54 protein-coding genes (2 of these 54 only partly in view) are annotated in these 56,760 nt (G+C 61.3%); 38 read left to right on the plus strand and 16 right to left on the minus strand.

All coding sequences use genetic code 11. From position 1 onward, the window contains the following. The 4 genes from AC13CE_RS06605 to AC13CE_RS06620 form a co-directional block, all read left to right on the plus strand. Positions 1 to 38: the end of a hypothetical protein gene (locus AC13CE_RS06605; protein WP_482971975.1), read on the plus strand. It extends 769 nt beyond the left edge of the window; the window shows 38 of its 807 coding nt (coding positions 770–807); its start codon lies off the left edge, out of view; it ends in the stop codon at positions 36 to 38. Further along, positions 38 to 991: a cation diffusion facilitator family transporter gene (locus AC13CE_RS06610; protein ID WP_482971944.1), complete on the plus strand. Its 954-nt coding sequence runs from the start codon at positions 38 to 40 to the stop codon at positions 989 to 991. Before AC13CE_RS06605 ends, AC13CE_RS06610 begins: the two co-directional genes overlap by 1 nt. 202 nt (positions 992 to 1,193) lie before the next feature. Beyond that, complete coding sequence (locus tag AC13CE_RS06615; RefSeq protein WP_213176911.1) at positions 1,194 to 3,428, plus strand: TonB-dependent receptor family protein; 2,235 nt, start codon at positions 1,194 to 1,196, stop codon at positions 3,426 to 3,428. Between the two features lie 149 nt (positions 3,429 to 3,577). Beyond that, entirely contained in the window at positions 3,578 to 4,279 is a 702-nt protein-coding gene (locus AC13CE_RS06620) for a peroxiredoxin (RefSeq protein ID WP_482971945.1), read from the plus strand. A 98-nt stretch (positions 4,280 to 4,377) separates the two neighbouring features. On the opposite strand, the gene AC13CE_RS06625 is transcribed toward AC13CE_RS06620, so the two are convergent. Further along, positions 4,378 to 5,022, minus strand: a complete 645-nt coding sequence (locus AC13CE_RS06625; protein WP_228244094.1) for a class I SAM-dependent methyltransferase — start codon at positions 5,020 to 5,022, stop codon at positions 4,378 to 4,380. 8 nt (positions 5,023 to 5,030) lie between these two features. After that, positions 5,031 to 5,393: a DUF3703 domain-containing protein gene (locus AC13CE_RS06630; protein ID WP_213176914.1), complete on the minus strand. Its 363-nt coding sequence runs from the start codon at positions 5,391 to 5,393 to the stop codon at positions 5,031 to 5,033. An 82-nt stretch (positions 5,394 to 5,475) separates the two neighbouring features. On the opposite strand from AC13CE_RS06630, the gene AC13CE_RS06635 reads away from it, so the two are divergent. After that, positions 5,476 to 5,862 carry a MerR family transcriptional regulator gene (locus tag AC13CE_RS06635; RefSeq protein ID WP_007163832.1) on the plus strand — a complete coding sequence of 129 codons (387 nt, stop codon included), beginning with the start codon at positions 5,476 to 5,478 and terminating at the stop codon, positions 5,860 to 5,862. 47 nt (positions 5,863 to 5,909) lie between these two features. Here AC13CE_RS06635 and AC13CE_RS06640 read toward each other — a convergent pair whose 3' ends face one another. Further along, on the minus strand, positions 5,910 to 6,176 hold the full coding sequence (locus AC13CE_RS06640) for an AlpA family transcriptional regulator (protein ID WP_010412637.1): 267 nt from the start codon (positions 6,174 to 6,176) through the stop codon (positions 5,910 to 5,912). 1 nt (position 6,177) lies between these two features. Then, a complete protein-coding gene (locus AC13CE_RS06645) occupies positions 6,178 to 6,639 on the minus strand; it encodes a hypothetical protein (RefSeq protein ID WP_482971946.1) in 462 nt (153 codons plus the stop codon). Between the two features lie 363 nt (positions 6,640 to 7,002). Between AC13CE_RS06645 and AC13CE_RS06650 the strand changes: the two genes are divergently transcribed. The 18 genes from AC13CE_RS06650 to AC13CE_RS06735 are packed head-to-tail and all read left to right on the plus strand — an operon-like array spanning position 7,003 to position 24,601. Continuing rightward, positions 7,003 to 7,329, plus strand: coding sequence for a hypothetical protein (locus tag AC13CE_RS06650; RefSeq protein ID WP_173214078.1), 327 nt, complete (start codon positions 7,003 to 7,005; stop codon positions 7,327 to 7,329). A 26-nt stretch (positions 7,330 to 7,355) separates the two neighbouring features. Further along, the gene (traL, locus tag AC13CE_RS06655) at positions 7,356 to 7,643 is read left to right on the plus strand and encodes a type IV conjugative transfer system protein TraL (protein ID WP_011413833.1); all 288 of its coding nucleotides are present in this window, start codon (positions 7,356 to 7,358) and stop codon (positions 7,641 to 7,643) included. A gap of 12 nt (positions 7,644 to 7,655) precedes the next feature. Continuing rightward, positions 7,656 to 8,225 carry a type IV conjugative transfer system protein TraE gene (locus tag AC13CE_RS06660; RefSeq protein WP_011413832.1) on the plus strand — a complete coding sequence of 190 codons (570 nt, stop codon included), beginning with the start codon at positions 7,656 to 7,658 and terminating at the stop codon, positions 8,223 to 8,225. Continuing rightward, positions 8,222 to 8,977: a type-F conjugative transfer system secretin TraK gene (locus tag AC13CE_RS06665; protein WP_482971947.1), complete on the plus strand. Its 756-nt coding sequence runs from the start codon at positions 8,222 to 8,224 to the stop codon at positions 8,975 to 8,977. Before AC13CE_RS06660 ends, AC13CE_RS06665 begins: the two co-directional genes overlap by 4 nt. Then, positions 8,977 to 10,260 carry a TraB/VirB10 family protein gene (locus tag AC13CE_RS06670; RefSeq protein WP_138615240.1) on the plus strand — a complete coding sequence of 428 codons (1,284 nt, stop codon included), beginning with the start codon at positions 8,977 to 8,979 and terminating at the stop codon, positions 10,258 to 10,260. Before AC13CE_RS06665 ends, AC13CE_RS06670 begins: the two co-directional genes overlap by 1 nt. Continuing rightward, positions 10,257 to 11,135 (plus strand): DsbC family protein, encoded by an 879-nt coding sequence (locus tag AC13CE_RS06675; protein ID WP_007163824.1) that lies wholly within the window; start codon positions 10,257 to 10,259, stop codon positions 11,133 to 11,135. The genes AC13CE_RS06670 and AC13CE_RS06675 overlap by 4 nt, the downstream gene beginning before the upstream one ends. A 44-nt stretch (positions 11,136 to 11,179) precedes the next feature. After that, positions 11,180 to 11,716: a hypothetical protein gene (locus tag AC13CE_RS06680; RefSeq protein ID WP_482971976.1), complete on the plus strand. Its 537-nt coding sequence runs from the start codon at positions 11,180 to 11,182 to the stop codon at positions 11,714 to 11,716. Next, entirely contained in the window at positions 11,713 to 14,262 is a 2,550-nt protein-coding gene (gene traC, locus AC13CE_RS06685) for a type IV secretion system protein TraC (RefSeq protein ID WP_482971948.1), read from the plus strand. The genes AC13CE_RS06680 and traC overlap by 4 nt, the downstream gene beginning before the upstream one ends. Further along, entirely contained in the window at positions 14,262 to 14,666 is a 405-nt protein-coding gene (locus AC13CE_RS06690) for a hypothetical protein (RefSeq protein WP_482971949.1), read from the plus strand. Before traC ends, AC13CE_RS06690 begins: the two co-directional genes overlap by 1 nt. Continuing rightward, positions 14,659 to 15,039, plus strand: coding sequence for a TrbI F-type domain-containing protein (locus AC13CE_RS06695; RefSeq protein ID WP_007163821.1), 381 nt, complete (start codon positions 14,659 to 14,661; stop codon positions 15,037 to 15,039). Before AC13CE_RS06690 ends, AC13CE_RS06695 begins: the two co-directional genes overlap by 8 nt. Then, the gene (locus tag AC13CE_RS06700) at positions 15,036 to 15,542 is read left to right on the plus strand and encodes a S26 family signal peptidase (protein WP_482971950.1); all 507 of its coding nucleotides are present in this window, start codon (positions 15,036 to 15,038) and stop codon (positions 15,540 to 15,542) included. The genes AC13CE_RS06695 and AC13CE_RS06700 overlap by 4 nt, the downstream gene beginning before the upstream one ends. Beyond that, positions 15,542 to 16,174, plus strand: a complete 633-nt coding sequence (gene traW, locus AC13CE_RS06705) for a type-F conjugative transfer system protein TraW (protein WP_370178252.1) — start codon at positions 15,542 to 15,544, stop codon at positions 16,172 to 16,174. The genes AC13CE_RS06700 and traW overlap by 1 nt, the downstream gene beginning before the upstream one ends. Then, complete coding sequence (gene traU, locus AC13CE_RS06710) at positions 16,171 to 17,184, plus strand: conjugal transfer pilus assembly protein TraU (protein ID WP_010412584.1); 1,014 nt, start codon at positions 16,171 to 16,173, stop codon at positions 17,182 to 17,184. The genes traW and traU overlap by 4 nt, the downstream gene beginning before the upstream one ends. Continuing rightward, entirely contained in the window at positions 17,181 to 17,936 is a 756-nt protein-coding gene (trbC, locus tag AC13CE_RS06715; RefSeq protein WP_010412581.1) for a type-F conjugative transfer system pilin assembly protein TrbC, read from the plus strand. The genes traU and trbC overlap by 4 nt, the downstream gene beginning before the upstream one ends. Next, positions 17,933 to 19,654 carry a conjugal transfer protein TraN gene (locus tag AC13CE_RS06720; protein WP_010412579.1) on the plus strand — a complete coding sequence of 574 codons (1,722 nt, stop codon included), beginning with the start codon at positions 17,933 to 17,935 and terminating at the stop codon, positions 19,652 to 19,654. Before trbC ends, AC13CE_RS06720 begins: the two co-directional genes overlap by 4 nt. After that, a complete protein-coding gene (locus tag AC13CE_RS06725; RefSeq protein ID WP_010412575.1) occupies positions 19,651 to 20,463 on the plus strand; it encodes a conjugal transfer protein TraF in 813 nt (270 codons plus the stop codon). The genes AC13CE_RS06720 and AC13CE_RS06725 overlap by 4 nt, the downstream gene beginning before the upstream one ends. Next, entirely contained in the window at positions 20,453 to 21,889 is a 1,437-nt protein-coding gene (locus AC13CE_RS06730; protein ID WP_482971951.1) for a conjugal transfer protein TraH, read from the plus strand. The genes AC13CE_RS06725 and AC13CE_RS06730 overlap by 11 nt, the downstream gene beginning before the upstream one ends. A gap of 9 nt (positions 21,890 to 21,898) precedes the next feature. After that, on the plus strand, positions 21,899 to 24,601 hold the full coding sequence (locus tag AC13CE_RS06735) for a conjugal transfer protein TraG N-terminal domain-containing protein (RefSeq protein ID WP_482971952.1): 2,703 nt from the start codon (positions 21,899 to 21,901) through the stop codon (positions 24,599 to 24,601). Between the two features lies 1 nt (position 24,602). Here the strand turns inward: AC13CE_RS06735 and AC13CE_RS06740 are convergent, their stop codons facing one another. Beyond that, positions 24,603 to 24,812 (minus strand): hypothetical protein, encoded by a 210-nt coding sequence (locus AC13CE_RS06740; protein ID WP_137675987.1) that lies wholly within the window; start codon positions 24,810 to 24,812, stop codon positions 24,603 to 24,605. Between the two features lie 123 nt (positions 24,813 to 24,935). Here AC13CE_RS06740 and AC13CE_RS06745 point away from each other — a divergent pair, with 123 nt between their 5' ends. From AC13CE_RS06745 to AC13CE_RS06790, 10 genes are all read left to right on the plus strand, one after another. Further along, positions 24,936 to 25,475, plus strand: coding sequence for a thermonuclease family protein (locus AC13CE_RS06745; RefSeq protein ID WP_240048789.1), 540 nt, complete (start codon positions 24,936 to 24,938; stop codon positions 25,473 to 25,475). After that, a complete protein-coding gene (locus AC13CE_RS06750; RefSeq protein WP_255478505.1) occupies positions 25,475 to 25,606 on the plus strand; it encodes a hypothetical protein in 132 nt (43 codons plus the stop codon). Before AC13CE_RS06745 ends, AC13CE_RS06750 begins: the two co-directional genes overlap by 1 nt. Then, positions 25,606 to 25,797 carry a DUF6961 family protein gene (locus AC13CE_RS06755; RefSeq protein ID WP_137675988.1) on the plus strand — a complete coding sequence of 64 codons (192 nt, stop codon included), beginning with the start codon at positions 25,606 to 25,608 and terminating at the stop codon, positions 25,795 to 25,797. The genes AC13CE_RS06750 and AC13CE_RS06755 overlap by 1 nt, the downstream gene beginning before the upstream one ends. Positions 25,798 to 26,100: 303 nt before the next feature. Then, complete coding sequence (locus tag AC13CE_RS06760; RefSeq protein ID WP_137675989.1) at positions 26,101 to 26,736, plus strand: S24 family peptidase; 636 nt, start codon at positions 26,101 to 26,103, stop codon at positions 26,734 to 26,736. A gap of 162 nt (positions 26,737 to 26,898) precedes the next feature. Next, the gene (locus AC13CE_RS06765; protein ID WP_482971953.1) at positions 26,899 to 27,270 is read left to right on the plus strand and encodes a hypothetical protein; all 372 of its coding nucleotides are present in this window, start codon (positions 26,899 to 26,901) and stop codon (positions 27,268 to 27,270) included. 50 nt (positions 27,271 to 27,320) lie between these two features. Next, positions 27,321 to 28,520 (plus strand): TolC family protein, encoded by a 1,200-nt coding sequence (locus AC13CE_RS06770; RefSeq protein ID WP_482971954.1) that lies wholly within the window; start codon positions 27,321 to 27,323, stop codon positions 28,518 to 28,520. Beyond that, positions 28,520 to 28,717, plus strand: a complete 198-nt coding sequence (locus AC13CE_RS06775) for a hypothetical protein (RefSeq protein WP_482971955.1) — start codon at positions 28,520 to 28,522, stop codon at positions 28,715 to 28,717. Before AC13CE_RS06770 ends, AC13CE_RS06775 begins: the two co-directional genes overlap by 1 nt. A gap of 37 nt (positions 28,718 to 28,754) precedes the next feature. Beyond that, positions 28,755 to 30,281 carry an efflux RND transporter periplasmic adaptor subunit gene (locus tag AC13CE_RS06780; RefSeq protein ID WP_482971956.1) on the plus strand — a complete coding sequence of 509 codons (1,527 nt, stop codon included), beginning with the start codon at positions 28,755 to 28,757 and terminating at the stop codon, positions 30,279 to 30,281. A gap of 12 nt (positions 30,282 to 30,293) precedes the next feature. After that, positions 30,294 to 33,452, plus strand: a complete 3,159-nt coding sequence (locus tag AC13CE_RS06785; protein WP_482971957.1) for an efflux RND transporter permease subunit — start codon at positions 30,294 to 30,296, stop codon at positions 33,450 to 33,452. Positions 33,453 to 33,466: 14 nt separating this feature from the next. Then, on the plus strand, positions 33,467 to 33,817 hold the full coding sequence (locus tag AC13CE_RS06790; RefSeq protein WP_482971958.1) for a DUF3147 family protein: 351 nt from the start codon (positions 33,467 to 33,469) through the stop codon (positions 33,815 to 33,817). 107 nt (positions 33,818 to 33,924) lie between these two features. Here AC13CE_RS06790 and AC13CE_RS06795 read toward each other — a convergent pair whose 3' ends face one another. The 6 genes from AC13CE_RS06795 to AC13CE_RS06820 form a co-directional block, all read right to left on the minus strand. Continuing rightward, positions 33,925 to 34,476, minus strand: a complete 552-nt coding sequence (locus AC13CE_RS06795; RefSeq protein ID WP_482971959.1) for an isochorismatase family protein — start codon at positions 34,474 to 34,476, stop codon at positions 33,925 to 33,927. A 62-nt stretch (positions 34,477 to 34,538) separates the two neighbouring features. Continuing rightward, entirely contained in the window at positions 34,539 to 35,747 is a 1,209-nt protein-coding gene (locus tag AC13CE_RS06800; protein WP_482971960.1) for a CaiB/BaiF CoA transferase family protein, read from the minus strand. After that, on the minus strand, positions 35,744 to 37,645 hold the full coding sequence (locus AC13CE_RS06805) for a hydantoinase B/oxoprolinase family protein (RefSeq protein WP_482971961.1): 1,902 nt from the start codon (positions 37,643 to 37,645) through the stop codon (positions 35,744 to 35,746). The genes AC13CE_RS06800 and AC13CE_RS06805 overlap by 4 nt, the downstream gene beginning before the upstream one ends. 3 nt (positions 37,646 to 37,648) lie before the next feature. Next, on the minus strand, positions 37,649 to 39,709 hold the full coding sequence (locus tag AC13CE_RS06810) for a hydantoinase/oxoprolinase family protein (RefSeq protein ID WP_482971962.1): 2,061 nt from the start codon (positions 39,707 to 39,709) through the stop codon (positions 37,649 to 37,651). Between the two features lie 20 nt (positions 39,710 to 39,729). Next, positions 39,730 to 40,644: a hydroxymethylglutaryl-CoA lyase gene (locus AC13CE_RS06815; protein WP_482971977.1), complete on the minus strand. Its 915-nt coding sequence runs from the start codon at positions 40,642 to 40,644 to the stop codon at positions 39,730 to 39,732. Between the two features lie 9 nt (positions 40,645 to 40,653). Further along, the gene (locus AC13CE_RS06820; RefSeq protein ID WP_482971963.1) at positions 40,654 to 41,343 is read right to left on the minus strand and encodes a GntR family transcriptional regulator; all 690 of its coding nucleotides are present in this window, start codon (positions 41,341 to 41,343) and stop codon (positions 40,654 to 40,656) included. A 136-nt stretch (positions 41,344 to 41,479) separates the two neighbouring features. Between AC13CE_RS06820 and AC13CE_RS06825 the strand changes: the two genes are divergently transcribed. The 5 genes from AC13CE_RS06825 (at position 41,480) to AC13CE_RS06845 (ending at position 48,470) form a co-directional block, all read left to right on the plus strand. Then, positions 41,480 to 44,002, plus strand: coding sequence for a TonB-dependent receptor (locus AC13CE_RS06825; RefSeq protein ID WP_482971964.1), 2,523 nt, complete (start codon positions 41,480 to 41,482; stop codon positions 44,000 to 44,002). A gap of 92 nt (positions 44,003 to 44,094) precedes the next feature. Beyond that, positions 44,095 to 45,525 (plus strand): 3-isopropylmalate dehydratase large subunit, encoded by a 1,431-nt coding sequence (gene leuC / locus AC13CE_RS06830; RefSeq protein ID WP_482971965.1) that lies wholly within the window; start codon positions 44,095 to 44,097, stop codon positions 45,523 to 45,525. A 51-nt stretch (positions 45,526 to 45,576) separates the two neighbouring features. Then, a complete protein-coding gene (gene leuD / locus AC13CE_RS06835; RefSeq protein WP_482971966.1) occupies positions 45,577 to 46,155 on the plus strand; it encodes a 3-isopropylmalate dehydratase small subunit in 579 nt (192 codons plus the stop codon). A 480-nt stretch (positions 46,156 to 46,635) separates the two neighbouring features. After that, entirely contained in the window at positions 46,636 to 47,259 is a 624-nt protein-coding gene (locus AC13CE_RS06840) for a helix-turn-helix domain-containing protein (RefSeq protein ID WP_213176918.1), read from the plus strand. Continuing rightward, positions 47,256 to 48,470: a type II toxin-antitoxin system HipA family toxin gene (locus AC13CE_RS06845; protein WP_090483106.1), complete on the plus strand. Its 1,215-nt coding sequence runs from the start codon at positions 47,256 to 47,258 to the stop codon at positions 48,468 to 48,470. Before AC13CE_RS06840 ends, AC13CE_RS06845 begins: the two co-directional genes overlap by 4 nt. Positions 48,471 to 48,563: 93 nt before the next feature. Here AC13CE_RS06845 and mobF read toward each other — a convergent pair whose 3' ends face one another. The 5 genes from mobF to AC13CE_RS06870 all read right to left on the minus strand — a co-directional run. Beyond that, positions 48,564 to 51,476 (minus strand): MobF family relaxase, encoded by a 2,913-nt coding sequence (gene mobF / locus AC13CE_RS06850; protein WP_482971967.1) that lies wholly within the window; start codon positions 51,474 to 51,476, stop codon positions 48,564 to 48,566. A gap of 48 nt (positions 51,477 to 51,524) precedes the next feature. Continuing rightward, a complete protein-coding gene (locus AC13CE_RS06855) occupies positions 51,525 to 53,864 on the minus strand; it encodes a type IV secretion system DNA-binding domain-containing protein (protein WP_482971978.1) in 2,340 nt (779 codons plus the stop codon). Further along, complete coding sequence (locus AC13CE_RS06860) at positions 53,854 to 54,183, minus strand: hypothetical protein (RefSeq protein ID WP_029140019.1); 330 nt, start codon at positions 54,181 to 54,183, stop codon at positions 53,854 to 53,856. The genes AC13CE_RS06855 and AC13CE_RS06860 overlap by 11 nt, the downstream gene beginning before the upstream one ends. 410 nt (positions 54,184 to 54,593) lie before the next feature. Beyond that, positions 54,594 to 55,775: a 5-methylcytosine restriction system specificity protein McrC gene (locus AC13CE_RS06865; protein WP_482971968.1), complete on the minus strand. Its 1,182-nt coding sequence runs from the start codon at positions 55,773 to 55,775 to the stop codon at positions 54,594 to 54,596. Between the two features lie 167 nt (positions 55,776 to 55,942). Further along, positions 55,943 to 56,760, minus strand: the 3' portion of a protein-coding gene (locus AC13CE_RS06870; RefSeq protein ID WP_482971969.1) for an McrB family protein. Its footprint extends 670 nt past the window's final position; only the last 818 of its 1,488 coding nucleotides appear in the window; the start codon falls outside the window, past its right edge; it ends in the stop codon at positions 55,943 to 55,945.

Below are 56,760 nucleotides of genomic sequence, written 5' to 3' on the forward strand. Positions count from 1 at the left end.
CCGCCGGCAACGAAATCGTAAATAGCGGAGAGAAGTGATGGCGCACTCGCACGATCATGCTGGCCACAGTCACGGCGAGGAAAACCTTAGCGATCGTCAGCTGATCCTCGCGGTCGCGATCAATGTCCTCCTGACCCTTGCCCAGATCGTCGGCGGCATCCTTTCGGGGTCATTGGCGCTTATCGCGGATGCATTGCACAACTTCAGCGATGCGGCCTCTCTTGGTCTTGCATGGTTTGCGCGGCGCATAGGCCGGCGGCCGGCGGACAAGCTGATGACCTTCGGCTACGCCCAGGGAGAAGTCGTCGCCGCGCTCATCAATCTGACGACCTTGCTGATCATCGGATTCTATCTGATCGTTGAGGCGATCAACCGTTTCGCCGCGCCGCAGCCGGTCGAAGGCTGGACCGTGATCTGGGTTGCCGGGATCGCACTTGTCATCGATCTCGTCACCGCATTCATTGTCTATCGCGGCGCGCATGACAGCATTAACATGAAGGCTGCCTTCCTGCATAATGTTTCGGACGCGCTGGCCTCGATCGGTGTGATCGTCGCCGGAGTGCTGATCATTCTATACGATCTCGTCGTCGCCGATCTCATCATCACTCTCATCATCGCGGCCTATGTCATCTGGCAGGGCGCGACACTCCTACCGCGTACCGTTCGTCTGCTGATGGGAGCAGTGCCGGACGAGGTGGAATTTGATCAGATGGTTGAAAACCTGCGCGCGCTTGGCGGCGTGCAGGATATTCACCACGTCCATGTCTGGAATCTGGGAGAACATCACCGGGCGCTCGAAGCCCATCTCACTCTTGTTGATTACTCCCAAACAGCATTCGAGGGAGTCAAGCGACGCGCGCGGGCGATGCTGGAAAAGGATTTCGGCATCGCACATGCCACTTTCGAGCCCTGCCTCGCTACGGACTGCGATGATGCGCTGATCCCTGCCCACCCGGCACCCGCCAACGGGAAACACACGGTCGGTGATTAGGCTTTCGCTGGCACATTCCTGCCCGACCGTTCGCAGACCCTGCCCCCTGATCGCGCGCCACTCGCGGACGGTATTGCAGTCCGGAACCGATGCACCGCGAGCCGCCCTCAGCCGATATGGGCATAAAAGCCTATTATTGCTATTGCGAATACGTCTCAATAGCAATAATAGGCTTTGCAAATGTCTTGAAAGGATTCTTCACATGTATCGCGCTACCGCCTCGCTCATAGCAATTGCGCTGGCCGCCCCTGCTTACGCCAATGAAAGAGACCCGACCGATGAGCGGCAATCGCAGGACGGGATAGCAAACCCAAGCGAATCGATTATCGTGATCGGCGGTCGCATCGATGCGTATGAAGTGGCCGGTGCGGCGGACCTAATCGATGGCGAGGAACTGAGCGAATTCGAGCATGGGGACGTCAACCGTGTCCTGCGCCAGGTGCCGGGGGTAAATATTCAGGAAGAGGATGGTTTCGGGCTATTCCCGAATATTGGCTTGCGCGGCGCGCCGGTCGAACGGTCGAGCAACATCACCTTGATGGAAGATGGCGTTCTCATCGCCCCTGCCCCCTACGCCGCTCCGGCCGCGTATTACTTCCCCGCGATCGGTCGAATGGACGCAGTCGAAGTGATCAAGGGCGCGGGCTCGGTACGCTATGGTCCTCGCACGATCGGCGGGGCCATCAATTTCCGATCGACTCCGATACCGACCGAGAGCCTGGCTGGCGAAGCCTCCGGACAGCTTGGTTCTCGCGGTTATTATCAGGGTCATGGCTGGATTGGCGCTAGTGCCGACAATTTCGGGGCACTGGTGGAAAGCTATCAGCAAGGCAGTGATGGGTTCAAGACGATAGATGGCCTTCCCGGCGCCGAGACCGGTTTTCAACGCCAGGACTATCGCGCCCGCTTCGCCGTCCACACCAGCCCAGATTCGCCGGTCGATGCTCGCCTCGAGTTCGCCTATGGTCGATCCGAACTTGAGGCGAACGAAACCTATTTGGGCCTAGCCGACGCGGATTTCGCGAGCGATCCGTACCGGCGCTATTCGGCCAGCCAACGCGACGTTTTCACGGGCGAGCACGATCAATATCGGCTCACCGGCACGCTCCGGTTGCCCGACGACACGCAGGTTGCGGTTACCCTATATCGCAACGATTTCATACGAAGTTGGTCGAAGCTACAGGACATCGATTTTAACGGTGATGGCAGCTTTGATGCCATCCAGCCAGTCTTCGACAATCCGTCCTCAAACGAAGAAAGCCTCGCGATCCTGCGAGGGGCAGACAGCGCTGAAGGTGCTCTTCGCATTCGCAACAACAACCGCATCTATCGGAGCGAAGGCGTCCAGCTTTCGTTCGAAAGACCTTTCGAGACCGGCGCGGTCATGCACAACCTGGCTGCGTCGCTACGGTATCACGAGGATGAAGAAGACCGGTTGCAGAATGAGGAATTCTATACGCAGACGGACGGAGATCTCGTTTTCGTCCGGCAGACGGCTCCGGGCGCTCAAGCCAATCGCGAGGCGAAGGCGAAGGCGATCGCTTTCTATCTAGAGGACCGGATCGAGATCGGCGGGCTTACTCTGACGCCCGGCATTCGGTACGAAGGCATCGACCTTACTCGACTGGACTATGATCGAGCCGACCCCGCTCGTATCGATGGACCTGCGCGCATACGCAAGACCAACGTTGACGAATGGCTTCCCGCACTCGGTGCAACCTATGCACTGGGAGACGTGCTGTTGATTGCAGGCGTTTCGCGCGGTTTTTCTCCCCCCGGGCCCGGAAATCCGGAGGCGCGAGCCGAGAAAAGCTGGAACTATGAATTTGGTGGGCGTTTTCGGAATGGCGCCATTCAAGCTTCCGCGATTGCGTTTTATTCCGACTATTCCAATCTGCTCGGAAACTGCACACAATCCGTGGGGTGTAGCGTCGGGGATATTGGCGACCAGTTCAATGCTGGGGCCGTCTCCGTGAAGGGGTTGGAGCTGGCAGCTTCGACGGAGCATCAAGTGGGTAAGGAAATTTCAATTCCCTTCTCGGTGGTTTACACGCTCACCGACGCGCAATTCGAAAGCAGTTTCGAGAGTGCGTTCTTCGGTTCCGTGTCCCAGGGCGACGCACTGCCCTACATCGCTCGCCACCAATTCTATGCCGAAACGGGGCTCGCATTCGGACCGGCATCCTTGCTCGTGAGCGCCAATTACACATCGCAAGTACGCACCGAAGCAGGTAGCGGGGATATTTCGCCCGATGAGCGTATTGACGAAAGGATTGTCTTTGATCTCGCCGGCCGGTTTGCGCTGACGGAAGGTCTCTCTTTGTTTGCCAGAGTGGATAATCTGTTCGACAATGCTTATGCTGTAGCGCGTCGGCCTTCGGGTTTGAGACCGGGGGCTCCCCGGCGCTTCGTAGCAGGCGCTAGCGTGCGCTTCTGAGTATCTACGTCGGCCGATGATCGCGCAATCTTGTAAGAGGCGGGAGCGCCAGTGAGCATTTCCGCCTCACTAAATGCAGGTGAGGTCGAGACTCACGCAATCGATTGCGCCGACATTCGACGTGCCGCAGGCCACACACCCGCCAAAATATGAAGACGGCGGACACCTCCCCCAGAATAAATAGGAGTTTTGACATGACCCTCTCCATTGGCTCGACAGCCCCCGATTTCACAGCGGAAACGACCCAAGGCACCATCACCTTCCATGATTGGATGGGCGACAATTGGGCTATCCTGTTTTCTCATCCAAAGGCATTTACTCCGGTTTGTACGACCGAGCTGGGTTACATGGCCGGTCTCGGCGAGGAATTTGCCAAACGCGACACCAAGATTCTCGGCCTGTCGGTCGACAGCAGCCAAGACAATCGCGACTGGCTACCCGATATCGAGGCGGTCAGCGGCAATAAAGTCGATTACCCGGTGGTCGGCGACAGCGACCTGAAGGTGGCCAAACTCTACAATATGTTGTCCGCCGAGGAGACTGGCAGTGCGGAGCAAAGAACGGCAGCCGACAATGCTACCGTTCGCGCCGTCTATATCGTTGGCCCGGACAAAAAAATCCGTGCGATGCTACTTTATCCGATGAGCAGCGGACGCAATTTCGAAGAAGTGCTCCGATTGCTCGATTCAGTCCAGCTCACCGAAAGTAAAGGCGTGGCAACCCCGGTCAATTGGCAGAGTGGGGATGACGTCATCATTCCACCGTCTGTTTCCGAGGAAGAAGCGAAAGCGCGCTTCCCGCAAGGTTTCACAACGCTGCGCCCCTATCTGCGCACGGTTAAAATCGACTGACCAGCGCAAGCGGATGTGGTGTATTTGGGCTCGAACTCAACAGGGGATTCCGCATGAAGCTAGACAAAAGCAGTCACGCAACTGCGGCTTCCGCCGCATTACGATTTGGCACCGACGAATTCATACGCACAACCGGCCAGAAACTCGCGGAAATGAACTTCGCGCAAAACTTTGCGTGCTGGAAGCCAAGGGCGGAACTCTTCATATTCCCGCGCCACACCAAATGGTTTGGTCAGCACTATGCCGATTTCAATCAGCCATCGCGGCCAGCGCTCGGGGTGTTTCAGGCCAAGGAGGGCCATCCGGCCACCCGTCGGGAGAGCAGCTGAGGCGCGCTCGATGATCGCGGCGTAGTCAGGTGGCATTTCCAGTCCAAAGGTGCTGATGACTGCGCTGGTCTCGCTCGGAAAGCGGAAGGCGGCTACGTCTGACTGCACAAATTCGACATTACTTGCTCGCAGGCGCTTCGCTCGTCGACGGGCTTGGTCGAGCATGCCTTGCGAAAGGTCGACCAGCGTCACCTTGCCGCTTGGTCCTACTCTCTCAAGCAGAAACGCGAGGTTTGCGCCGGTGCCAGCACACAGATCGACCACATGGTCGCCGGCGTTGAGTTCAAGCCGGTTAACCAGATCGCGTCGCCAGCGACCAAGACCGGCCCACCGAAACCCCGACACCAATCGGTCATAGATTCCCGCGTTCTTGTCGTAGAGGCGTTCAACCTGTTCGTTGGATAGAATTGCCATGGCGCGAGCTAGCGAGCTTCGCCCGAAGAGATCGTAAGAACCTCTGAGAGGTCGTCCGGGTATGGCATTGGCGCGAACGCGCTCACGTTTGCGCGTCCGGTATTCCCCCAGGGGAGCCGTCCGGTGAGATTACCAAGGGGAGCGAGCGCAAGACGTATGACCTGCCCCAGAACTTCGCGGCCATCGCGGGTTTCAACTGCATAGCCCAGCATCGTCATATGTGAACGAAGGTGCGGCCCGAAGAAGCCCTGGCCCAGAATATGTTCCCGCTCGAGCGCGGTCCAAGCCAAAGCCCGGTCACCAGACTGCCTGGCGGCACGGAAAACGCGCCGCTCAGATTCGATAAGTTCAATAATGTCCTTCTTTGCCACAGGATTTTACCGTTCTGCTTGCATCTTCGAATCGTCTTATGCACCTTGTAGTGGCTACAAGGTCAAGCATTTCGAGAAGCCCATGAAGATTGGTGCCCTGGCGCGGAAGACCGGCACGACCGCCGAAACCATCCGCTACTACGAACGGACCGGATTGCTGGAGGAACCACCACGCACCGCCGGCAACTACCGGGACTATGGCCCGACCGAATTGGCCAGATTGCGGTTTATCCGCCGCGCACGCGACCTCGGCTTCACCATGGCGGAGGTGCGCCAATTGCTTTCTTTGGCGGATGATCCATCGCAATCGTGCGAAGCCGTGGACTCTATTGCCAGCCTCCACCTGCGCGAGGTGGATCGGAAGCTTGGTGACTTGCGAAAACTGCGAACCGAACTGCGCCATATGGTGGACGACTGCCAGCACGGAGCGGTTGGCGAATGCCGGATAATCGAAGTGCTTTCCGGCTAGCCGGACAGAGGGCGTTTATGGGAGCAGTGACGGGACGCAAGACATGATCATCTCGAAATTCGGGGCGTGTTCTGACATATCTCGTCGGTGCGTTCGACAACAGAACCGATCCAGTCATCGATCTCGGCTTCGACCCAAACCGTGCAACGGGGACCGAGCGAACGCGACTTTGGAAAACGGCCTTCGCGCATCCGCTGATAGATTGCCGTTCGGCGCAGGCCCACGCGCGCCATGACCTCGGGAAGACGAATGAGCCGGTCTGGCGTTGGCTCGACAGGAACGGCTTCCGCGTCCGTTTCGAGACCGGTCGTCATTTCAGAGAGCGAAGCTTTGTTCATCCTGCCGCTCCAGTTGCGCGAGGTGATCCGACAGGAGACCGGCGGTGCGGTGAGCGGTCCCCTTTGCCCAGCGCGGTCTCACATCGAGCAGCCTCTCGCCCAGCGCTTGATCCAAAGCAGACGGCAACTCGCTTATGAAGGTTTCAAGAAATTCCAGCACGCCGCTATTCTGCCAATCCTTGCTACGCTGCGAGTACCCCGCGAGTGCCAGCATCAGGGAGGTGCGCGGCGCGTGTCCGCTCGCGTCAAGGATGGCCAGCGCCTCTGGCAGTGTGGCTGACCTTGTCCCGGCGAGGATGCGTCGGAGCGCATCCTTGTTGATATTCGTCTGTGCGGCAATCGTCCGCCGGGACTTGCCACTTTCGTCCACGGCATGGTCGAGGAAAGCGGCGACTCCTCGCGATAGTTCTCCCCATTTGTCGTTTGTGTTTCGCGCCATTGTTCCTGCTTCCGGTGATCTTTAGCGAATCACCAACAGGCTAGGCGACGCGTCCAACTGTAGGAAAGGAAAAAGAACAAATAAGGAACTCGTAGGAAACTGGCTCATCGTCACACGATTTGATTCGCGCAGAGTCCGGTCCCTCGATCTCAGATTTCGGTATGGGTGGCGCAATGATCGGTATTCTTGGCCGCAATGTCTGCACCGGTCGCGCAAAGCCCGGTCAGATTGCCCAGAATCGACGATTTCTCTTGGTCGGAATGCCGCGTGCGGCAGTTTCCGTTTTCCTACACCCTGCCTTCCAATCGAGGAAAGAACATACAGCGAACGCATCGCTGCCAATGTTCGAAACGGAGTTCCTCGATGAACAATGCAATCACCCTTCCCCGCCCATCCGTTAAAGGCATTCGTGCCCGCGACTATATTCTTCCGGCCGCGATTGCGCTCGCCTGCGCCGGTGCCGCCTATGCCGGTGCCGACACGACCTTTGATCCGGCGCTGCAGAAATTTACCGACTTCCTCGAAGGTTCGGGCGGGAAAATCATCACCGTCCTCAGCCTTGCCGGCGGGCTTATCGCGCTCGCCTCGGGCCGCTTCGCCCTCGGGCAGGTCGCGGTCCCGGTCGGTGTCGGTATCGGCGTCGGCACCGGTGTGCCGATCGTCACCTCGGTCGTGACCGCGACCATCTGATCGCGGTCTAACGACGGGAGGGCGGCATGGCCGACAGATACCTCGTTCCACGGCGGCTCGACGATCCGGAGCTCATCGGTTTCTGGACCATCGACGAGTTTGCGGGACTGCTCGTCCCGTTCGCCTGGGGCATCCTTGCGCAGCACATCATCATCGGCACCGGCCTATCGGTCATGACCTGGTTCGCCCTTCGAAAGGCCAAAGCTTCAGGTGCAGGGTCGAAACTGGTGCATGCTGCCTACTGGTATCTGCCGGGGAGCTTCCTCGGGCTGAAAGCCACGCCGCCCTCCCACTGTCGCCTGCTCGCAGGCTGAGGGAGGACATCCATGAAACACGAATTCGCCTACGAGGAAGCGCAGCGTCACCTCAAGCAGCGTAACCGCTTTGCCGCGCTGGCATCCGTTCTCGGCCTTACCAGCCTGCTGGCGGTCGGCGCGGCGGCAACGCGCGAGGAAAGCATGATCCTCGTGCCTGTCACGAGCGAGCGCCTGACGCTCGGCAGCGGCGCGACCGATGCGCACTACCTCGAGCTTGTCACCCGCGACACCGCGCTGATGCTGCTCAATCGCGCACCCGAGAGCCTCGACTACTGGATGGAACAGGTCCTGAAGGTGGCAGATCCCTCTGCGCACGGCCGCCTCAAGGCCGAGCTCGTCAAGATCGTCGACGAGCAACGCGGCTCGGACATCAGCCAGGCCTTCGTCATCTCGCGGATGGAGGTCGACCCGCAGGCGCTCACCGCGACCGTCACCGGAACGCTCAAGACCTTTGTCGGCGCGCAGGTGATCGCGAGCCAGCAGCGCAGCTTCGAATTCAGCTGGAACCGCCGCGGCCTCAGCCTCGGCCTCACCGGCTTCCGCCAGCTCCCAACCGAAACCGAGGAGGAGAACCCATGACACTCCTATCCCGCCCCTTCCCCGCCGCGCTGACCAGCGTTGCGCTGGCAATCGCCACGGCCGCCTACGCTTCACCGGCACATGCCGACCAGTTCGTCGAGGCCGCTGATGGCGCCGCGATCGATTGCGTGCTCGCGCGCGGCGCGCTGACCCGTATCGCCCTCATCGAGGATGGTTTCGCCAATGTCTCGAAGATGGCGAGCGGCTATCCCTACAACGATTTCGAGGTGACCCACGAACCGGTGCGCGGCGACATTTATGTCTCGGTGCCGCTGCAATATGCGAGCGCCAGAGTCAGCTTCTTCGCGACCAGCAGCGCGGGCTATGTCTATAAGTTCGCCTGCCGCGTCGATGGCGAGGAAGCGAGCCAGCTCTTCGTCACCAATCCCGCGCTCGCCAAGTCCCAGGCGAGCGAATGGGAAGGCTATGCAGCGACGCGCGACGAAGCCGCGATCCGCCTGATCGAGGCGATGGCGAGCGACGGTGTTCTGCCGGGCTTCCGGGCGCGCGCCGAACTCTCGCGACCACGCCGCACCGACAGCCTCGAAGTGCAGCAGGTCGCCGAATATGAAGATGCCGAGCTGATCGGTCAGGCCTTCACCCTGCGCAATCTCGGCCCGATGCCCGTCGACCTTGCCGGTGAACGCGAGGCGCCCGCCGGGGCGCTGGCCTTTGCCTATGGCCGCGACAGTCTCCAGCCCGGCGAGAGCACGCAGGCCTTCCTCGTCTTTGCGAAGGGAGGGCTCGAATAATGGCCGATACCGACAGACACGATACGCCCGCCGCAGCGCCCAAGGACGAGACGCGCGGCGAAGCCCGGCGCAATCTCAACCGCACGGTCGCGCAGCGCCAGAAGCTGCTGCTCGCCGGCATCGGCGGGGTGGCACTCATCTCCGGTTCGATGTTCATCTTCGGCGGCGAGGATGAAGCCGGCGCCGGCGGCGCGGGCGCGACCACGATCGAGACCGGCGCGCTGGTCAATCGCAATCTCTCGCAGCGCGAATTCGTCGCCACTTATGGCAACCGTCTTGATGCGCAGGGCCGCGCGATCAAGGACCTGCAGGAAAGCCAGCTTCCCAAGGCCTCGATCGAGCAGGAGCTCGAGACATTGCGCGGCGAAAACGCGCGGATGATCAGCGACGGTCAGGCGGCGATCGATGCGATCTCGGCCGAGAACGCCGCTTTGCGCTCGGAACTCGAGACGGTGCGCGCCAATCCCCCAGTTACGCCGGTTCCCTCAGCCGATCCGCGGGCTCCGGGCTTCCCTCCCGGAGCGCTCGAGCCACCCAGCGAACCCAAGGCAAGCCTGCTGAGTTTCTCATCCGACAAGCCGGGCGCCGCCAAGACCAAGGCAATCGAAAGCGCGCCGACGCTGCTGCTCGAGGCAAGCCGCGATTACCTGCCGCCCAACAGCTATGCACCTGCCACCGTGATCGTCGGGGTCGACGCCTCGACGGGCGTTACCAGCCAGAGCGATCCGCTGCCCGTGGTGCTGCGTATCACCGGTCCGGCGCGCTCGGTGCTGCAGGGCAACAAGCTTCTCACCACCGATCTCACCGGCTGCCTCGTCAACGGCGCGGCGCGCGGCGATCTCTCGGCCGAGAAGGTTTACGTCAAGCTTGTGCGCATGACCTGTGCGCAACCGGGCGGACGCTTTGCGGTGAGCGAGGTCAAGGGGTTCATCGCCTTTGCCGGCAAGTCGGGCGTTCGCGGCAATGTCGTCAGCCGCGAAGGCAGCCTCGTCAGCCAGGCGCTGCTCGCCGGGATCGTCGGCGGGTTCGGACGCGGCTTCTCGGCCAATGCCAACGGCATCTTTGCGCAGCCTGTCGGCAGCGACGGCAGGCGCGACGCGCTCTCGCCGACCGACATTCTCGCAGGCGGCCTCGGCCAGGGCGCGGGCGAAGCCGCCGACACGGTCAGCAAATACCTCATCGAACGCGCAGAACAGTACCAACCCGTCGTCGAGATGCCGACCGGCATCGCAGTCGAGATCGTCTTTCTCGACGGCGTCCATGTCAGGAGCACACCCCAATGAACTACTCGAACCAGCGGCCCGGCCTCAAGGCGCGCGCCGCGCACATATCGCTCGCCGCCGCCAGCGCAGCAGCCCTCCTTACAAGCGGTGTCGCGGTAGTGACCGCCATGCCGGCGCAGGCCGCGATCACGCAGAATGTGGTTGAAGCGCTCAAGCTTCGTCTGCCCAAGACACCGATCGACGCGCTCGATTGCAAGACATTCGCGCCGTGGTGCGAGGTCGTCTCGGGAGAGACGCTGTTCTACATCGACGAAGCGGCACGCTACCTCTTCGTCGGGCGGCTCTACGACATGGAGGAGCGGCGCGACGTAACCGCCGCGCGCCTGCTTGAACTCAATCCCGACCTGCTCGCCGCCGGCGCAGCCCGCGCTGCCGGCGAGGACACTGCCGGTCGGCACGACGTTGCAGAACCCCGCGACAGGCGGGCCGCGACGCATGTCGATCTCAAAGTCTTGCCCGCAGTAGGCGCGATCCTGTGGGGCAATCCCAAGGGGCCGAAGCTGGTTGTCTTCTCGGATTTCCAGTGCGGCTACTGCAAGCGGCTCACCGGCGAACTCGAGAAGGCAGGCGTCCTTGTCGAGGAGCGGCCGATCTCGATCTTCGGCGCATCGAGCCGCCGCATGTCCGAGGCGGTGCTGTGCGCCGCCGATCCGGTCGGGGCGCTCCATGCCGCCTACACCGGCAAGCACCTCGAACCGCGCGCTGCCTGCAAGAAAGCAGCTGCGCTCGATGCCAACGAAGCCTTTGCACAGGCCAACGGCTTTGCCGGAACCCCGGTGATCGTCAGAGCGCGCGACGGTGCGGTGCTGCACGGCTACCGCGATGCAAAGACACTGCGCGCATTTGCCAATGCCAAGACCGGATCGAAGCAATGAGCGGCCGTGTGACCCGTGTCGGAGCGACGGCAACCCTCTCCTTGATGATCGCCGGCTGCGCGACGCTTGGCGGCAACGTCAAGGGCGACTTTTCCTGCCGCGCGCCGGAGGGAAGCTGCGCGCCAACCTCGATGATCGACGATGCCGCCACCCGCGCTTCACAGGCAGAACGGTCCGGTCATGCCTCTGCGCGAGCGCACGGGGTCGGTGATCGCGAATTGCGGATCGTCGTTGCGGGCTACCGCGACGAGGCGGGCCGCATCCACGAGGCCCGGGTCGTTCATGTCGTGCTGCCCGATCGCGCTGCCGAGCGCTGGCGCGCGCCGCGTTCGACCGGCGACGTTCTGCGCGCACTGGCGCGCCCGGCTGAAGCGGAAGGCCCGCCGCCCGCCGCCGCAGAAGCACGTCCATTCCAGCATTCCAATCCCTCCCCCCAGCAGCCTCCCGATGTCCTGGTCATCCCCTCACAGGATCTGACGGAGCTGCCCGGTGCCAAAGCGCCGGACCCCGGGGCACCTGGTCGTTCCCCCTCCCCCGGCCAGGTGCCCCACCCTGTTCTGCCCGAAGGAGAGCCCAAGTGAACCTCTCGCTATCCTCTGCGCGCGACGCGCTCCTCGCTGGCCTGTTCGGCGATGCGAAGAAAGCCGACCATGCGCAGCCGCGTTTCGCGCTCGACATGCTGTCGGACTGGCTTCCGTACCGCATCTATGACGAGGGCCCGGGGCTCTACCGGAACGCGCACTCGAAGGGCTTCATTCTCGAAGTCACCCCGCTCATCGGCGCCGATGAGCGCACCGGTGAAATCCTCGGGCAGTTCTTCTCCGAGAGCCTGCCGCAAGGCGCCTGTTTGCAGGTGCTGAACTTCGCGTCTCCGCGCATCGGCGCCATCGTCGGCCCCTGGTTCGCGCCGCGCTACGAGCAGGGCGGGATCTACGAAGCGATCGCGAAGGCCCGCACCAACCGGCTCTACGATCTCGTCTGGAAGTCGGGCTCGGCACACGCGCCGTTTCATGCGCGCCATGTGCGTCTCGTGCTGTCGCTGGGCGTTCCGGTGCCCGGAAACGTGACCGATGCAGAACTCACCGAATGCCGCGACGGGATGGCGGGGATGCTGAACTCGCTCGGCCTTGCATCGAACAGGCTCGAGCCCGCAGGCCTGCTCGCACTGGTCGACGAACTCACCTCGCCGACGACAGCGCGCGAACCCGATCTCACCCACTGGAACCGCGAGGACACGCTCGACGCGCAGGCCATCCGCCGCGATATCGAACTCGAGGTCGAGGACGACCGGCTTATCTTGCGCACCGAGCGCTTCCGCGAGACCGGGCGCTCGCGAGATGGCGTGCCGCAGGTAGGTGAATGCTATCCCGACCGCTTCGATGTGCGCCATTACGGCGTGCGCTCTACCCCTGAGCGCTGGGCACCGTGGGAATGCGCGCGGCTCATCGGCGACATGTTTACTGACAAGCTGCGCTTTCCCTGTCCCGCCGCGACAATGCTGTGCCTGCACTATCCCGACCAGGAGGCCGCCTCGGCGCGCGCCGGCTACAAGTTCATGCGCACCACCAGCCTTTCGGAAACGAAGAGCGCGCGCTTCCTCCCTAGGCTTGGCGAGCAATCGGCCGAATGGAGACACGTCCAGGCCGAACTCCAGGCGGGCAAGAAGCTCGTCAAGCTGTTCTATGGTCTCACCACGATCTCGCCGCTCGGCGAAGGCGATGCGCATGAGCGCACGGTCAAGGCGATCTACAAGGCGGCCGGATGGGACCTTGCCGACGAGCGCTTCCTCCAGCTCCAGGGCCTCGTCGCCTCGTTCCCGTTGAGCCTCGCCGATGGTCTGGTCCACGACCTTGCGCGGCTCAAACGCTTCCGGACCATGCTCTCGACCACCGCGGCCAATATCGCCCCCCTGCAGGGCGAGTATCTCGGCGGGACGATCCCGCACCTGCTGCTCCTCGGACGGCGCGGCCAGCCCTTCTTCTGGTCGCCCTTCGAGAACGCGGCGGGCAACCACAACATCGCGATCTGCGGAAAGTCGGGCTCGGGCAAGTCGGTGCTGCTGCAGGAGCTGTGCGCCGCGCTGCGCGGCGCGGGCGCCAAGGTCGTGGTGATCGACGACGGACGCAGTTTTGAGCATTCGGTCAAGTTACAGGGCGGCCGCTTCGTCGAGTTCACGCTCGCCTCGGGATTCTCGCTCAACCCCTTCTCGATGGTCGACGATGCGCGCGCGCATGAAGACGAGGATTACCGGCTCGACTGCTTCGCCATGATCAAGGCCATCGTTGGCCAGATGGCGCGGCCAAGCGCCGCGCCTTCGGACACGGAGCGCGGGCTGATCGACCGCGCGGTGACGCAGGTGTGGCAAGCGCTCGGCAGCGGCGGGGCGATCGACGACGTCGCGCATGCGCTCCATCAGAGCGAGAACGAGGCGGGCAAGGATCTCGCCACAGCGATCGCGCCCTTCTGCCGCGGTGGCAGCTATGCCGGGTTCTTCTCGGGGAAAGCGAGTTTCGCGCTCGAAGACGATTTCACTGTGTTCGAGATGAGCGACCTCGCGTCCCGCGAGGAGCTTCGAAGCGTTGTCCTCTCGGCAATCATGTTCATGACCGGTCAGGCGATGACGCGCTCTTCGCGCCCGACCAAGAAGCTGCTGCTGATCGACGAGGCCTGGGCGATGCTCAGGGGCGGCTCGATGGGCGAGTTCGTCGAGACCTATGCCCGCACCGCGCGCAAATATGGCGGCGCGCTTGCGACCGCGACCCAGTCCTTGAACGACTACTACAAGTCCGATGGTGCGCGCGCCGCGCTCGAAAACAGCGACTGGATGCTGGTGCTCCAACAGAAGCCCGAGACCATCGCCGATTTCCGCAAGGAAGCGCGGCTCGACATGGACGACCGGACCGAGACGCTGATCCGCAGCCTCAAGCGCTCGGGCACCGAGTACAGCGAGATCTACCTCAAAGGTCCCGAGATGGAAGCGGTTGGACGCCTGGTGCTCGACCCACTCTCGGCAACCATCTTCTCCTCCGATCCCGACACCTATGCCGCGATCCACCGCCATGTCGAAAACGGCATGCCGCTGGAGCGCGCAGTCGCGCTGGTCGCAGGCGTGGAAGGAGGCATGTGATGGTGCTCGAGACCACCACGCTCGTAGATCGCGTGCCGCTTCCGTCAGTCAGACAAGCCCGCGACAAGCACCGTGTGATCGACTGGCTGGCGCTGTTCCAGGGCACCTGCCTGGTGCTGATCGAAATGGCAAGCTTCGCGGCGAGCACGCTGCTGCTGGTCCTCGGCCTGCCGCTGTTCGTGTTCCTGGCTGTAGCAGGCTGGGATCTCACGGCGCTGTTCGCGCAGCTCGGCAATCTTGCCGACCATTACCGCACCGCTGAACCGGTCGCGCGCCGCTTCTTTGCGCAGGACCTCCAGATCGCATTTCTCATCGCAGCCGGGGGCCTCACCTTGCTGCGGCTGCCGGCTTTCCTGCGCCGCCTCGATCGCCGCCTCGCCGAAGGATCTCCCCACCATGGATAGACTGCACCTCCCGCTTAGCCAGCTGGGCCCGAAACTCCTCGCCGTAGCGGTGCTCGTTGCCGCGCTCCTGTGGGGTGCGTGGATCACGCAGCAGGTCACCAGCTCCCCGGAGCAGCGGATCGTCACGGTCCGGCTCGCCGAGACCATCGGGACATTCGTCGAGGAAGCCGCGCGCGCCGATGCCGATCCGGCGGTCGTCCAAGCGGCTAGCCTTGCCTACCTCAAGGCCGCCGAAAGCGCCGTTGCCGACATGGGCCATGACGGCCGCGTGGTGCTGGTTGCCGAGGCCGTGCTCGCGGGCGCTGCCGAAGACGCAACCTCCGAACTCGAGCAGCGCATTGCGGACAAGCTCGCAGGGGAGATCCAGCCATGAGCCTGCCCCGCTCGATCCGCCGTTCACTGCTGCTCTCGGGGCTGGTCCTGCTGCCGCTCGCCTGGGCGCCGCTCGATGCCTTCGGCAAGGACCACGCTTTCCTCATCAATGCGAGCCCGAGCCTGCCAAACTGGGCGTTCTGGCTCGAAAAGCACGCGCCGATCATGCGCGGCAGCCTGATCTTCTTTGAGCCGCCGCAAAGCGAACTCGTCGAAAGGCATTTCGGAAAGGGACCGCAGATGTTCGGCAAGCGCGTCCTTGGCATGCCGGGCGATGTCGTGCGCCACGAGGGCGATGCGGTCTTCATCAACGGGAAGCAGGTCGCAAGCCTGCTCGAGGTTACCCGCCTTGGCGTGCCGCTCACGCGCGGTCCCGAAGGCGCAATACCGGAAGGTTGCTACTACACCGGAACCGACCATCCACGCGGGCTCGACAGCCGCTACGGCGCCATCGGTTTCGTTTGCCGCGAGCAGATCCTCGGCAGCGGGAGGGCTATCCTGTGATGCGCTCCCTCCTTCCGATTGGCGCGCTTTTCCTCGCGGCGCTCCCTGCCAGCCTGCAGGCACGAGACTACGGCCAGCGCGGCGCGGTCTTCCCCGTGATCGAGCGCGACCTGCTCGAACAGATCCATACGCGCCTCGCGCAGATGGAAAAATCGGGCGAGACCGCCCGGCTCAACGAGGAACTCAAACGTCGCACAATCGCCCGCGTCAACCGGCCCGATCCGGTTGCCGGCCTCATTCGCGCAAGCGCAAGCCGTCAATGGGCCTTCGACCCGACAATCACGCTTGCTGCCGATATCCGGGGCGCAAAAGGCGAGCTGATCCATGCCGCCGGAACGCAGGTCAATCCGCTCGACAGCGTCAAGCTGCGCGGCGACCTCCTGTTTATCGACGGCGACGATCCCTCGCAGATCGCCTGGGCGCTGGGGCAGGACGCGCACGCCAAGCTGATCCTCGTGAAAGGCGCACCGCTCGAGCTGATGAAGGCCCGTCAACGCCGCTTCTATTTCGATCAGGGCGGCAAGCTGACGCAAAAATTCGGCATCAGGGCCGTCCCCGCGCGGGTGCGCCAGAACGGGCGGATGCTCGAGGTGAGCGAGATCACGCTCCCGCCGCGAAAGGCCCAACCATGAGCAACATCCGTGCCTTCCTGATCCTCGTCACCGCGACGTTGTCGTTCGCTCTTGCCTCGCCCGCCTCGGCCGATGCCGGGCCTGGCAAATGCACCGGGCAGTTCGTCAATCCGATCACCGACATCTGCTGGTCGTGCCTGTTCCCGATCTCAGTCGGCGGGCTCGAAATTTGGCCGAGCAATCGTCCCGATCCCGATAATCCCGACCTGCCGGTGTGCCTGTGCGGTCTGAGGCCCGGGATCGCCATGGGCTTCTGGGAGCCCGTCCGGCTCGCCGATGTCAGCATGAAGCCATGGTGCTTCGTGAACCTCGGCGGGATGAAGCTCGATCCCGGCTTCGATATCGGCTTCCGCTCGATCTCGGGTCCGTCGGCCGTGGGCGGCGCAAGCCAATATTATTCGAGCTGGCACGTCCACTGGTATGCCTATCCGCTGATCTACTGGATGGAGATCGTCGCCGATTTCCTGTGCCTTGAGCCGGGCTCAATCGACATCCTCTACATCTCCGAAATCGATCCGCTGTGGCAGGACAGCGAGCTCACCGCGATCATCAATCCCGAGGCCGTGCTGTTTGCCAACCCGCTGGCGCTTGCCGCGTGCGCTGCGGATTGCGCTGCTTCGACCGCGAACCTGCCGCTCGACGAGATGTTCTGGTGCGCGGGCTGCCAGGGTTCGATGTACCCGATGAATGGCAATGTCTCCGCTTCGATCGGACACGTTCAGGCCTCGCGGCTCGTGCTCTCGCGCTTCGCCTACAAGCTCCACCGCGAGCTCGTCTCATGGGGGACGATGGGGTCGAAGGGCCTGTGCGGCAAGTACCTGATGCCGGTGATGAGGAAGCAGCAATACCGCTTCCAGGCCACCAACCCCAACCCGGCGACCAAGGGCCGCTACGCCTGCCCGCCCGTGGGTGCCTCAACCACCTTCCAGTCCCCCGGACAGGTCATCCCCGCCATTGGCGAAGACATGGGATACCTCGTCTGGCGCAAAAGGAATTGCTGCGCGCTATGAGAAACGCTTTCCCCATACTCGTTGGCCTTAGTCTGGTGATCGCTGCCGGATTTGCCGCAGCTTCTGCGCAGGATGCCGGGCCCGACCTTGACCTCGCTGAGATCCGCGCGCGCGCGGCCGAACATGCCGCCGACGCCGAGGCGCTCGCCACATCGGTCAGGACAAAAGCGGATGCCCTCGCAGACGACGCGCGCGCCGCTCAGCAAACGGCTTTCGACAATCGCGCAGTCTATGCCGAGACTGCGCAGGCGACCGCGAATGCCGGGCCGCTCGATCTCGATGGCATGATCCGCGCCCAGGCCGATGCGGAAGTGGCAGCGATGGGCGAAACGCCCCGGTTCATCGCGTTTGCCTCCTTGGCAATGCCCGAACCCTCATTGAAGGCGCTGGTTCGCGATGTCTCGAGGGCCGGCGGCGTCACCGTATTGCGCGGATTTCCGCAAGGCGACAGCGCGCGCTTCAAGAAGCGCATCGCCGCTATCTGGAGCGATCGCGATGATGCCGGCGCGCTCGGGATCGACCCGCGCCTGTTCCGCGCCTTCGATATCAAGGTTGCCCCGAGCTTCGTGATGATCGCGAGCGATTTCAGCCCCTGCGACGGGTTCGACTGCAAAGACGTCTTGCCGCCGCACGACCGCATTGCCGGCAATATCAGCGTGGCCGAAGTGCTCGACACCTTCGCTTCGGGAGGCGGTCCGGGAGCGCAGCTCGCGCGCCTCCATTCCCGCAGGCTCGAAGGAGAACGGCCATGAGGCTCATACAATCGCTTCGCATAGGACTGCTCGGTCTTCTCGCCGTCGCCGCGCCCCTTTCCGCGCAGCAGCAGGACGCGCGGGCCGATGGCAAGGCCTTTGGCGAAAGCCTGCGCGGCGAAGCGCAAGAAGCTGCCAGATCGCAGCCCAATGCAGCAAACCTGCCCAACTACGACCGCAACGCCGTGCGAAACCTGGAAACGCTCGCCGACGATCCCGACCGGATCGAGAGCAATGCGGCCTCCGCTGTCACCGGACACCAGGGCTATCGGGCAATGCGCGACAGCGTAGCCAATCGCGCGCGCTTCGATCCGAACGAGATCGAGGACGTCATCGCGCGCAGCCTCGCCATCAACGAGACCCCGCTCGACTACACCAGCGGCATGGATATCTCGGGCGGCCAGGGCAATTGTGTCCCCCTGCCGCCCGGCTCGGGCACGGCGGGAACCTATACCGCGACCTGCAACACCGGCACGCGGATCGACCAGTCGGCGGGCCAATGCGCGGTGCCGCTCGTCGCCAACGTGACCCGGCGCCAGCAATGGCACTATCTCTGCAATGAGACGAGCACAGTCTATGGATATCCCTGGTGCTCGGCATTCGATGGTGGCTCGTGCCGGATCACCGGGTATCGGCCCGGACCCTGCCTCCAGTGGCGGCAGGACCAGTTCTACAGATACTGCATTGAACCTGGCGACCCCATCGCCGAAATCACATGCGACACTCCGGATGCACGCTACACGCCCTATGCGGTGACCACGGACAGCACGGTCGATACCTTTTCCGACGAGAGCCAGTGCACCGGATTTGCCGATAATGGCGATTGCGCGCTCGACGCAGAGATCTGCACCGATGCCGATCCCCAAACCCGCGTGGTCGACGGCGTCTCGGTTACGCGGCCCTGCTGGGAATGGCAGCGCAGCTACACCTGCACATCGCGCGAGGCGGCGAGCGACTGTTCGGACATCGAAAGCCAGGGCACTTGCCGCTTCATCCGCGAGGAATGCCTCACCGACGAGACGCCTTGCGAGACCTGGGAGCGCATCTACGAGTGCCCGCTGCCTGAGGCCAATAGCGCCACGCAATATGTCTGCGACGGCGATGTCTATTGCATTGACGGTAGCTGCGAGACGATCGAGCGCACCGCCAATGACGAGTTCAAAGATGCGGCGGTCGCATTGCACGCCATGGACGAGGCGCGCGGCCAGTTCGATCCGAACACGCTGACGCTGTTTCGCGGCACGCGCAACACATGCTCGTCCAAGGTCTTCGGCGTCCTCAATTGTTGCAAGGGCAAGGGCTTCCCGCTCATTCCAGGTATTAGCCTGCTGGTCGCGCTCGGCTGCAACCGCGAGGAAGTGCTGCTCCACGAACGCGATGCGCAGGGGCTGTGCGCCTATGTCGGGACCTATTGTTCGGACAAGTTCCTTGGCGTCTGCCTGACGAAGAAGAAGGTCTATTGCTGTTTCGAGAGCAAGCTCTCGCGGATCCTGCAGGAACAGGGCCGCAAGCAGCTCCCCAAGCCATGGGACAAGCCCAAAGAAGAACAATGTGAGGGGTTCACTCTCGACGAGTTTGCCCGGCTTGATTTGAGCCGGATGGATTTCAGCGAGGTCTATGCCGAGTTCACCGAGGCCGCGCGGCTGCCCGACGAACTCGAGACCAGCATCCTCATCCAGCAGAGGATCGAAGATTATTACGCAAGGGGCGGCCAATGACCCATCTGCATCACCTCACGGCGCTCGCGCTCGGCATAGCTGCCCTGCCCGCCACTCTGGCCCAGGCGCAGGAGCGGCAGGACACAAGATCGACCACCGCTGCCGACGCGCTCTACTGCCAAGAGCGTAGGCTCGGCTACTGGTTCTACTGCGTGAAGCCCGCTCCCATTGAAGAGCCACAACAACCTGAAGCCGAGCCGGTCGCGGCCAGCCAAGAACTCGACGCGATCACCTCCGAGCTGCGCGAACTCAAAGCGCGCGCGATTCTCTATCCGACCGAAGCCAATGTCGCGGCCTATATCCGCTTTCAGCGCGCGCAGCTCGACCGCGCCTCGCTGTTCTCCGATGTCTGGCAGCGGGCGATCTGGCGGGACCCGGACCTCGACTACACGCTTGAGCGCCCCGTCGGAGCGGTCGCCAAGAAGCAGTGGCAGGATGCCCGCAGCGCGGAGCGCGATCACGTCATGGCAACGCTCTCGCAGCGCTACGGCCTGTTCTATTTCTTCAGTTCGACCTGCGGCCCGTGCGAAGTGATGGGCCCGATCGTCAAAGGCGTCGCCGACCGATGGCGGATTACCGTACGCGCGATCTCGACCGATGGCGGACCCTCGAGACACTTTCCCGACTATCGGGTCGAGACGAACCAGCGCGGCAAGCTTGGTCTCGAAGGCAAAGCCACCCCCGCCCTGGTGCTGTGGGATAGCGTGACCAAACGCCCGATTCCGATCGGCTACGGCGTGCTCTCGGCCGACGAGCTGCAGGACCGCATCTACCTTCTCACCTCCAAGGAAGCCGGACATGATTACTAGCATCCGCAATGCGGCATTGACCCTCGCCGCCGCCAGCATGGTTGCCTCACCGGTCGCCGCGAATGTTGGCGACAGCATGGACCGCTTCATGGATGACATGGGGGCGGCGGCGAATGTCACGGGCCCAACCGCCTTCGAAGGCCAGTCGGCGGGATATTACAGCCTCGGCAATGTCTGGACACGCTTCCCTCAGAAGACGACCAACATCGCCAATCTCCAGCTGCCGCGCGCAAGGGCGGGCTGCGGAGGCATCGATATCTTTGCCGGGTCTTTTTCCTTCATCAATGCGAGCGAGATGGCCGCGCTCCTGAAAGCCGTCGCCAACAACGCGGTCGGCTTTGCTTTCAGCCTCGCGATCGACACCGTCTGTCCCGAGTGCAACAAGATCATGCAGGAGTTTTCGCAGAAGGCTCAACTCATGAACAATCTCTCGATCAACTCCTGCGAAATGGCGCAGGGGCTGGTCGGCGGCCTGTGGCCCAAGGGCGATCTCGCCGACAAGGCGATCTGCGAAACCATCGGGAATTCCGAAGGCATTTTCACCGACTATGCGGCCGCCAAACACGGCTGCGGCACGCGCGGCCAGCGCGCGTCAACCAACGAAGGCGGCGGCACCGACTACGCCGACGTCAATCCGGGCGTCGCGCGCAACTACACCTGGCACGTCCTCAAGAAGAGCGCCTTCTTCAATCCCGGCGGTACCTTCGACCGCGAGCTTGCAGAATACGTCATGACGCTGATTGGCACGGTCATCTACGTGCCGCCCAAGGATGATGAACCCGGCAAGTTCGTGCCCTTCGCGGGCGACGCGTCCTCGACGCTCGTAAGCGCGCTCCTAGACGGGACGCAGGGCCAGACCGTGCGCGTGTTTCGCTGCGACGAGACCGATCTCTGCCTCAATCCCACCTTCGAGCAGATGAGCCTTTCGAATGCGAAGGCCATCCGCCCGCGCGTCGCGCTCCTCATCGGCAATATGGTCGATGCGATCCGCGCCGATACCGCAATCGGCAATGCCGAGAAGGAATTGCTGCAGGTCGCCTCGGTCCCCTTGTACAAGATCCTTACCGTCCAGGCCGCCTATGGGCGCGGAATGCCGACTGACGACCGCGACACGCTCGCCGAGATCGCCAGCATCGACCTGCTCTATGCCATCCTCGACCGGATCGTGTCGGAAGCCGGGCGCTCGATGGCGAGCTTCATCGCCGCCGACGAAGCCAAGCTCGCGATCTGGCGCGGCCAGGTTGCTGAGGTGCGTTCGGGGCTCGTCCAGCGACAGGCCACCGGACAGGCCAAGGTCTCCGCTATCATGCAGATCATCGAGAAAACGGCGATGATCGAGAACGCCCTTGCCGCCTCGATGTCGCCCTCGATGTCGGCAGCGCTCGACTGGTCGCGCGGGCTCCAGTCGCGCTCGATTATCCCCTGAGGCCGCGACATGGTCGAGATCTTCACAACCGGCGGCGGCGAATACATCGTCAATGTCTTGAACGCCGTCGCCGCGTGGACCGGGGCCGGTGGCTACAAGAGCCTGATCCAGGTGGCGCTGGTCATGGGCATGGCGCTTGCGGTCATTGTCGTCGCGTTCAACCAGGACTGGCGCGCCTGGCTCAACTGGTTCCTCGGCGCGACACTCATCTACATGTGCCTGATGGTGCCGCGCATGGATGTGCAGGTCACCGACCGTGTCAATCCGAGCCTCGCTCCGGCGACAGTCGCCAATGTCCCGCTCGGGCTCGCGCTCATGGCAAGCTTCACCAGTCAGGCAGGCGACTACCTTACCCGCTCCGCCGAGCTCGTCTTCGGCCTCCCCGACGATCTCAACTACTCGAAGAACGGCATGATTTATGGCGCGCGCCTGCTCGAAGCGACACGGTCCCTGCGCATTGCCGATCCCGAGTTTGCCGCCAATTTCGACGAGCATGTGCGGCAATGCGTGTTCTACGACCTGCTCCTCGGCCGCTACTCGATGAAGGAACTGTCCGAAAGCAACGATATCTGGGCGACCATTGCGCCTGGCAGTGCCGCGCGGGCACAGCGCTTCCTCACCCGGCAGGCGGACGATAGCGTCACGGCCACGATCATCACCTGCCGCGAAGCATACACTGCGCTCTCCAACCAGTGGGCCGGGCTTATTGATGAGATGACACGGGTCGCCGGGCGCCAGCTCTACCCCCGGCAGACCGAGGCGCTCGCGAAGGCCAAGCTCATCGCAGACCTGCCGATTGCCTATCAATACCTCACCGGCGTCTCGAAGGATGCAAGCAGCATCTTCCGCCAGGTTCTGACCATCAACGCCTTGAACCAGGCGATGCATGGCTTCGCCGGAGCTAGCGGTGCATCGAGCGTCGATGTGTTCGCGCAGACCCGCGCCGACATCCAAACCGAACGGACCTATTCCTCGATCGCGCACAACGCGATGAAATGGGTCCCGATCCTCAATGTCGTCCTGACGGTCGTATTCTACGCGCTTTTTCCGGTGCTCTTCCCACTGTTCCTGATGCCCAAGACCGGACCGATCGCTCTCAGAGGATACGTCACGGGCTTCTTCTATCTGGCAGCTTGGGGGCCGCTGTTCGTCATCCTGCACATGATCCTGATGCTCAAGGGCGCGAGCGATGTGGCGGCAGCGGGCGGCGCGACCGGTCTCAGCCTCGCGACCTTCTCCGGCATGACCGACGTCAACAACGATATCGGGATCCTGGCCGGCTACCTCGTCGCATCGATACCGTTCCTTGCAGGCGGCGTCGCCAGGGGCGCGCTCGCAATATCGGGCCAGGCAACCAGCTACCTCAATCCGAGCCAGAACGCGGCAGAAGAGGCGGCGCGCGAAGCGAGCACCGGCAATATTTCGCTCGGCAATTCCAGCCTTGAGAACTCGAACGTGTTTTCGCGCCAGTTTGCGCAAGCCAGCCTTGCTCCCAACATTGGCTACGGCGCCGCGCAGACGCGAACGACGGGCGAAAACGGCACCCAAACCACCGGCTTCCCGCAGGCCGAGTTCGCGACTGTGCCGACCTCGAGCTATCCGTTCACACCAACGCTAGGGCAGGACTTCTCGAGCCGGCTTGCGACCATGGCGAGCCAGAGCCGCGGCCAGAGCGAGACATTCTCGAACCTTGCCCAGCAATCGACGAGCTCGGCTGTCACCCGCTTCAGCGAGTTGCGCGATGCCTACACCCGCTCGCGCTCGAACGAGAGCGTCAGTGGCACGTCAACGAGCGACAGCATCGGCAGCGCCTTCAGCGAAGTCGACAACGCCTCGAAAACACTCCAGCAGCAGTTCGGGCTGTCGCGCCGCGCGGCCGACGACATTACTGTGTCCTGGTTCCTGAACGGGGATGCCGGTCTCGGGGTCAAAGGAGAACGAGGCTCGATCAAGGGCACCCTCGGGTTAAAGGGTGGTCGGAACCAGACCTGGACTGACAGTGATATCGGGATCGCCTCCGAGGATCGCTCGCGCATCATGGGCGCGCTGAGCCAGATCTCGGACAGTCGCAGCTGGTCGAGCACGCGCGAAGGCTTCCTGCGTGAAACGAGTTCGAGTTCGGAGGCGCTGGTGTCAAGCAGCTCGGCCGGGATCACCACGTCGATCACCGAAGCGCAGAGCTACACCCGCGAAGCGCGCCGAGCCGAGGAGATCGCCAGCCGCCTCGAGAACCAAGCAAGCTGGTACGAAAGTGCCAATGCCGCAGGCACGCTCAACCTCAGCCAGGCCTATCGCGAATGGGGCATGGCGGAGATCGATGGTAACCGCGACTACTATGGGCCGGTGCGCTTCGACGACATCGATTTCCAGATGAGTGCGCGGGGCCAGAAACTCCAGGCGCGGTTCGTCGAAAGCTATGCGAACCAGCTCAATGCCGAGATCGCGGATGACCTGGCTCTGCCGCCCTTTGCGTCCGTCGCTCGACCCGCTGTGAGCAGCGCAGATGGCGTGCGGGGATCGGTACGGCTTGGCGGGGTACCAGGGAGCCTTGGCGCCCCCTCAAGCGAGCGTGAAGACATCGCCCGGAATGTAGGTCGGGTCCAACAACAAGGGGACCGGCGGATCGGGACCGTCAAAGGATACCTCGATGGCAAGACTCGCGATGCCAAGGGAGCCTCGGCTGAGGCGGCCGACGATGTGAAGGAATGGTAGCTCAGATCAGCCCGTCGTAGATGATCACATAGATCAAAAAGGCGAGGAACAGGACCCCGAACAGGATCAATCCAAGCTTGCCCCACGGGTCAGCCCAGGTCTTTTTCCAGGTGTAGGAAGTGAGACGGTTCTCGGCGATGGCCCGATCTACTTCGCGGAAGCCCTCCCAGCCCTCCTTGCCGCCCGGGGGTGTGTCGTCTGGATCGTTCATCGCTCATTCTCCTTCACAAGAAGGGAGCCGCCCTCTCCTCTTCTCAGCCCCATCTTGTTGCTGAGAAAATAGCCGAAAATCATCGGAAAAGCGAGCACGGTATCTTGGCTTGCAGGCCCGAAAATGAAAGGAGTTGGCATGGCAGGAAGATCACCTCAGAATAATGTCTTCGATTTTCACGCAGGAGTTCTCCGACAGAAGCAAGGCAAACGGCGCGGCCTTGCGCTGCTTGTTGCCGGAGGCTTACTCGTTGGCATTCTGGGCGGCATTCTTGGCATCTACTGGCCTTTTGGTTCGGCGATCGCTGAGGCACGAACCAAGCACAGCTTTGCCGTTTGCGGCATGGTCAGACGCACTTGTGTCATCGATGGCGACACGATCTGGCTCGAAGGCGTGAAGATCAGGATCGCGGATATCGACACGCCTGAAATTTCGCAGCCAAGATGCGATATCGAATACGATCTCGGCATAAGGGCACGCGACAGGTTGGTGGTTCTGCTCAATCAGGGAGAGTTCTCCGCCGTTCCAATCGGTAATCGAGACGAAGACCAGTACGGTCGTAAGCTCCGTGTCCTGATGCGCGATGGCCGCTCGATCGGCGACCAATTGGTCGCGGAAGGACTAGCACGAACCTGGTCCGGACGCAGGGAGCCATGGTGCTGATGCGCATCTGGCCGGACAGTGACGATCCCTTGCCGGGCAACGAGCGGGAATGGAAATTGAAGCTCGAAGCATGGCTGCTGGGTATTCCGATTGTCCTTATGCTCATCGCAGGCATCGGGTCACTCTTCTGATGCTCACCCGTGATCAGGAGCTTTGGGGCATGGCGCTGTGGGTGGATAAGCACCATGGCGACGCCGGAGGTGAATTCATTGCGTCGAAGATCGATCAGCTATACCAGGCCGGCGAGCAGGACGGGGCAAGACTTTGGCAGAATGTTGCCCGTCGCTATGAGCAACTTGTCGAGCGCAGGACCTATTCCTGATAGAACCTTGAGGATCTCTAGCGTCGACTGACTGCAGATAGGCTTCCAGCCGTTCAAGCGTTCGTCGACGCGGCCTTCGCCCTTGCCTGAGATCGAGTACGAATCGAGGATCGCCAACTGCGCGCCGGCCGAAGCGCGTTGCCGAAATATGGTGATCTTTCAGATGCTTTTCGATCCGTTCCAGCAAGGTCATAACCCTTTCGCTCCGACTCGCAAATCCCTTGTGTTCTTGTTATGTTCTTAGTAGGATCACATCCGCGAGTCTAGGAAAATTCCTACAATTGAGATTCGAAGGACAGACAGATGGAACATGTCAGGGAAGAGCTCGACCGGCTGATCCTCAAGGGCGGATATGGCTACGCCTCGATATCGCGGCTGCTTGGCCGCAACCCTGCCTATGTGCAGCAATTCATCAAGCGCGGTTCACCGCGAAAGCTCGATGACGAAGACCGAAAGACACTTGCCTGCTTCTTCGGCGTCGATGAGCAAGTGCTCGGCGGTCCCGCCAATCCAGTCAATGATGGTATGGTCGAGATCCCCGTTCTCGATGTGGAAGCATCTGCTGGATTCGGCGCGGTAGCTGCCAGTGAGACTGCACACACCCGGTTCGGGTTCGATGAGCGGTGGCTGCGGCACCTGACGTCGGCCAAGAGCGCCAGCCTGTCGATCGTCGGCGTAAAGGGTGACTCGATGGAGCCCACGCTCAGCGATGGTGACGAGGTCCTGGTCGACGCGTCAGACCATGGCTCACGATTGCGCGATGGAATCTACGTTTTGCGCGCTGATGATGCTCTGGTCGTTAAGCGTATTGCTATCAAGCCTGGTGGCCGACAAATCACAATCGCCAGCGACAACCCAGCTTATCCAACTTGGCACGACATGGACCGATCTGAGGTGCACGTCGTCGGTCGGGTCATCTGGTTTGGCCGAGCCTTGTAACGGCAGGACTTGGGCCGATAGCGGACTGACTGGATTCAGCCAGTTGCACGGGCAAAGCCGACGTTTCATCTGGCAATCGACTTATGTTCGCCACGGTCAACTCAAGCCGAGGTCCAATTTCCGCCGTTGCACATCGAGGTATTGCTGGCTAACCACGGCCTCGTGGTCCGTCTGTCCATCCTTGCCATGTTAATCTGCGCGCTGATCGCGCCGCGCGTGGCATGGGGTGCGCATGAGGCGGGGCATGACCAGCCTGCTGCAGCCATGGTCGAGCACGTCCATCATGGCGATCATTCGCATGAAGTTGTTGCCGACGCCGAAGAAGATGGCACCGCTCATGATGATGAGCGGGATGGCGGCCTTGTGCACGACCATCTTCCGGCCGAAGTGCTTTCCGCGATTGCCGATGTGGACAACGGTATCGGAGCAGAGGCACCGGCGATCTTCGCTTCAATCCCACAGCCAGAATTGAGTGGCAGCGGGAGTCCTGCAGCCGCTCCAGATTCCCTTTTGAGACCTCCGCGCGCAGCCTGACTGTCCTGTCGGACGCGTGTCCGGCTGTCAGCTGTATTGCGGAGGAACCCATGCTTATTTCCAGGGTGCGCCAAGCATCCCTTGCATCCATCATAGTTCTCGGTCTCGCGGCTTCGCACGCCACTGCCCAGCAGGTTGTCGGCGAAGAAGTCGCCATCCAGCGTGCGCTTGCCCGCGAGGGGATAGCCGCGCGTGACGAAGCCGACAGGGCGGCAGCCGACGCCGAAGTCGGTATCATCGGACCGCTCGAAAATCCCTCAGTTGAGGCGTCTTACGAAGGTGGCGGCGGGGAGACCGAGTGGCAACTCGGTGTGGTCCAGCCCATCGACCTCAGCGGCAGCCGCGGAGCGCTCCGTGATGCGGCACGGGCCGAGGCTTCTGCCGTCGATGCGGATATTGATCGCCGCAGGCAGGAACTGGTCGCCGAGGTGCGCCAGGCGTTCGTGCAATGTGCGGCTGCATCGGCGGAGCTGGATATCTGGGAGCGCTATGCCGCGCAACTTGATGAATCCGTGCGTGTGTCCACCGCGCGTGCCGAAGTAGGCGACACGGCCGTCTATGACGTGCGCCGCGTGCGGGTGGCACAGAGTGCTGCGCGGGCTTCGCTTGCCAGGGCCCAAGGCGAAGAGGCAGCGGGATGCGCTGCGCTGGCCGCACTGACTGGCGTCGAGGGGCCGCAGGTAGAACTCGAGGCGATCAGCAAGCTTGCGAGCGGTGCCGAAGCCGCAGAACGTCCCGATATTCTCGCACAGGAACAGCGCGTGCTGGCTGCGACACAGCGCGTCAGCGCTGCCCGCCGCGCTCGTTTCCCGCAGATCGCTGTCGGGGCCGGGGTGCGGCGTGTCGATGATGGGATCGACACTGCCTACGGGCCTGCCCTTTCGCTCGGCATCAGCCTCCCGCTGTGGAATGGCGGAGGCGCTGCAGTGCGCCGTGAAGAGGCGCTGCTCGCTGCAAGGCAGAACGAACTCCTGATCGCGCGCAGGCAGGCGGAAGCCGAAGTCGAGGCCGCCTCCGCCCGTCGTTCGGCCACGCGGACCGCAGCCGTTTCCGCTGCCGGTGCGCGGGACGATGCCAGCCGTCTCGGAGAGATTGCCCAGACTGCATACCAGTCCGGAGAGATCGGCGTCGTGGAGCTCCTCGACGCTTATGAAGCCGCGCGCGATGCTGACCTTTCGGTCATCGCGTTCGCACTCGAAGCGGCCCTTGCGGCCATTGATTATGACCTCACTACAGGAAGGACTTACTGATGAAGAAGACCCTTGTTCTGGCCGCTGTACCGGCCTTGTTCGCGCTCGCTGCCTGCGGCGAAACGGCCACTGAAGAAGAGGCGGTACCTGCAGAGACCGCTGCGATCGATGATGACAACGACGCTCCCGAGCCGGTCGTCGAAGAAGCGCATGACGAAGAAGAGCCGCATGACGAGTCCGTGTCGCACGAGCACTGAGACGCGCCAGCTATCCCGATAGATTGAGATTCCCGACATGACCCGATCCCGCCTTCTTGCGGCTCTTGCCGCTGCCGCGTTTACTCTGGCGCTGCCCGCCTGCGACCTGCTCTCCTCGCCTGAAGAGGAAGCGCATGGTCACGGCGGTGGCGGGATCGTGGTTACCGATTACACCGATTCGACTGAACTTTTCGTCGAGTACCGCCCGCTTGTTCAGGGCAAGAACCGTCGTTTCGATGCGCACCTGACGTGGCTCGACAGCTACGAGCCGGTGACCGAAGGGACGCTGACCGCCGAACTTACCTGGCCTGACGGGACCAAGGACGCTGCCGAAGCGAAGCCCAGCGACGTGGAGGGCATTTTCCGTCCGCTGCTCACGGCATCGAAGAGCGGGAAAGCGAAACTGGCGCTGATCCTGAACACCTCGCGCGGCGTGTCGAGGCACGATCTGGGCGAAGTGACCGTCTGGGCGACCAGCGAGGAAGGCGCCAAGGCCGCTCCGGAAGAGGAAGAGATCGACGGTGCCATCGCTTTCACCAAGGAAGTGCAGTGGCGCATTCCTTTCATGACTTCAGCGGCGGGCATGACCCCGCTTGCCGAAACCGTTCCGGTCACCGTGGACGTCCAGATGCAGCCGCAGGCGGAGGCCATCGTGTCCGCGCCGGTCGATGGCATTGTGCGCGCCTCGCGCGTCTATGCCTCGGGCAGCTCCGTGCGCCGGAGCCAGACACTCGCCACGATTTCGTCCACCCTCGGAGGGGGCGAGGACATCGCCACGCTTGATCTCGCTATTCGCGAAGCAGCCATCGCCCGCGATGCCGCAGCCCGCGAAGTCGCGCGCATGGAAAGCCTCGTGAAGGCAGAAGCCGTACCTGCGCGCCGTCTCGACGAGGCGCGCACCTCGCTCCGCTATGCCGAGGCGCAGCTGCGTTCCGCGCGCCAGCGCCGGGCCTCCGTCGCTGGTGGCGGTGCTGGCGTACCGGTGGCAGCCCCGATCTCCGGCGAGGTTCTCGAAAGCTCGCTCGTGCAGGGCAAGGGCGTGCAAGGCGGCGAACAGCTGATGCGCATCGGCAAACCGGCCGCACTGTGGCTCGTCGCGCGCGTACCGGAAGGCATGGCGCCGCGTGTCGGCACGCCTTCGGGCATCGACCTGCTGCTCGCCGATGAGACCATTTCGCTCGAACGCGGCGAAGTCGCGCTGGTCCAGAGAGGTGCGGCAATCGATCCGCAAACGCGCACGCTTCCGGTCATCTTCGCCTGGAACAGCCGCGCGGTCCGGCCGGGGCAGCGCCTGCAGGGCCAGTTGCGCACCGGCGCGGAGACTTTGCGTCTAACTATCCCCGCAAGCGCCATCCTCAACGAGAGCGGCCAGGACGTGGTCTATGTCCAGATCAGCGGGGAGACTTTCCAGCGCAGGCCGGTGACCGTTCTTTCGCGGAGCGGCGATCTGGTGGCTATCGAGGGCCAGCTCAAGGCTGGCGAGCGCGTCGTTTCGCGCGGCGCGTCTGCCGTCAGGGCTGCTGCGGCGACGCCCGGCGCCTTCGGCCACGGCCACGCGCACTAAGGGGGGCGGGAAATGCTTGAACGCCTTGTCCACTGGAGCCTCGAAAACCGCGTGGTCGTCTATGCCATCGCGGTCCTCCTCACCGCATTCGGTGCGTGGACGGCGGCCCGGACGCCCGTCGACGTGCTGCCCGACCTCACGGCCCCGACCGTCACCGTGGTGGTCGATGCCGGAGGCTACACACCGACCGAAGTCGAACAGCGGATTACTATCCCGCTTGAAACCGCGCTCAACGGAGCTCCCGGCCTTCGCCGCATACGCTCGAACAGTGCAACCGGCCTTTCGGTCGTCATCATGGAGTACGACTGGTCGACCGAGCCCGAGCAGGCACGGCGCATAACCAACGAGCGGCTCCAGACTGCCGCCGACGAGCTGCCCGACGATGTGCCGCCGCCGCACATGACCCCGGCCAGCTCGGTCATGGGCGAGATCATGTTTGTGGCGCTGCGGTCCGACACGGCCGAGCCGATGGAACTGAAGTCGACCGCAGACTGGATCGTGCGCCGCCGCGTCATGTCTATCCCCGGCATCGCCGAGGTGATGACCATCGGCGGCGACGAGCGCCAGGTGCAGCTGCTGGTAGATCCTGCGCGGCTGTCCGCCCGGGGCATCGGCATGAACGAAGTCGTCGAAGCGATGGAGCGGGCCAGCACCAACGAAAGCGCGGGCGTGGTGGTCGAGAACGGCCAGGAACTGCTGATCGAAGGCGTGGGGCGTGCAGATGCTGCCGAGGACTTCGGCAATGTCGTGGTCGGCGAGGCTGGCGGATTGCCCGTCCTCGCACGCGACGTTGGCGAGGTTCGTATTGGCGAAGGCCTCAAGCGCGGTACCGGTGCCTTCAACGGCAAACCAGCGGTGATCCTCGCGATCCAAAAGCAGCCCGGCGCCAATACGCTCGAGCTGACCGAGCGGCTGGACGAGACCTTTGCCGACCTGCAGCGCACGCTGCCGCAAGGCATGATGCTGGAGACGCAGGTCTTCCGTCAGGCCGACTTCATCGAACGCTCTGTAAACAACGTGACGCAGGCGCTGATCGAGGGCCTCATCCTCGTCGCCATCATCGTCTTCATATTCCTCGTCAGCTGGCGCGCCACCGTCGTGGCGCTGGCTGCGATCCCTGTGTCAGTTGTCAGTGCGATCATCGTAATCAACTCGGGCGGCGGGACGATCAACACCATGACCCTTGGCGGCCTTGCCATTGCGCTGGGCATGCTTGTCGACGACGCCATCATCGTGGTCGAGAACGTTGTGCGGCGCCTGCGTCTCGAACGCGAGAAGCCCCCCGAGGAACAGCAGAGCGACATCAGCGTCGTCGCCGCAGCGACCAGCGAGGTGCAGGGCGCGATCATCTTCGCCACGCTGATCATTCTGCTCGTCTTCCTGCCGATTTTCGGACTAACCGGCATTGAGGGCCGCCTGCTGCAGCCGCTGGCACTCGCCTATGGCGTGTCACTGCTGGCAAGTCTTGCAGTGGCGCTGACGCTGACGCCCGCGCTCTCATTCGACCTGCTCAGCCGCAAGCCCGAGGACGTCGGCAACGAGCCCGAATGGGTACTGCGGATGAAACGCTGGTATCACGGCGTGCTCGAGCGCTGGCTGGACAAGTGGAAGACGCTCGCCCTCGCTTCGCTGGCGATGGTGCTGGTGGCATCGATCGGTATTGCGCTCGCTGGCCGGTCCTTCCTTCCCGAGTTCAACGAGGGGTCGCTGACGGTCAACGTCACGACCTTGCCAGGTACGAGCCTCGAAGACAGCGACCGCGCGGCGAGCGAGGTCGAGGCAGCCCTCCTGTCGCAGCCTGAAGTCGAAACGACCGCACGCCGCACGGGCCGCGCTCCCGGCGATCCCCATGCGCAGGAGGTGTTCGCCTCCGAAATCGAGGCGACGCTCAACGACGAAGGCCGCGACCGGGAGGAACTGCTTGCAGCCCTTCGCGGTGCAGTCGGCACTGTACCCGGCGTCCAGGCGATCTTCGGCCAACCCATCGGCCACCGCGTTGACCACATCCTGTCCGGTGCGCGTGCGAACATCGCGATCAAGGTCTTCGCACCTGATACCGACACGCTGCAGCGCATCTCATCGCAAGTCGAAAGCGCAGTCACCGCCATTCCCGGTGCCGTCGACGTGCAGAAGGACACGCAGAGCATGGTGCCCTACGTCCGCGTCCGCCTGCGCCGTGCCGACCTCGCAAACTACGGCCTTGCGGTCGCGGACGTGACCGGTGCCATCCAGGCCGCGATTGTCGGTGCGGAAGTCGGGCAGCTGATCGAGCGTCCGGTCATCACCGACGTGGTCGTCCGATATGACCCGGCGCAGTACAACGATGCAGGAGCGCTGGAAAACATGCTGATTGCCGCGCCCAACGGCCAGCTGCTGCCGCTTGCCGCCGTTGCCGACGTGGTGCGTGATCAGGGTCCGAATGCGATTACGCGCGAAAGTGTCGAGCGCATGCAGCTCGTCATGGCAAACGTCTCGGGCCGCGATCTCGGCGCAGTGGTTGCCGATGTCGAGGCGGCGCTCGACACGATCGAGCTACCGCAAGGCTCGCACATCGAGCTGGGTGGTCAGTTCGAGAGCGCGGCGAGTGCCACGCGCACGCTGCTCGCGCTCGGGATGATCGTGCTGGTCGGAATGTTACTGCTGCTTAGGCAGGCGTTCCGCTCCTCCAACGATGCCGCGCTGGTGATGATCAACCTGCCACTTGCACTGGTCGGCGGTGTCGTCGGCCTGTGGCTAACCGGAGGCGTTCTCTCGGTCGCCACGATTATCGGTTTCATTACCCTGTTCGGCATTGCGACACGCAACGGTGTCATGATGGTGACGCACATCAAACACTTGCGAGATATCGAAGGTGTGAGCGACTTGTCCGAAGCCGTCCGACGCGGTGCCGAAGAACGCCTCGTCCCGATCCTCATGACCGCCATTTCGGCCGGCCTCGCACTGGTCCCACTCGCCATTGCGATGGGTGAGCCGGGTAGCGAGATCCAGGCTCCGATGGCTATCGTCATCCTGTGCGGCCTGACCAGTTCAACAGTGCTGAACATGCTTGTCCTGCCCGCGATCTATCTCAAGGTCACGCGAGACGGCTGGGGCGTGTCGATGCCCAAGTTCACACTGCCGCGACGGAATTCCGTGCCGGACGCGCCCGGAGAGGACGAGGCCAAGGCCTGAAAGGAGAATCACTGATGGGGTACTTGCTGCTCAAGGCCGCCCTCTCGGGCATCATCATCGCTATCGTCAGCGAAGTGGCGCGCAGGGCACCGGGGTTTGGTGCGCTCATCGCCTCCTTGCCGCTCATCTCGGTTATGGGGATGATCTGGTTGTGGCGCGACACCGAAGACACCGCCCGTATGTCGGAGCATGCTTTCGCTACCTTCTGGTATGTTCTCCCGAGCCTGCCCATGTTCCTGTTGATCCCGGTGCTGCTCAATCGCGGGATGGCATTCTGGCCCAGCCTTGCGATCGGCTGCGCGATGACGATCGCGCTCTACCTGGCGATGGTCTGGACACTCGGTCGTTTCGGATTTTCCCTTTAGGGCCAGTGGCAAGCGAGCGGACTTTGGACCGCAAGCTGAAGCGCCGCTTTCGTCTCAATCCGCCAAGAAATCGACATTCGGCCCACGACAGATCTGCGCAATCGAATCTACAGTAGCCAGCTTAAAATCTCCGGGTTCGTTTGAAGCTCGGCATATTTACTGCCCAGATCATGCAGGTTGGCTGATTGAATGGCCTCGTCGCGGTCGGCGCAGGCATCGGTCGCAATGATCGGGATGAAGCCATATTGCAGCGCATCAAGGGCGGAGGCGCGCACACAGCCCGAGGTCGAATAGCCGGCAATGACGACCGTATCGACCTCGAGCGATTCGAGATGCACGGCGAGTTCAGTCCTGAAAAAGGCGGAAGGATATTGCTTGGTAAAGATCCTCTCGCCGTCCCGCGGCAGAAGTGATTTGGCAAACGCACCCAGTGGCCTGTTTTCCCCCGCCCAGACCGAAAGCCCAGGAACCTTGCGGAAGAAATGGCCTCCGTCCGTCCCGTCTTCGCGGTATTTGACGTTGGTGTGGACCACCGGGATTTCCGCAGCGCGCGCGGCTTCCAAGAGTTCGGCTGCAGCGTTACGTGCAGCTGCCGCCGTCTCGATAAACAGCGGTGAGTCCGGCTCGAGATAAGCCATCACCATATCAACCAGCAGCAAAGCTGGCTTCTCGCCCGGGCGAAGGCGTCCGGTAAATGCGTCGTCCCAAGCAAGGTCGGGCACTAGATCACGCCCTGCTCGCGCTGTCTGGCAAGTTCGTCACTGTCCCAACCAAACAACTCACCATAGATTTCGCCATTGTGCTGTCCCGGCGCGGAAGGCGCGGGTCGACGTACAGCAGAAGGCGTATCGCTGAACTTGGGAAAGGCATTCTGCATCTTGATGCGACCCTTGTTCTCAGTCTCCACCTCGACAATCGCTTGACGCGCCTGGAAATGCGGATCGGCAAACATGTCGGGCGCACGGTATACTCGCCCGGCAGGAATCGAATGCTTGATCATGAGCGCATCGACTTCCTCAATCGTCTTGGTCGCAGTCCATTGGTTGATCAGATCGTCGAGCTCGCGCTGGTTTTCGCCGCGCGCGAGATGGGTCGCGTATTTGGGATCGTCGGCCAGTTTGGGCTGGCCCATGGCCTGTGCCAAACGAGCGAAGATCGCGTCCTTGTTGGCCCCGATCATGAAAGGGCCGTCCTTGCAGGTATAAACATTGGAAGGCGCCACGCCGGGCAGGATCGATCCCGACCTTTCGCGGATATACCCGTTGTAGTCATATTCAGGTACAAGCCCTTCCATGACCTGCAGTACCGCTTCGTAAAGCGCAGTGTCGATGATCTGACCTTTGCCGGTCTTTTCTCGCGCATGCAAAGCGGCAAGGACTCCCATGCAGCCATAGCTGGCACACAACGTATCGCCGATCGAAATGCCCATGCGTGCGGGCGGACGGTCGGGTTCGCCCACGACATAACGCCAGCCACCCATTGCCTCGCCGATACCGCCGAAACCGGCGCGATCCGAATAAGGGCCGGTCTGACCATAACCCGACATGCGGGCGATGATCAGTCCTGGATTTTTCTCCAGCAGGCTGTCGGGCGAGAGCCCCCAGCGCTCCAAGGTGCCGGGCTTGAAATTTTCGATCAGCACATCGGCCTGTGCGGCCAGCTTGCGGACGATGTCCTGGCCTTCCGGAACGCGCAGGTTCGCTGTTACGGAGCGCTTGTTGCGGCCGATCACTTCCCACTGGACCTTGACGTCGCCCTGTCCCCAGACGCGCATCGGATCGCCGGCCCCTGGCGGTTCGACCTTGATCACGTCCGCACCCATATCGCCAAGCAATTGCCCACAGAAGGGACCTGCGAGCAATTGCCCTAATTCGACCACGCGCAGTCCTGCGAGTGCACCAGCTTGGGCTTTAACCAAGTCGCCGCTCATTCCGCAGCCTCCGCCAGCTCTGCCTCGTGATCCGACCAGCGCGGCTGGATCGGGGCAGGCAGACCTGTTTCAGCCTCGCACCTTTCCCGCAGAGCCTCGATCCCGGGACCGTAATCGAACAGAGGCAATTCGCCTCGGGTGGCTTTCATCTCCTCGCGCAGATTCGCGGTCGCAGCGGAATCCACCGAACCGTCCTCATCGGCCACCACGCCATAATTGCGCGCGCCGTCGGGTGTAACTAGGCCTTGCCTGATTTCGAGGCCGACAAGCTCGGGATCACGCTCCAGCGGGTCGCCCCAACCGCCGCCGCCCCAGGTGATGAAGTGCAGCAAGTCACCCGCCTTGACCTCAACGTCCTCGATCTTGTTACCGACGATCTCGGTCGTGCCGTCAGCCCGTTCGAGCACCTTCTTCGCACGTACACCCGGATGACCGCCGTTCACGCCCCAAGGGGGGACGAACCACCGGTCGTCGTGGATTGCGATATTGCCATCGGCAAGGAAACGATAAGTCATGTGGATGCCGTTGCCACCTCGGTGCAGGCCCGGGCCGCCGCTGTCGGGCTCGGTCGAGTAGCGTTCGATCCGCAAAGGGAAATAGCGCTCGAGAAACTCGTTCGGAACGTTGGTGAAGCCTGGCCAGAGCGAGTGTCCGTCCGGCCCGTCGCCCAGCGGACGGCCCGGAACGCCGCCGAATCCGATCTGGAACAGCTGGAACCAGCCTGGTTCCTTGCCCTTGCGGCTTTCCCAGCCCGAATAGAACATGTGCGGCGACGAGCTGAAGCCTGCGGCGTTGAGGAATTCTGGGGTTTTCTGCCCCAGCAGGCCGCCAAGAATGTCGAAAATCCGTCCGAGCGCATGGGTGCGGCCCGAGAGAGCTGCAGGGAACTTCGGCTTCAACAAAGAGCCTTCGGGGATCTTGACCTCGATCAGGTCGTAAAACCCATCGTTGAACAGGATCTGCGGGTCGAAGACCATGATCATGTAGATGCCGAAGAACATCTTGAACATGTTCTCGTTGAGATAGAAATTGATCGAGGCCGCGCTCTGCGGATCGGTGCCTTCGAAATCGAGAATCACCTTTTCGCCAGCACGACACATGGTGCATTTGATCTTGTAGGGACCATAGCCCTTGCCATCGTCGCAGATGTAATCCTCGAAACTGACAGGCTCCTCGGCCACTGCCATCTCGATCAGTGCCTTCATTGCGCGATAGTTTCGGTCCAGAAGGTCCTGCGTAGCCGAATAATAGACATCGTCCCCGAAGCGCTCGGCCATTTCGACCACGCGCTTGGCGGCCACCCTGCAGCTGGCGATCAGCGCGTCCAGGTCGGCCTGACACCAGTCCGGCTTGCGGGTCTGGTGCATGACAAGCTTCATCAGGTCGTCATTATATTCGCCCTTGCGCCAGATTTTGACCGGCGGGATGCGCACACCTTCCTCGAAAATCGAGCTGGCGCCGATGGGCATGGAACCTGGGACGGAACCGCCGATGTCGCTCTGGTGGCCGAACATGGCAGTATAGGCGATCAGCCGTCCCGACTTGAATACCGGTAAAAGGACCAGCCAGTCGTTCGAGTGACTGATCGCACCTTCGCACGAATAAGGATCGGACAGGAAGATCATGTCCCCGTCCTCGATCGTCCCGTCGAAACCCTTGAGGAAGCCATCTATGAAGCTGCCGAATTGCCCGACAATCATTTTGCCCGCCGGATCGGCGATGAGCGGAAAGCTGTCTCCCTGCTCGCGGATGCCAGGGCTCATAGCCGTGCGCACGAGCGTGGCGTCCATTTCGATACGCGCATTCCGCAGTGCGTTTTCGATGATGTCGAGGGTGACCGGGTCGATGCTTACGCGGTCGAACGGCTTGTCGTTTGTTTCGATGATTTGTGCCGGCATCGTTCAGCCCTCCTGGTTGGGGTTGATGAGGATGTTGCCAACGTGATCGACGGTGGCGGTGCAGCCGGTTTCGACCAGGGTGGTCGAATCCATTTCTGTGATGATGGCAGGGCCAGGGATGATATCGCCCTGGCGCAGCTTGGCGCGGTCGTAGATTACGGCAGCCTGCTCCTTGCCATCCATCCACAAAGTGTGGTCGCGTATCTTGGCGGCTGAGGGATCTCCATTACCCTTTTCGAGTGCTGCTGCGGGCAGTGCCGGGGCTTGCCCCAGCGCAACTGCACGCAGGTTCACGATCTCGTGCGGCGTATCCATGTTGAATGTGAACAGGCGACGATGCTCTTCGTCGAAGCGGGCAAGGATGCCCTCGATCCCATCCTTCTTCAGCACCTCCTGATCGATCGTCAGCGGGACTTCGAAAGCTTGTCCCGCATAGCGGATATCGACCTCGAACTGCAGCGTGATGTCGCCTTCGGGGATGCCGTCACTGAGCAGTTCATTGCGGGTCTGCTCTGCCATTTCGTCGAGCACTTCGGTGAGGTCGGCGATGGCCGTGTCCTTTGCGAGCCGCGAGAAGCTGCGCGCGGTTTCGGTGCGCATGCGCGTCGTCGCATCGCCAAGTGCGCAGAGAACGCCGGGAGATACCGGCGAAACTGCGGGCCAGCTGCCCATTAGCTTGGCCACGGCATTAACGTGGAGCGGACCTGCCCCGCCAAATCCCATGACGGCAAAGTCGCGCGGGTCGTAGCCTTGCTGGACCGAGATCATGCGCAGCGCACCGAACATGTTCTCGTTGACGATATCGATGATGCCGCGCGCGGCTTCCATCAAGTCGATGCCCAGGGCATCGGCGATGGTTTGCACCGCCTCCTTCGCGCCTTCGCGATCGAGCTTGAACGAACCGCCGAGCAAATCTTCCGGCAGATAGCCGAGCACCACATTGGCATCAGTCACGGTCGGCAATTCGCCGCCCTTGCCATACGCCACAGGGCCGGGAACGGCGCCTGCGCTTTCCGGACCGACACGAAGCGCCTTGGTCAGTTCTGGAACGTGGGCAATCGATCCACCGCCAGCACCCACGGTTTTAACATCGAGCGCAGAGGCGCGCACCGAAAGGTGGCCAACTTCGGTCGTGCGCTGACGGCGAGGCTCGAGGCCCTCGATCAGGGCAACGTCAGTAGAGGTGCCGCCGACATCGAGAGTGAGGATGTTGTTGAGACCGGCGTTCTTCGCGACCCACATTGCACCTGTCACGCCGCCTGCAGGACCCGACATCAGGATATTGACCGGGTGCTCCTCGGCCTTCTGGCTGCTCATCAAGCCACCATCGGAACGCAGCAGCGAGAGCTTACCTTCAAGTCCCTCGCTTTCGAGCCTGCTCCTCAGGTTCGAAACATACTTGCCGACCACGGGCCGGACGGCGGCATTGGCAACCGTCGACAGCGTGCGCTCGTATTCCTGCATTTCGGGCAGAACTTCGTGGCTGAGTGATACCGGGATTGAATCGCCGAGAATTTCAGCGGCAAGTTCGCCGATGCGTTTCTCATGCCTGCCATCGACATAAGCGTTCATCAGGCTGACGGTCAGCGCCTCGATGCCCTGTGCTTTGAGCATTTCGAGCACTGCCCGCACGGCATCTTCGTCCAGAGGTCGCACTTCATTTCCGTCGGCGTCCATCCGGCCCGGTACTTCCAGCGTATCTTCGAGTGCAGCGAGCGGCTGCGGCTTCGGCCAGACAATCCATGCTGCCAAGCCGCCAGGCACAAAGCTACGCGCGATTTGCATGACGTCGCGATAGCCCTCGGTGACGATTAGTCCGACGCGAGCACCTTTGCCTTCGAGGACGGCGTTGGTTGCAACCGTGGTGCCATGCAGAAAGTACGCGATGTCCTTGGCTGCAACTCCGGCCTCTGTCGTGATTGCCTGAACACCGTTGAGAATTCCCTCGGAGCTGTCGTGCGGCGTGGACGGCGTCTTGTGTCGCCAAAAATTGCCCGTGTCTTCATCGAAAAGGAGCAGGTCTGTGAAGGTCCCGCCGACATCGACGCCAAGTCTGTAGGTCATAGCTTCTCCAAGATCATCGTTCAGCCAGCCGCGCGCGCGACGAGCGAGGGCAGTTCGCGGCCCAGAACGCCGCTGAAGTTCGTGTTGGCTTTGATTGCAGCATCGAGGTCGATACCCGTCGAAACTCCTGAGTTTTCCATCAGGTAGATCAGGTCTTCGGTGGCGATGTTGCCGGTCGCCTTCGGCGCAAAGGGGCAGCCGCCGAGACCGCCGAGGCTGGAATCGAAGATGCGAACGCCTGCTTGGTAGGCGGCCCACGCATTGGCGATACCGGTGCCGCGGGTGTTGTGAAAATGACAGCGCAGCGGGAAGCGGTCGCCGATAAGCTCGGACAACTGTCCGAAGAGATCGGATACCTGCGCTGGCACACCCACGCCGATAGTGTCAGCCAGTGCAATTTCTTCCGGATCTTCCGCAGCCAGTTCTTCTGCAATCGCAAGTACCGTTTCCGACTTTACCTCTCCTTCGAAGGGGCAGCCGAAAGCGGCCGAGATGGTAATCTGGGCGCGTATACCGTTTTCTTTGGCGAAACGGATCATGGCGCGGTTCTCTTCAATCCCTTCTGCTATCGTCTGACCCTGGTTTTTTTGACCGAAGGTGTCACTTGCAACGAGCACACAGCCAACTTGGTCGATGCCGCGCGAACCGCCATCACGCGTTGCCAGCGCGCGCATCACTCCGCGCTTGTTCAGCACAAGGCCGATGTACGTCACGTCCTCGCGATCCGGGAGGGCGGCGATTACTGCTTCTGCATCGGCCATCTGCGGCACCCGCTGTGGATGCACGAAACTGGCAACTTCCAGCCGCCGCGCACCATAGTCGAGCATCGATTGGATCATCGCCAGCTTATCAGCGGTAGCGACGATATCCGGCTCGTTCTGTAAACCGTCCCGCGGCCCAACTTCGACAATTTCTGCAGAACTACTTGTATACATTTTTACCATTCAGGCGGCCTCGCTCTTATTATCCGTACGGGCTCGCATGCTCCTCGCCAACTCGATGTGGGCGTCGGCATAGGAATGGTAGGCGCGCCTGATGTGGGCGCGCATAACATCGCGCGCCCAGAGACCGTCTCGACGGGCAAAAGCGGCTAGCAATTCGGCGTGCTCCTCGTACGAGCGCCGTAATTCCTCATTGCCGTAGAATTTGGCGGTACGCCAAACGATCGGCTGCTCGATAAGCGTCGCCAGCAGCATCGCAAGGCGAGGAGAGGCTGCAGCCTCTATGATAAGGTTATGGAACGCGAGATTAGCCTCAAGGAAGGCGTCGACATCTGGCTTATCGAGGGCGCTCGACTGGCGTATCAAATCATTGAAAGCACGCATTTTAGCCAGCAGTGAAGGCGTCACCCTCTCCGCCGCCCGCTGAGCTGCAAGACCCTCTACAACAGCCCTCAACTCGAAAGTGTCTCGCACATCATCCAGCGACCAGTCTGAGACGAAACTGCGTTGCGATTCGTTCTTGCGAATCAGCAACTCGTTCTCAAGCCTCCGCATTGCCTCCCTGACAGGCGTGCGTGAAACCCCGCACCGCTCCGCCAAAGCCTCTTCGCGCAAGGGTGCGCCCGGGCCCAGCTCCCCCGACAGGATAAGCCCTCTGATGGTCTCGTAGGCCTTGTCCGACGCCTTGGACATTTGCTCTCCGCTTGAATGAGGTCAAAAAGGCTTGACCAACCCATTTTGTATACAATAAGGATTCAAGCAATCAAGCCTGTTCTCATGAGGGCCGATATTCCCTTGGTGGCAGGCGCAGTCAGAGCAGGGGAACGCTATGCGCAGCTTTCGATCGGTACTTCTCGCTTCAATCGCTCCGGGTGTGATAATCGCTACGCCCGTCGCAGCCCAGGAGGCGGAACAGGCCCCGGCGCCAGCGGCTACGACCGAAGATGGCGACGTCATCATTGTGACCGCGCGGCGCCAGTCAGAAACACTGCAAGACGTACCTGCATCGGTTTCGGTCCTCACCTCCGAGGCGCTTGAAAGAACCGGAGCGGACAACGCGGCCGATTTTGCTCAGTTGACCCCCGGCGTCACGATCGTGACCGGGACGGCTGAGGCTGGCGATACCCAGGTAAATATCCGCGGTATAAATGGTGCTCGTGATGCGGAAAGCTCGATCGCCCTCGTGGTCGACGGGATTCTCAAGACCAACACCGCCCAACTCAACCAGGTTCAGGGGACGCTTCGCCAAGTCGAGATTCTCAAGGGACCTCAGGGCGCACTCTATGGTCGCAATGCTGCCGCTGGCGCGGTTGTACTGCAAACCCTCAAACCCGGAAGCTCGTTCGAAGGCGCTGTTACAGCGTCTTACGCGAACGAAAACACAATCGAGGGTACCGGTCACATTGCGGGACCAATCTCTGACAACATGGGCTTTGTGCTTTCAGGATACTATCGCACTACCGATGGTTTCTTTCGAAATGAGTTTCTCGACGCAAAAGTAGTCGATGACCAGGAAGTTTGGAGCGTGGACGGTCGCCTCGTGGCCGACATCACCCCCGATACCGAGTTGGACATCAAGGCGCGCTACTCGGAGTTGAGCGGTGCCTCGATCAACTTCAACGCCTCGTTCCACCTTCCCAATTTTGCAGCGGTAAATCCTGCGTTTAATGAAGACGTGAATGAACATCCCTTCGGCTATTCCAGCAATATCCGACCGACCAATAACCAGGAAACCTTCGACATTTCGGCCAAGCTGGAACATACCTTCGATACGATGGTGTTGACGGGTTGGGTGCTCTACTCCGACGTCTCCCAGCAACTGACGTCGGATGAAACTTCTGCTGACTTCGCCCGCTATATCTCGGCGGTCGATCCGGCAGGCGCCACGGCAGTGAATTCGTGTTTCGCCACGACGGCCGATCTCACCGGCTTTCCGATCAACCAGCCTGGCTTTATCGGCAATCTTCCGGTGCCGTTTATCTTCGATCCGGTGAACGGTTCGACCTTCGGCGCATACAGCCCGACAACCTGCGACGGCACACAACTTCAGACGCGCGACCAGGCCGATATCAGCGCCGAAATTCGACTCGCGTCCGACAATGGCGGGCCGCTCAATTGGCAAATTGGGGCCTATTATCTGAACATTGATCGCGAGGTCGGTGTCAGTCTCGGAGCAGATACGGGAGCCGGGGTAAGCACCGAGCTTTACAATGCGCCCGGCAGCTCCAACCCTACTTCGCTGCTGCTTTGGGATGCGTTCGATACCAATGTGTATGCGGCCTTCGGGTCGCTCGATTACGAGATTTCGAGCACGCTCGATGTGGGCCTTGCGCTGCGTTATGACATCGAAGACCGCAAAACCAACTCCCTCGTTCCTGACGTAGACGACCCTTTCACTGGTGGGCCGATCAATCCCGGCCAGCTGTTTGGCGCGCTGACACCGAAGGAAGGGACCTACAAGCAGTTGCAGCCCAAGTTTTCGATCAGCTATCGCCCTAATCCGGATCTCAATATCTATGCCAACTGGGGTATCGGATTCAAATCCGGGGGCTTCAACAATCAGGGGTCAGCGGCCCTCGTCGATGCAAGCTTCAACGATTTCATCGGCGCCGACGTCCTTATTGAGGATGAATACGATAAAGAAGTCTCAAGCGCTTTCGAAGCCGGGATCAAGGGTGAGCTTGCCGATGGTGCGATTACCTTCGACCTCGCGGGCTACTACACCAACATCGAAGACATGCAGTTCTTCGAGTTCTTCGTAGGCGGCTTCGGTCTTTTGCGCGTGGTGTCCAACATCGATGAAGTCGAGGTGTACGGCGGCGAGCTCAATCTGACCGCCGAAGTCGTCGATGGCTGGAAGTTCTTCGGCGCGTTCAATGTCACCGAAAGCGAGATCAAGGAAAACGCATCGCGTCCTTACACGGTCGGCAACAAATCGCCCTATACGGCGGATTATACGATCAACCTCGGTACCGAGATCGAAGCGCCGCTGACCCCGGAAATCGATTTCGTGGTGCGCGCCGACTACCGCATCACGGGCCCGACGTGGTTCCATACCGTGCAGGACCAGGAACGTCCGACGCTGTTCTCGGGCCTGCTACCGATTTCGGCACTCGCACTGCCCGACTTCGTTGGCAATGCACGCTACGATGTCGCGCAGCGCGATGCGTTCGGCGTGATGAATATGCGCGCGGGGATCGAGACGGAAAACATCACGCTCGCAGTCTTTGCGAACAACATGTTCGATGAAAAATACATCAACGAAGCGATCCCTGCGATCGAGTTCGGTGGCTCGTTCATCTCGCCGGGTGCACGCCGCCTCGTAGGCGTCGAAGCAGGTGTAAAATTCTAGCGCACCCGCCAGCTTATCGGAGGGGGAGGGGCACCCCCTTGCCCCCTCCGCCATAACTGACCCGCCGCCGCTTCAGCCGGAATACGTGACTTATGTCGGATAGGCCCCGGACACTATACGAGAAGATATGGGACGCCCATGTCGTAACCCAACGACCAGATGGGACCTGTCTGATTTACATAGACAGGCACCTGGTGCACGAAGTGACCAGTCCGCAAGCGTTCGAAGGACTTCGGCTTGCAGGTCGCGAGGTTCGCCGCCCCGACCTTACCCTTGCGGTACCCGATCATAACGTTCCGACGACGCCCCGCTTCGACCAATCGGGTGTTCGCATTCCGGTCGAAGACCCACAAAGCTCAGCGCAACTTGCCGCCCTCGAAAAAAACGCCCGCGACTTCGGCGTTCGTTATATTGGGGAAACGGAGCGTGCGCAGGGTATCGTACATGTGGTTGGTCCAGAGCAGGGTTTTTCTCTGCCAGGCACCACGATTGTTTGCGGGGATTCCCACACTGCCGCGCATGGGGGAATAGGCGCTCTGGCTTTCGGTATTGGGACGAGCGAGGTCGAGCATGTTCTTGCCACGCAGACCCTGCTTCTACGCCAATCGAAATCTATGGAAGTCAATGTGACCGGGCAGCTAGGCCCCGGCGTTACGGCAAAGGACCTAATCCTCCAGATCATCGGCCAGCTGGGTACCGCGGGCGGCACGGGTCATGTGATCGAGTACCGAGGCAAGGTGTTCGAGGAGATGAGCATCGAAAGCCGCCTGACCATTTGTAACATGAGCATCGAGGCAGGCGCGCGTTCCGGCCTGATCGCGCCGGATGACAAGACTTTCGCCTATCTTAAAGGTTTGCCTATGGCTCCGGGCGGAGGGGATTGGGAAAAGGCGGTGGAATACTGGCGCAGCCTCAAAACCGATACGGGCGCGCGCTTCGACAAGTCGATAACGATTGATGCCTCCAAGATCGAGCCAAGCGTCACCTGGGGTACGAGTCCGGAAGATGTCATCCCAGTCGGAGGCAGGGTGCCCGATCCCGAGGAATTCGCCGACCCTTCCAAACGAGAGGCCGCGCGCCGAAGCCTTGCCTATATGGGGCTCGCTGCGGGCCAGAAGATTACCGACATCGCAGTCCAGAACATCTTCATCGGATCCTGCACAAACAGCAGGATAGAAGACCTGCGCGCTGCGGCCGAGGTACTGAAAGGGCGCCGCAAGGCAGACACGGTAAAATGGGCCATAGTCGTACCCGGCTCCGGTCTTGTTAGGAAACAAGCGGAGGAAGAGGGGCTCGACCAGATTTTCATCGAGGCAGGCTTTGAATGGCGCGAGCCAGGCTGCTCTGCCTGCCTCGGAATGAACCCCGACAAGGTTCCGGCAGGCGAACGTTGTGCTTCAACTTCCAATCGCAATTTCATGGGCAGGCAGGGACCGGGGGCCCGCACACACCTGCTTTCACCGGCTATGGCGGCGGCCGCCGCCATTTCGGGGAAGATAACGGATGTGAGGGATATCGCATGACGCATTCCCCCTCCCCGACAGCTTGCTTCTGAGTTCCATGGAAGAGAGATAATGCAACCCGTTAGCAAGATTGTCGGTCGAGCAATTCCCTTCGGCGCCAAAAATGTCGATACCGATGTAATCATTTCCGCACGCTGGCTGAAAACGATAAGTCGGCAAGGTCTAGGCGAAGGAGCGTTCGAGATTCTGCGGGCCGATCCCGACAACATCTTCGATGACCCCCGATATGTTGGCGCGCCCATTCTTATCGCGGGCGACAATTTCGGCTGCGGATCGAGCCGTGAGCATGCGGCCTGGGCACTTCTCGGCATGGGCGTGCGTGCGATCATCGCTCCGAGCTTTTCGGACATCTTTGCCAGCAATGCCTTCAAGAACGGTATTTTGACTGTCGAATTGCCGCAGGAAGAGATCGATATCCTCTTGGACGTTGCAACAAGGCACTCAATTACTATCGACCTGGAGGATCAATCCGTTTCCACTGCCCCCGATCACCTATTTCGTTTCTCAATCGACGCCTTTCGCAAGTCATGCCTGCTCGAAGGGTTGGATGAAATCGCGCTTACGCTGAAATGCGTCGACGCGATATCCGACTATGAGACGAAGAGAGACATGATTGTGCCAAAGCCTTAAGGACCGGCTCCTGACAAGGAGAGGCGAGCCGGCGCGAAGCCTGTAATCATTCAAGCCCGTGCTCTTCGGTGCATAGCGCACGACGACAGCGCCCAAACAACTTTTGGCCCGACTAAGCCACTTGTCTGATATCCGGATAACGAAAGCTCCACTGCCACCAATATAACTCGATTGTGACGACCGCTTTTGAGACATTCTTGCCATGACGGGAACGACCGGATCGAGGGCGCATTGCCGCCGTTGGCCTTCCTGACTGAATGGCAGATCTCTGGGCGAAAGCTCTGTCATCGAAAGAGCGGGAAAAGGCTCTTTGAAGTGACGACGGCTCACGCTTTATGCGCGGCAAACACTACCCATGATATGCAATGGCCTATCATGGGTAGTGTATATATGCCATTGCATATCTCTATTGCCTTTCTCAACGATCATGGTATATGCTAAAACATATAGACGTAGGCCAGCATATGTAGAAACATATTTATGAGCACGACAATCGAGGACATCGCCGCAAGCATCAAAGCGGCACGGATAGCAAAAGGCTTTACCCAGAAACAGCTGGGTGAACGGGTAGGCTTGCCTCAAAGCCATATCTCCAAAATCGAAGGCGGGAGTGTAGACCTACAGATTTCCAGCCTCGTCGAAATAGCGCGCGCGCTCGACCTCGAACTGAAGCTAGTGCCTCGAAGGACCGTACCGGCGATCGAAGGCGTAGTTCGCTCACACCGCGAAAGAAGCGAGGCAAGTCGAGTGCTCGCAACGATTGCCGAAACCAACCGGTTCGCCGAGCGAGTACGGGAGAGCTATCCGAGCGTCACCGAAGTGACCGAGCTTCAAAGCGCACTTAAGGATATCCAGGCCGTTAATTTCACTCCCGAAACGCTCAAAGCCATCGAGCAGGCCTTGCAGCCCGTCGCTCATCTGAAAAAGCATCTCCAGGATCTCGGCTGGGCGCTTGAGCAGCAAGAGGGAAGGAAGAAACTCACCCAACAGATCGCAGCATCCACGCGTGCCCTCCAACACGTCAGAAACTCGCAGGTTCAAGCAATCGGTCAAGACAGTGCCTCAAGACGGCCTGCTTACCGCCTTGGGGACGACGCCACATGATCGACGCAGCTGCTCTCGATATCTTTCTGGGTAAGACGCGCGTTGGAACCATTGCGCGCCTCGATGGAGATGCGAGCATCTTCACATTCGACGAAGTCTACCTTGCCGACCAGGATCGGCCAACGCTGTCGCTGGCCTACAAGGACGCGAACGGCGAAATCATTGCCGAGACACGCAGCTATCGAACGAAGATTGAGCCGTTCTTCTCCAACCTCCTTCCTGAAGGCACGCTTCGCGACTACCTGGCCCGCCGCGCGGGCGTGAAAGCCATGCGCGAGTACCACCTTCTCGCACAGCTCGGGCACGATCTTCCCGGCGCAGTGCGCGCCGTCGCCGTCGATGCCGAGGAAACGGAGGCCGACGAGCTAGATGAAGAAGCGGCGGGGAAGCAGGCAGAGCGCGCGCTGCGCTTCTCGCTTGCCGGCGTGCAACTCAAATTCTCGGCAATCAAAGCCCAGGGCAAGAATGGCGGGCTGACGATCCCGGTCACGGGCAGCGGCGGCGACTGGATCGTCAAGCTCCCGTCTGCCAGACATCCGGACGTGCCCGAGGCAGAATTCGCAGCGATGAAACTGGCGGCAAAGATCGGGATCGACGTTCCTGAAATCGACCTTGTTCCGCTCGATCAGATTGATGGCATACCCGAAGGTATCACCCGTTACGGAGAGTCCGCTTTTGCCATCCGGCGCTTCGACCGGGGAGAAGAGGGACCCGTACACACCGAAGACTTCGCCCAGGTGTTCGGTGTCTTTGCAGACGATAAATACGAGAATGCGAGCTACCGCCAGATCCTCAGCGTGCTGGCGATCGAGACCGACGAGCAAAGCGTGGTCGAATTGGTCCGCCGGCTCACCTACTCGGTGCTGATCGGGAATGGCGACATGCACCTCAAGAACTGGTCGTTGATCTATCCGGATAGGCGAAACGCGCTGCTGGCACCTGCCTATGACCTGCTTTCGACGCTCGCCTATATCCCAGGCGACGATGCTGCACTCAAGTTTCATAGCTCGCGCGAGTGGGCGTCCTATACCTATGATGAACTCGAGGCGATCGCCGACAAGGCAAGGCTGCCTGCCAAGCTGATCACCGCGACAGCGAAGGATGTCGTTGCACAGTTCGACGACGCCTGGAGCAACGAAAGCGGACACCTGCCCTTCCCCGATGACGTGCGAAGCGCGATTGAGAGGCATCGCAAGACTCTTGCGATCTGAGAGCGGTTCCGAAATCCGGCCGTTCGCGTGTAAGCACCACCTGGACCAACTGCCTGGCCCAATTCGTCAGAAAATCTGGCACATAGCGGCCCTTCAAATCCCGAAGTCCAGTGTCTTGCTCTTGCTTCGGGCGAGTTCCTTTTCGGCCTTGTTGACCTCTTCCGGTTTCAGCTGATCAAGTTCGCCGTTTTTCTTTTCTGGCGGGGTCAACTGTGCGGTGACCTCGAGGGCCGAGGCCTTCTCGCCCTTGTTGCGTGCGACGGCTGCTCCGAGCCTGTCCGAACTATCGACAACCAGCGTCAGGTGATCGCGAAGCCTCGTGATCGTCACCAGGAAGGTCTTCTGGTTCGACAGGTTGCGCTCGCGGCTGTCCATGACTGCAATGCCGCGATCGGATGTCAGACCCTGCGCCATATGGGCGTTCAGCGCATAGGCAAGATCGATCCGCTTCAGCATCGGATCGTCCTTTTTGAGCTCGACCTGGTCTCCCCTTGAAGTTTCGAAAGTGACCTTTCCGCCGGCAATGGCAACCACCCTGGCCTGGTCGGCATTGAACAGGCCGCGCCGGTGATCGTTGCGGGTCCAGCGGATCCGGTCGCCTTCATGGATTTCGAGCTTCCTCGGCTCATGCAAAGTCAGATTCTGGTCGCCCTTCCCTGCCCTGATCCGTGCCGGGTCGAACCGGAACCGCTTGCCGCGCTTGTCCGCAACTTCGACCTGCCTGCCCTTCCGGTCCTGTCCCAAGACACGATACTCGCCCGCTGACAGTCCCAGGGCCTGTTGCTTTCTCGAGACCTCGAGCACCCGGCCAGGCTGGTAGGCTGACAGATGTCGCAGTTCTTCGCGGGTCGTGTTGACGCGATCCAGCACTCCAAGCTCGGCCTTGCCCGGTCCGATCTCGCCATTGGCGAGAAGTCCCTGCTGGACGGCAGCATTGACCGCAGAGCGGATGGCGCGGCCCGAAGCGTAGATCGAGGTGCGCGAGCGGGTGTCCTTGTCGAGCGCCAACCAGGTGTTAGCCGCGACCAGCGCGCCATCGCCCCTGGCCTCGAGTGTGTGCGGCTGCAGGTGACGCAGCGCCGTGCGCACATCGCCCGCCTGCGCTGCCGCCTGCGCCTCGCGAACGACAGGGTCGCGCGCGCGCAGGTTGGTCGCCATTTCAGCGCGCGCCATGCCTGTCCGCTGCAGGAGCGCGAAGGGTTTGCCCGCATCGACTGCGCCGAGCTGCTTGCGGTCCCCCATCAGGACCAGGCGGTGAACGTCAGCCAGATTGGCGAGACGGACGAGCTTTTCCTTGTCCTCGTTTGAGACCATCGATGCTTCGTCGAGCACCAGCACATGGTCTTTCAGTGCCGCCTTTGCCTCCGCGCGAAGCGCCGCGTTGCCGGGATCGTCGAGCAGCTTTTTCCAGCCACCAAGAAAGCGGGCCAGCGTCTGCGAGCCGATACCGGTGTCGCGTTCGAGCATCTGGACGAGAGTGTTTTGGATTGCGAGGCCAATGACCGAGTGGCCCTCGTCGCGCAGCACCTCAGCGACTGGCTTCAGAACACTGCTCTTGCCGGCACCGGCAATTCCCTGGACCGCGATCGTTCGATCCTCGGACGTCAGGATCAGCTTCGCCGCCCCGAGCTGACCCTCGTTGAGACGGAACCCCTGCCCTGTCATTGCAGCGGCCTGGACACGATCAGTCGCGCTTTCCGGCTCAACTGCAGATGAGCTCGCACCCTTGCCGGCGGCAACCTCGGACACGATCCGCTGCTCGGTCAGCACCTCGTCACGCGAGGCGAGCCAGTCCTTGTGCTCTCCCATCCCTGCTATGAGATCGCCAGAGCGCACCAAGGCGCGGGTCCGTTTCTCGATATCAGCAATCGTCGCTGGCAACCCGAAATCGAGCGCAGCCTTGTAGAGCGCGGTGCGCTCGAAGGCAGCCTCGCGCTGCGAAAGATGACGCACCGCCGAAGCGACGGCCTGTGCCGCTGCGATCGTTTCACGGTCCTGTCTGAGGACCGACTTGGGCACAAGCGGATCAGCCGGATCGCCCCTGACATGCGCGACGAAGCGTCCCAGCCATGCGCGCCCGCGCTCGACAAGCGAGCCGAACCTGCCAGTTTCGATCGACTGTTTCAGTGAGCGGGTCTGCGCCCGCTCGACCAAGGGCGCGAGGTCCAGCCCGATCGATTTCGCGGTGTCGCTCCATTGCATGCCGAGGGCCTCGCGGTCCTCGATCCCGTCCTTGCTCGCGCGCGTATCGAGCGCGGCAATGCGGCCCGCTTCAAGACCAGAACCGCGCCGTGCATCGAGCACTTCCTGGCGGCGGCTCGAGAACGCCATGACCTGTTCGCGGGTGATACCGCGCGCTTCGAAATTGCCGTGCTTGAGGGTCGGTCCCGGCTCATAGCCAAGCTTCTCGACCGCGACGCGAAAGCGCGCCATTGCGATAGAATTGAGCGTGGTGTTGAGCTGCCAGAGCCGATCATTCTTGAGCGTTCGCCACTTGCCGTCCTTGCCTTGCGTGACATTGGCGATGACCGCATGGAAATGGAGGTTCGGCTCCTGGTTACGGTTGGTGTCGTGCTGGAACAGGCCGATCGCGAGGTTCCCGGTGGCCTGTGTGACGGTTTTGCCTTTCTCGACCATCCGGGTCTCGGCCGCATTCTTCTCAGCCCAGTGCAGCGCTTCGAGGACGGCTTCGCGGTAGGCGGCAATGATCCGCTCATCCTTCCCGACGAGCGCCAGCAGCGACCAGCTCTTGGGAACGGAGAAAGTGAGGTCTGTACCCGGGCGGTGTGCCTGCCCGGGATTGCCGACGCTGCTGCCGTCGGGCAGCTCGCCTCTCAGCAACGCGTCGAACGTTTGGGCCTCGACCTTGCCATTGAGACCAAGGCGCTTTGCACCCTCGCCCACCCACTGCCCCGAACGGTCGGCATCGGCGCTCGCGTAGTAATTGTCCGAGGCGAAGTAGCTCGCCGCGGCCGAAGGCGAGCGGACATTGGCGACGGAAAGCATGTGCTGGGATCACTTTCTCTTGGCCCTCGTCCCCTCCCCTGTTGGGCGTCACATGTCCGGATCAAAGTCCCCGTAATCGTGACCATGGTCCTGCCCCTGATCGGCATCGCGACCCTGCTTCGCTGCACCGCCAAGCAGCGACTTCTGCTGCTCTTCCTGGAGCCTCTGGTCAGCCTTGCCGCGCGCATCCTGCGCCCGCTGATGCGATGCGGGATCGGGAATGTCAGACCTCGCTGAAGGTGCATCCCGTTGCTCCTTGCCGCGTTGCTCCTCGGCTTTCGAAGACAGAGGAAGGTCGGATTGAGCCGGCCGCTGAGGGTCTGATGTCCCCCTTTCCTCTTGCGCATTCGGATCGCGACGCTTCCTTGTCTGGTCCGGTCGAGCCTGATCGCCCTTGTTGCTGCGACGGGTCCGGCGCAGTTCCTTTTTGTCTTCCTGGTCGGCTTTCTTTTCAGCGCTGTCGGAGCGATCGTGCGCGACCCTCAACCGTCGAGGATCACCATCATTGTCGCCTGTTTCAGAGGCTGCTCCGGCACCGCCACCTGCTCCTTCTTTGTCATCACCGTGGCGGGCCTGTGGTGGTAGCTTAGGCATATCCCGGGGAATGAAGCCTTCGGCCACCCGAGGCCAGTTGCGCGGTTCGAGGACCACGGGTGCCGCCGGAAATCCTTCGGGAAACTTGATGAAACCATGTAGGTTCTTGAGCTTCATCAGCTCGTCGGGAAGCAGCAGTGGGACGACCTGGCGCCGGGGCGTCAGGCTGACCGCATCGCGCGCATTGTTGTAGCCGTAGCTGTATCCTTCCTCCATCTCGCGAACCTCGCGGTGGCCGATAATATCGGAACACCAGGTGGCGGTCTCGCGGTCTGCTGTGCCGAGGATCAGCTTGGTTCGGGCAAGCGAGGACAGGGTCATGGCCATGTTCTCGCCGTAGACATCCTTGAGCTTGGCAAAGGCATGGATCCCGGTGACGATCGCGCCCCCGAAATTGCGCGCGGTCTGGAGGCCCTTCTCGAGCGAAGGCAGGCGATGCAGCGCGCCAAGTTCGTCGATCAGGAACCAGAGCCTGATGTCCCGCGAGCGCTGGCCCGCCATCAGCGTAATGATCGCGGTGTCGAGCCACAGGGTGAGCAGCTGCGAGAGCACGCTCATGTCGATGTAGCGCGCGGACAGAAACAGGATAGAGCGCGGTTCACCTGCCCCGTTGACCCACTCGCGGACCGAAAAGGGCGTCCCGTCTTCGGGCAGCATCTGGAGCGCCTTGGCGTTGACATTGAACACTGCACGCACCGATTCCGCCATGCGCGCCGCGCTCGGCGTGCTGATGGGACCGGCCATGGTATCTTCGACGAGACGGTGCAGATCGGAGAGATCGGCGTTCATGAGTTCGTGGGCGAGCGCGGCGTTGGTGCCCCGCCCTGCTTCGGCGAGCTTGAGACAGGTCTCGACGAACAGCGTGCGCGCGGCGAGCACCCAGAACTGTTCGGCGCCGCCCCCATCGTGCGGGACGAGGGACTCCGCTGCGGCATGGAATTCGGCACGCGTGGAGCAATCGTTGAACACGCTCCAGGCGGGGCAACGCGCGTCGAGCGGGTTGAGAATGATGTCGCGTTTGGGATCGTAGAAGGTTTCGACAAAGGCCCCAGTAAGATCGAAAATGACCGCACGTTCGCCCCGTTCACGGATCTCCCTGGTAAGCTCGGTTAGGACGACGGTCTTGCCTGTCCCGGTTGTGCCAACAAGCATCGCGTGACTCTGCTCAAGCCGCCAGGGCCAGCTGACCCCGGCCAGATGCGCGGGAGAATAGAAGCCCGCATCCCGCAGCGAAGCCGACCCGGCCAGACGCCAGCGCCAGCCCAACGCATCGCCATACTCGCGGGCACGGGCATCGCGGTTGTGTGCAGCGATCTCGCGGCTAAGGTCGCGCAAGGTAGCAAGCTCCGCCCCGCGTACATGCTTCTTTTGTTTGGACTTCTCGCCGAAGCGTTCGGCAACCCACCAGAAGAGCGCGAAGAGCGGCGCAAGAATGAACCCTGCAAGCCACAAGGCGCTGATGACCGCGCTCTGGAAAAGCGCGACCGCTTCGCGCATCGGCGGGTAATCGGTCACCACGGAAATGGGAAATGCGACGAGGCTCCCATCGGCCAGCTTGAGGTTCACAAGCTTGTCTGGATCGAACTCCAGGAAGGCATAGCCAGAGGCATAGGCATGCATCCACAGGAGGTAGACATGGTACTCGTCTAGCGCCCCGCTTACGTCCCAATAGACGAGGCCGAGAACGACCAGGAGGGTCACGATCAGGGGCCCCTTGAGGCCTGCGGCAAACATGAAGCCGAAATGCCCGAGGAGCTGGCTGCCACGGGTGAAGTTGACGAGATTATGCTTCATCATCGCCTCCCATGGGTCGGGGTGCAACGATACCGAGGCGCTCCAGCCGGCGCTGGTAGGCTGCGACCGTTCTGTCGCGCAGTGTGCTGTCGGGATGATGCGTAAGCAGCGCATCCAATGCGACCGTGATGAAGATGTTCTGGCGCACTGGATCGGTCGCCGGGGTCCTCAGATCAGCTTCGGTTGCGCGCTGCCAGGCATCGAAGATGCAATCGCAAACAACGATACTCGCGCTGACCCTGCGCTCTTCTGCTTGTTTCCTGATCCATTCGGCGATCAGGGGAGTGACATAGGTCACGAACCGGTGGTGTCTTTGCATTTTTCCAAGTTCCTTGTGTTCAAAGAACCTGGCTCACCCTTCGAAAGGCAAGTGCCACTCTAGGCCGCAGCATGGGGTGTAGGAAAACGGAAAATTCACATCGCTTTTCAGCAGATTAAACGGATCTGTGCCGACTCGGCACGGACGAGAAAGCAAGTGGACCGCATCCGGCACAGAAGATGGTATCAGCGCATTTTCGTGAATTCGTGAAGCAATTCCGCGCCTTCCATTGCAGCACCCGCTGCGTACGGTGTGCTGTCAAGTCCCAATGCGCGCGCGTGGTGCCAGTCTTACCGGGCGAATGTTCAATACGCTGAATTTTAGGTCTTATTCTTGGAGCGAGAGCAACTTTGATATTGGAGGCAGCTTCCGGAATCTGAGCAGTCTAGGACTTGGGCTACCGACTGGCCTTAGTTTGCAATCGGTTGGCCGTCAGCAAGCATGGGTGGTGGTGCGGCTAGGTCGTTGCCAAGAAGCCGAGTTGCGGCATGAGCAAGCTGATTTTCGCTGTTCTCCAACACCCCGTCGAGTTCAAAATGATACTCGAATAGCTCAATTGGAAACGACGGCGGGCCGATCTCTCCAAGGCGGATTAGTCCAGACGGGCCACCCCGGCGTTTGGGATAAATCAGCATCGCTTTGCGGCAGTGATAGCTCAGCGAATGAGTTATGATTTGATAGCGGTCTTCTTCCTTGGGCCGGGTCTTGTATTTCACGTCAGCAACCAGTCTTGGTGCCACCTGATCGTCCGCAAATATCAGAATGTCAGGCATCACCACGAACCTATCGCTGTCGTTCAACAGTGGTTTGGTGAACCCCTTGAGATTTCCATCCTGGACAAGAATCTGTGCACCGAGTGCATTCAGCTGGCTCCGCAGCACGTTGCGAATATAGGACTCAAAAACGCGGTCCAGATTGATCAAATAGGAGGGCAAAGACAGCCTTCGATCAGCGAAATCCAGTACCTCGCTCGACCTGTTTATCAGTTCGCGAGCGATCCAAATTGCCCTGCTATGGTGCGGTTTGAACCTCGGCAATTCGGCGAGCGCATCGGCAAACGAGCGTTCAATGGTGCTCCTAGGCGCGTCGGAAACCAGTCCGTATGTGCGGATCGTTTCAGCGAATACCGTCAACTCTTTAGCAAGTGAGCCTTGCCCACTTGCCAAGGGAATGGCGCGGCGCAGGGCTGCCTTCAGGATGCGATTTGTCGGATTGTCTATCGTGAAATCGAAGCCCTCAACTACGGCTCGAGTGGGTATTCCTCGTCCCCAGAACTGCTGCTCGCTTCGCCGGAAGTTCAGCTTTGGCTTGGGAATGTCCTCGCGGGAGACGCGCTGATAGTTTCTGTGGGAGCCTTCCTGCCTTATGGCTCTCAATTCGGTCGCGAAACTACGCAAGAGCAGCTCTGGCAGATAACCCGTCCATTCAGTGAAATCGTAGAGTCGATCCACTCCGACCCTTCGATCTAGGGATTGGTCAGACAGGGCTAACAATCGGGCCAGATTTGATATCGAAAACTTTGGAGAGATATCGAGTGCCAGACTCTCCGTAACTGGCAATCGTCCGATTACCCCGCCGATTTGCAGGACCATATGATCCCTGCCTTGGGTGACGCGAACGAGCGACCGATCAGTAGCGTCAGGTATGAATTTCAGTTCGCCACGGTCATCGAATAGATACTCGTGCGGTATCTCAAGTGAGCTGCGTTCTTGAGCGGGAATGACTCTCACGTTGGGCAAGTTCTCAGGGCGTTTGGCGGCTACGCATCGGTTGCCTCATCGCCGGTGACTTCGGTCACCGTTTGATCACCCGCGCCGTCAACTGCGTCAATTTCGGCTTGGTCGATTTCGCCTTGATCTGTTTCAGCATCTCCTTCCCCACTGCCAAACATCTCCTCGTACTTCTGCACGATAGCCTCCCATTTCTCGGGCTCGAATTGCAGCATTCGCTGCACCATGAAGCGGAGGCGAGACCGCCAAACTTGCTCTACATCTGCCGCCGTTCTGAGCGCGAAAAAGTGGGCATGTCCTACGCCATTCGGGACGGTTGCATTAAGGTTGTCAAAGAGGTGCAAGACCTTTCTCTGCAAGTCTTCCGGCATACCGTTTTCGGTCAACCTACGGCGTAGGACGTCCTTGTCGGGGTCGAACTCCACAATCTCAAACCGTCGAAGAAATGCGTCATCCATCTCGCCAACAGATCGATCATAGGGGTTGGCGGTGGCAATGATTATGAGGTTGGATGGAACGCTGTAGGGTTTGCCCGAATATCCCAAAGTGAAAGTTCGGTCGCGATAATCTGGCTCGACATAAGTTAGCATTTCTCCGAAAACCCTGCTTGGATCGCCTCGGGAAATTTCGTCAATGACCATGACGTAGTGGTTGTCCGCATCGGCGCGGGCTGCGTCGCAAAGTTTCAAAAAGTGCTTCGGCTTGATCTCATATTTGATGGAGGTCTGATCCGCAGCAAGCGTTGGAGAATAGCCCTCTACGAAGTCGTCATAGGCCATCGAAGGGTGGAATTGGAGGAACGCGATGCGATTTCCATTTGCACCAGTCAGAGCGTTCGCCACTCTGT

The sequence above is a fragment of the Qipengyuania sp. B-5 genome (genome assembly GCF_056857815.1).

Excerpts from the sequence above, each read along its gene's own strand:
- AC13CE_RS06800 (WP_482971960.1), bottom strand. The coding sequence starts at position 35,747 with ATGAGCGGCGACTTGGTTAAAGCCCAAGCTGGTGCACTCGCAGGACTG.
- AC13CE_RS06695 (WP_007163821.1), top strand. The coding sequence starts at position 14,659 with ATGGATAGACTGCACCTCCCGCTTAGCCAGCTGGGCCCGAAACTCCTC.
- AC13CE_RS06820 (WP_482971963.1), bottom strand. The coding sequence starts at position 41,343 with ATGTCCAAGGCGTCGGACAAGGCCTACGAGACCATCAGAGGGCTTATC.
- AC13CE_RS06825 (WP_482971964.1), top strand. The coding sequence starts at position 41,480 with ATGCGCAGCTTTCGATCGGTACTTCTCGCTTCAATCGCTCCGGGTGTG.
- AC13CE_RS06610 (WP_482971944.1), top strand. The coding sequence starts at position 38 with ATGGCGCACTCGCACGATCATGCTGGCCACAGTCACGGCGAGGAAAAC.
- AC13CE_RS06650 (WP_173214078.1), top strand. The coding sequence starts at position 7,003 with ATGAACAATGCAATCACCCTTCCCCGCCCATCCGTTAAAGGCATTCGT.
- AC13CE_RS06810 (WP_482971962.1), bottom strand. The coding sequence starts at position 39,709 with ATGACCTACAGACTTGGCGTCGATGTCGGCGGGACCTTCACAGACCTG.
- AC13CE_RS06620 (WP_482971945.1), top strand. The coding sequence starts at position 3,578 with ATGAAGACGGCGGACACCTCCCCCAGAATAAATAGGAGTTTTGACATG.
- AC13CE_RS06730 (WP_482971951.1), top strand. The coding sequence starts at position 20,453 with ATGATTACTAGCATCCGCAATGCGGCATTGACCCTCGCCGCCGCCAGC.
- AC13CE_RS06755 (WP_137675988.1), top strand. The coding sequence starts at position 25,606 with ATGCTCACCCGTGATCAGGAGCTTTGGGGCATGGCGCTGTGGGTGGAT.
- AC13CE_RS06645 (WP_482971946.1), bottom strand. The coding sequence starts at position 6,639 with ATGGCGCGAAACACAAACGACAAATGGGGAGAACTATCGCGAGGAGTC.
- AC13CE_RS06815 (WP_482971977.1), bottom strand. The coding sequence starts at position 40,644 with ATGTATACAAGTAGTTCTGCAGAAATTGTCGAAGTTGGGCCGCGGGAC.
- traW (WP_370178252.1), top strand. The coding sequence starts at position 15,542 with ATGCGCTCCCTCCTTCCGATTGGCGCGCTTTTCCTCGCGGCGCTCCCT.
- AC13CE_RS06770 (WP_482971954.1), top strand. The coding sequence starts at position 27,321 with ATGCTTATTTCCAGGGTGCGCCAAGCATCCCTTGCATCCATCATAGTT.
- AC13CE_RS06750 (WP_255478505.1), top strand. The coding sequence starts at position 25,475 with ATGCGCATCTGGCCGGACAGTGACGATCCCTTGCCGGGCAACGAGCGG.
- AC13CE_RS06840 (WP_213176918.1), top strand. The coding sequence starts at position 46,636 with ATGAGCACGACAATCGAGGACATCGCCGCAAGCATCAAAGCGGCACGG.
- leuD (WP_482971966.1), top strand. The coding sequence starts at position 45,577 with ATGCAACCCGTTAGCAAGATTGTCGGTCGAGCAATTCCCTTCGGCGCC.
- AC13CE_RS06805 (WP_482971961.1), bottom strand. The coding sequence starts at position 37,645 with ATGCCGGCACAAATCATCGAAACAAACGACAAGCCGTTCGACCGCGTA.
- AC13CE_RS06720 (WP_010412579.1), top strand. The coding sequence starts at position 17,933 with ATGAGGCTCATACAATCGCTTCGCATAGGACTGCTCGGTCTTCTCGCC.
- AC13CE_RS06725 (WP_010412575.1), top strand. The coding sequence starts at position 19,651 with ATGACCCATCTGCATCACCTCACGGCGCTCGCGCTCGGCATAGCTGCC.
- AC13CE_RS06785 (WP_482971957.1), top strand. The coding sequence starts at position 30,294 with ATGCTTGAACGCCTTGTCCACTGGAGCCTCGAAAACCGCGTGGTCGTC.
- trbC (WP_010412581.1), top strand. The coding sequence starts at position 17,181 with ATGAGAAACGCTTTCCCCATACTCGTTGGCCTTAGTCTGGTGATCGCT.
- AC13CE_RS06735 (WP_482971952.1), top strand. The coding sequence starts at position 21,899 with ATGGTCGAGATCTTCACAACCGGCGGCGGCGAATACATCGTCAATGTC.
- AC13CE_RS06640 (WP_010412637.1), bottom strand. The coding sequence starts at position 6,176 with ATGACGACCGGTCTCGAAACGGACGCGGAAGCCGTTCCTGTCGAGCCA.
- AC13CE_RS06780 (WP_482971956.1), top strand. The coding sequence starts at position 28,755 with ATGACCCGATCCCGCCTTCTTGCGGCTCTTGCCGCTGCCGCGTTTACT.
- mobF (WP_482971967.1), bottom strand. The coding sequence starts at position 51,476 with ATGCTTTCCGTCGCCAATGTCCGCTCGCCTTCGGCCGCGGCGAGCTAC.
- AC13CE_RS06675 (WP_007163824.1), top strand. The coding sequence starts at position 10,257 with ATGAACTACTCGAACCAGCGGCCCGGCCTCAAGGCGCGCGCCGCGCAC.
- AC13CE_RS06790 (WP_482971958.1), top strand. The coding sequence starts at position 33,467 with ATGGGGTACTTGCTGCTCAAGGCCGCCCTCTCGGGCATCATCATCGCT.
- AC13CE_RS06635 (WP_007163832.1), top strand. The coding sequence starts at position 5,476 with ATGAAGATTGGTGCCCTGGCGCGGAAGACCGGCACGACCGCCGAAACC.
- AC13CE_RS06615 (WP_213176911.1), top strand. The coding sequence starts at position 1,194 with ATGTATCGCGCTACCGCCTCGCTCATAGCAATTGCGCTGGCCGCCCCT.
- AC13CE_RS06670 (WP_138615240.1), top strand. The coding sequence starts at position 8,977 with ATGGCCGATACCGACAGACACGATACGCCCGCCGCAGCGCCCAAGGAC.
- AC13CE_RS06660 (WP_011413832.1), top strand. The coding sequence starts at position 7,656 with ATGAAACACGAATTCGCCTACGAGGAAGCGCAGCGTCACCTCAAGCAG.
- AC13CE_RS06690 (WP_482971949.1), top strand. The coding sequence starts at position 14,262 with ATGGTGCTCGAGACCACCACGCTCGTAGATCGCGTGCCGCTTCCGTCA.
- traL (WP_011413833.1), top strand. The coding sequence starts at position 7,356 with ATGGCCGACAGATACCTCGTTCCACGGCGGCTCGACGATCCGGAGCTC.
- AC13CE_RS06775 (WP_482971955.1), top strand. The coding sequence starts at position 28,520 with ATGAAGAAGACCCTTGTTCTGGCCGCTGTACCGGCCTTGTTCGCGCTC.
- AC13CE_RS06700 (WP_482971950.1), top strand. The coding sequence starts at position 15,036 with ATGAGCCTGCCCCGCTCGATCCGCCGTTCACTGCTGCTCTCGGGGCTG.
- AC13CE_RS06865 (WP_482971968.1), bottom strand. The coding sequence starts at position 55,775 with ATGGTCCTGCAAATCGGCGGGGTAATCGGACGATTGCCAGTTACGGAG.
- AC13CE_RS06665 (WP_482971947.1), top strand. The coding sequence starts at position 8,222 with ATGACACTCCTATCCCGCCCCTTCCCCGCCGCGCTGACCAGCGTTGCG.
- AC13CE_RS06740 (WP_137675987.1), bottom strand. The coding sequence starts at position 24,812 with ATGAACGATCCAGACGACACACCCCCGGGCGGCAAGGAGGGCTGGGAG.
- traU (WP_010412584.1), top strand. The coding sequence starts at position 16,171 with ATGAGCAACATCCGTGCCTTCCTGATCCTCGTCACCGCGACGTTGTCG.
- AC13CE_RS06625 (WP_228244094.1), bottom strand. The coding sequence starts at position 5,022 with ATGGCAATTCTATCCAACGAACAGGTTGAACGCCTCTACGACAAGAAC.
- AC13CE_RS06860 (WP_029140019.1), bottom strand. The coding sequence starts at position 54,183 with ATGCAAAGACACCACCGGTTCGTGACCTATGTCACTCCCCTGATCGCC.
- AC13CE_RS06760 (WP_137675989.1), top strand. The coding sequence starts at position 26,101 with ATGGAACATGTCAGGGAAGAGCTCGACCGGCTGATCCTCAAGGGCGGA.
- leuC (WP_482971965.1), top strand. The coding sequence starts at position 44,095 with ATGTCGGATAGGCCCCGGACACTATACGAGAAGATATGGGACGCCCAT.
- AC13CE_RS06845 (WP_090483106.1), top strand. The coding sequence starts at position 47,256 with ATGATCGACGCAGCTGCTCTCGATATCTTTCTGGGTAAGACGCGCGTT.
- AC13CE_RS06855 (WP_482971978.1), bottom strand. The coding sequence starts at position 53,864 with ATGAAGCATAATCTCGTCAACTTCACCCGTGGCAGCCAGCTCCTCGGG.
- AC13CE_RS06680 (WP_482971976.1), top strand. The coding sequence starts at position 11,180 with ATGATCGCCGGCTGCGCGACGCTTGGCGGCAACGTCAAGGGCGACTTT.
- AC13CE_RS06745 (WP_240048789.1), top strand. The coding sequence starts at position 24,936 with ATGAAAGGAGTTGGCATGGCAGGAAGATCACCTCAGAATAATGTCTTC.